The sequence below is a fragment of the Maribellus maritimus genome (assembly GCF_022267315.1).
Classification (GTDB): domain Bacteria; phylum Bacteroidota; class Bacteroidia; order Bacteroidales; family Prolixibacteraceae; genus Draconibacterium; species Draconibacterium maritimum.
Window position 1 is genome coordinate 1 of the sequence record NZ_JAIKLE010000005.1, and the last position, 57,671, is coordinate 57,671.

The following is a 57,671-nucleotide window of genomic DNA, read 5'->3' on the forward strand; positions in this document are numbered from 1 at the left end:
CCAGCTCCGGCAATGGCTTCCAAATCAGCAGTAATCCCTTCCTTTGCTACATTTCCACCAATAAAATGAAACCAGGTCTCCGGGTGATAAATTTTGGGCGGAGACAAAAAAAGTTCTTCATCATGCGTTCCAAACGGTCTCATTATTTCACTTTTGGAAGGGAGAACAAAATTTTCTTCTTCCGGCTGATTTGAACAAGAACAAAAGAAGGAAAATACAACAAACAAAATGAACAAATTTTTACCGGCCATGACTTTATTATTTTCTTTTCAAAGTTCCTTTATTTCCTGATTACTCATATTAATAATTTCAGTTTCAAAACCTACAGGAACATTCAGCGAATATTCGATTGTACCATTTTGTTTCTTCCAACTAAATTCAATCGCATCATCCTCAACCGGAAGGACACCGCTGCATTCATCCAAATCGATATCGGAAAAACGAATGGTAACCCTTTTGTTTAAATAATCCACATTTTTAATTCCTAGAATATCTCGATACAGCACATGTCCCAGGTAGGAAGCAAAACCGTGATTACAACTGGCACTGGATTTCATGTGCTCCCATAAAGTACCGGTTTGTTTGGCCATTTCGTAAAAATAATCTTCAACCTCGCTTAGCAATTGTACCTGCAAATCATAACGGGAAAGGATGTCCATTCGGAGATAATTTCCGATAAATGCATTGGCTTGAAAAACTTTCGGATAAGTATCATTAACATCTCTGTTTGGACCAAACTCTGTGGTTAATTTTTTCCAAAGTTCGGGATGTGTTTCAGGCGTGGCAATACCGAAAAAGAATGCATAATATTGACAGACCCCGGTTGTGTTATTCGTTACTTGAAGTTTTCCATTTTTATCGCGAACAGCATTGTCAACAAAAAAATCACCGTTAAACGATTGTTCCAAAATGGTTTGTTTAATTTGCTTTGCTTTATTTAACCATATTTTGTTGTTATACAAATACCCGGCTTTTTCAAGTGCGGCACTGTAAAGCATATTGGAAGGATAATTTACATCCTGCACAAAATTGTTGGCCTCCGACCACTCCACAAAAACCCACTTTTCCAGTTTTTCCAACAGGCCATCTTCGTTTTCAAACGCCTCAAAATATTTTAATAAATCAGCAATCCGGGGTTCTATTTTTGCCACTAATTCTGAATCTCCTCCCCGCTTTTTATAATCATCTATCTGAACGATAAACCACATTGCCCAGTTGGGAATAAAATTGCCGTTGTATTGATCAGCCGGGTAACACATGGGCAACATTCCCGCGGGCAAATATTTAAAACTGTCAGGCAGGGCATAATTCTCATAGAAATTGTGTGCTACCGCAGATCTCCCCGTAAAATCTTTTTCGGTGATTGCCGAAAAATAACTGTCGCAGAGCCACCCGGCCCGTTCGCGTGAAGGACAATCCATAAAAATATCTACGGCATTTTGCCGGTATGTCTGTCGGGCAGCCTTGTAGACCGCATTTAATTTTTCGTCGCTACATAAAAATGCAGCCCGTGGGTTTTCAGGATAGGCATATTCCCGCAGGTATATATCTTCAACTTCACAGGCTCCTTTCAGAACAATGGCTTTCAGAAATTTGAATGTATAAGACTCAAAGGTCTCCAGATTATAACTACCTGGTTGCAGTTCATAAACAACCTGATTATTCACATCTGCCATTCGTTTTTTTGTATTTACATCTCCGTTGGTAAGTAATTCATCAAAATAAAAAAGAATTGTACTTGGCTCTTTGCAAACAATGCTACTACCAATAAATCCTGACAGATTGGTTCCAAAATCAAGAGTTACAAAATCATTCGCGTTTAAAGAAAAAGACTGCTTGTTATAATTTTGTTCTACTTTTTTAAACGTTTTGTTGGCAACCTCCTGAATTAATTGAGACGGTAAAACTTCCAGTTCTTCCTCTTTATAACCTTTAAATTCGCTGTTTATATTTACTAAGGAGCGATCTTTATAATATTTCTCCGGTTTTTGAAATTGAATCGTTCCCTCAGCGTAAACTACTAACGGATGAACAATGTTGAAATCAGGTAGCAAAAGATTTCTAGTGAGAAGCTTAGCTTTTTCCTGCTCGACCAGTTCAATTTTCGCCACTGGCTTTTTTGTCGAGGTTTTCCATGAATCAAAGTCCGCATTCAGTCGGTAATATTCGGTAAACGGACGCTGAAAACTATACCGTTCCACTTTTTGCAAACGTTCATTTATTTGAAAGGCATCAAACCCCGAATCTGCGCCTGTTGCCAATAGAATATTGTTACCCGCTTCAACTTCGGCTTGCAGAAAAGAAGGTTCATCGATGGTATAAAAGCTGTTTACATTGTAGCCAACCACCTCAATTGCGAGCACATTTTCACCGTCCTTCACCAATTGTCCCAAACCATATTCATCAACACGATAAAAATCATGTGCAGCTCTTGCGGGACCATATCCCAGGAATTTTCCATTCAAAAAAACACGATAAAGTGTGGAAGCGGTAATTTTCAATTTTATATCCTGATTTGTTTTTGCCTGAAAAATGCCTTGAAAAGCTAAAGTCATGTTCATCTCAGTTTCGCGGCCTTCAGCCCAAACCGGAACTGCTTTTTTTAATAATTCATCTTTCTCTGTTTTTGGTGTTTCACATGATATGATAAATGGAAAAACAAAAATTAAAATAACTGCCAAATATTTAAAAAAATCTGATATAAAAGAGTTCTTCATTTTTCAGGTTGATTTAGGTTTTGTTCGATTTATACTATTTAGTTTTTTATTTTATTTCCAATATGGTTCCGGCAATGTAACGCGTTCCTTTGTTTTTATTAAAATAATACACCACCAGCACCCGATTTTCGTCGATTAGAACGGGCCAGGTATACCCCAAATCGGAATTTCCTCCGTCGTCACGCAGAACAAATTCTGGAGCAGTAGCAAAATCGGTGCATTCAGCATTTAAGATACGAGCTCTGATTCCATAAGGTTCATGTCGGTAACCATAAGTAAGCAAAACACGATTATCAGGCAAGCGAAGTGTATTTAAAGGATGTCCCTGAAAGCCCATTTTTTTCCAGGGGCTGAAAGTTTTTCCACCATCTTTTGAACGGGCAATACATGCCTGATCATTCATTCCCGACGTACGAAGAAAGGCTACCAAATCGCCTTTTGGTGTTTCATAAATGGAGGTTTCGTTAAACGAAGCTTTATTATCGGTAGCAACCACAGACTGATATTCCCATGTCAGCCCTTTATCATCGGAAACGAGCAAATGCGTCGAAGACTTTCTCGGTTCTTCATTATCGAAGGCAGCAACCACCCAATAAATTCTTCCGTTTTCTCCCTCGCAAAGAGCACCCCGATTGTATGCAGGCAAGGGTTCTCCCGTGGGACTTAGATTTAATTCCGGCAGAATATGCGGGGGATAAATCGGTCCGTTCCAGTTTTTTCCACCGTCCGTTGAACGTATGAGATACCCCCCTAAAAAAACAAAATCATTATTTTCTCCGTAAGGTTTTTGAAGTGTAGCCCGTTCTTCTTCCGACAAAGGTGCCCAGCCGTAGCTGGCACATAGAATTGTTCCGTCCTCTAATTGCAACATACACGGATCCTGTGAACCGCCAAAAGGATGTGCGTAAATTAATTCCGGTTCTTTTGTCCAATTTTCAGCATCGGTTGAACAAACTTTTACGAGGTAACTGTTGGCATCAACATGATGGTTTCCTTTGGCTCCGTATATACGACGATCGGGAGCCCGCCGAAAAGCGACAATCATCTCACCATCGGGACGTTTAATCACAGAAGGAAAGCTGGAATAAAAAAAGGTGTCTTTATAAATGACCACATCTTTTATTTTTATTAAACCAGTTTTGGGTTTATCTGCTTCTTGTTTCTCTGTCTGTTCCTTAGCAAAAACAGAATAAAAACCAAGCATTATAAAAAAACTGAGTACTGCTTTCATTCAGTTAAGATTTAGTTCCAATATTACTTTAAATAATTATGTTATGCATCCCGTGGAATCCTTCCTGTAAATAACGAGCGAACTATAACCCTTCCAATATTGTTTCCAAATAACCGGAAGTATGGGCAATATCGTTTACCAAGGGGAAATCGACTCCATATTCGAGCAACTGTTTTAGTTCTTCAGGTGAGTCAGTTCCAAAATAATTTATTCGGATTCCGTTCTTTTTCAAAGCCCTCGTATAATCAGCAAAATCGGGCGTAACTTCTCCTTTTAACTGAATAAAATCGGCTTTCATTTTAATGGTTGAATTAACATAATCCCAATTCGAATCCTGTCGCTCCATGTTACAAATTAAAATTCCGGGAACAAATTCTTTTGCAGCCTTCGCGGCTTTTTCACTGCAAGCTAAAAAAGCCTGATTCAAACGATTTTCTTCTTGCAACTTTTTGGCAACCATTACCGGGGTTTCACCTTCGCCTTTTATATGAACATTGATCCATATATTTCGGGGAAGGATATCCAGGGCTTCTTTAAAAGTTGGTACTTTCTCACCTTGAAAATCCTGCGACTTCCAGCTCCCGGCATCTAGTTTTTTTATTTCATCCAGTGTAAAATCTGAAATTCTTCCCGATCCATTTGTTGTTCGGTCAACCGTTTTATCGTGCATAATCACCATTTTTCCATCTTTGGTTAACCACACGTCCATCTCCACCATTTGCGCACCGGCTTCGACAGCGGCTTTAAAAGCCACAATTGTATTTTCAGGATGAGTAACCATTGCTCCACGGTGTGCACAAAAACCTCTATCCGGCAATAAATTTTGTTCTTCTGTTTTACTGCTTAGTGTTTGAGCATGACTAATTTCATTATCAAAAAAAAACAGGCAAAGAGCCAGGGCAAAAAATAGAATAAGTTTCATTGTCTTTTGTTCTTGTTTATTATTATCTGTATTTCTTTTTCTATGTTTCCGGATTTCATCTTTTCTACTAATTCAACATTTAAACTAATTCAATTCTTTCGCCTTTCTGCGCATCACCGAGAAAGTTACAGAAATATGTGCTAAATAGTAAGTAGGCAAAATCAAAAAGTTTAATTCTTTGTAACCCACAAATTCTTTTAATGAAATAATTGTGTCGGAAAAAAGAATCAAAAAAATTCCAAAAATATAAGCCCATTTTTCGGCTCCGGAAGCACGAATTCCAACAGCAGTTCCCAGCGAAATACACGAAATTACCAGATAAACCAAAACCGCCATCGTTAATACCGGATTATCCATTGAAGGGAATAACACCCACATAAAAAACACAAAAAAACCAAACAATAAAAACAGCGTAAAAATTTTGTTTATGTGTCCGTTAAGCCACGCATAAAGAAGATATCCCACATGTGCAAAAAAGAAAAAGACAATGCCGTAAACAAACATAAAAGCATCATCTTGCTTATTCGACAAAAACCAGTCGCCAACGATGGAAAACAGAAATGCCGACATCAGAAAAAGGATATCTTTTGCTTTTGGTAGTTTGGAAAAATAAAGTATCAAAAGAATTATGATTCCGGCACCTGCGGTTCCCGATTTAAAGAAAAATCCGAAATGGTTAAGCGCCAAAACAGCAGAAACCGTTGGAACAATTAACAGGAGATATAACCAGCTTGCATTAAACTGTTTTGTTTTCATTGCAGAATAGCTTTTGTTTATATTAAAGGTCAATCTGCATTTCTTTCTGCTGACTTCCGGGCAGAGAAATACAGATGTTATTTTCAGTAAGTTTTATTTGTCGCCAACTCGTTGTGTCTTGAGCAAATGCCCCCGTTCTTACTTGGATAATTTCGTTTCCTTCTTTATTAGCAAATGATTGAATATCATTTTTATGATTATGCCCGGCAAGTATCATTTTCACGGAAGAATATTTTGCCAAAACAGAAAACAATTCTCCTCCTGTTTCAACAACGTTACTTTTTAGCGGGATATGCATCAAAATAATTTCCACATCATCATCGGATTGGTTTATTTGTCCCTCCAACCAATGCAACTGAGGCGTATCCACGTAGGGAAGCAATACATTCTCTTCATCGGAAAAATCATAATAGCCATCATCGAGAAAAATAAACCGAAAGGATGTTTCCCCAACTTTGAAAATTTTACTGTAGTGTGTACCTTCGCTAAAACACGAAGCGTTTTTTATCCACGCAGCACGGGCTTTTTCAGCATTGTTTTGGGTTGAGATACGTTCACCTTCTCCCCACGAATAAGAAATAATATCGTGATTTCCGAGTGTAAAATAAAAAGGCACCTGACTTTTCCCCATTAGCTGCACCAACTGTTCCAGTTGAAATTCCAGCATTTTTCCGTTGCTGTTTTCGCCTTCAAAAAAATCGACTAAATCGCCGGTAGCAATTACAAAATTACTTTGGGTTTTTCGCGGCATATTTTCAACAAAATTTTTCAGAGGTTTTACACCATCTTTATAACCACTTCTATTTTCAGCCAACTCAGGCTGAAAAAAATCCAAATCGAAAATTACATGCGTGTCCGTAATATGAAGGAAAGAGAGTGTATCATTTTGCCCGAATAAACCTCCGCGAATCAGAATAATTAACCCCAACACCAAAAGTATCTTGTAAAAATTATTTTCGATATCATTCATTTGAATAAATTTGTTTCCTGTTTGTACATCATCATTCTGTCTGTTGTAATGTATGGTATACAATTACGGTAAATTAAACTGAACTTATTTAAGCATCAATCTATTTAAAACAGTTCCCCGGAAATTCTAATAATTATAGGGACGAACGACGAAGATACATAATAAAGGGTGTTTTGACATCAGTCGATTGTATATCTGACATTGTATTTTCCACTCTTAATGTTCACCAACGAATTGGCATTTTGAAAAGTATATTTTTTCCCCTCCAATGAATATTCCTCAATGCCTTCGGGAATTACAACTTCTGCTTCAACGCCCACGGGAATTTCTATTTCCATATCCATTTTCCCTGCTTCAATTTTCCAGTTTACCGACAGTTTTCCCCACGGCGTTTCTTTAAAGGTTTTTGCCCATGTAACTCCTTCGGGAATTTGTGGCTGAATGCGTACTTTTCGGTAGGCCGGGAAATCTTCCAGCGGAAAAATTCCACCAACAGCCTGATAAAACCAGGAGCCGGTTCCGTTGTAACAGTTATGAATCCTGCTCCGGGCACCGTCCCAATGTTCCCAGGTAGTTGTAGCACCATTATCAATCATATACAAGTAACCCGGGTAATCGCGCTTTTTCATCATTGAATACATTAAACCGGATTTTTGGTTTTTAGTTGCCCACTCGCTTAAAACCGGAAGACCTACTAACCCACAGGCAAAATGCCCCTCACGATTTACATTGATTTCAGTATATAAAGCTTCTTTTACATTATCTAATTCTTTTTCAGGAACCACACCGGCTATCAACGGGAAAGCCAAATCGATTTGTGTTCCTGTTCCATAGGTGTTATTTGATTCGTCAAAAAATGTTTCATGAATCATTTTCTGCAACTGATCTTTTTTCCGGGCATACATTTTTTCATCATTCGCTTTTCCGAGAATTCCGGCTATTTTCTGCATATTATCGTAACAAACAGCAACAAAAGAATTATTTACCACATCCACCGAAGCCTCAGCAGTCTGGTCGATTCCTTCCGGTGTAGCCCAGTCGCCCAGATACCATCCGCGGTAATCTGTGTCGGGCCATCGTTTCAAAAGTCCGTCAACCGAATATCTATCGACATAGTCTAACCATTTCTGCATTACGGGATAATATTTTTTCAGTATCAACGTATCGCCATAATTCAGAAAAGTATTCCAGGTACCCGTGATAATAAAACCACACCAATAGGGACCACCGCCAGCTCTGTATGGATTTGGCGCAGTGTGCGGCATTCCACCGTCTTCTCGAACTACATCGGCCCACGCCTGCAGCCAGTTGGAATATAAAGGGCCTAAGTTGTACATTGTTTGAGCTGTTACCGTTGAAGCATTTCCATCTCCGCCATAACCCAGGCGTTCAATTTGAGGACAATCGACCAAATCTCCGCCTATACTTATACACTGAAGCGTATAATGCAACATATCATGAATCGCATTTAAATCCGGATCGGAACATTCAAATCCGGAAGCCTCTTCATAATCGGTCCGGATAAGGTAGGCCTGAACAGAATCAACATCCGGTATTTCAGGGAGTCCGGTGACCTGCACATACCTAAATCCGTGATAGTTAAATTTATTGATAAAAGTTTCGGGTGCTGTACCGGATGCTATATAAAGATCGTATTGATTGCGGTAGTTAAACTTCCCCTCTTTGGTTAGATGATCACAATATTCCAGTTTTATCTCCTGCCCGGATTTTAAATCCTGAAAATGAAACTCAAGCCATCCCGTTAAATTCTTTCCCATATCCACCAGAAATGTATCTGCTGCAATTTGAATAATTGCTGCCGGTTGAATAGTATCCTGAATGGTATTTAATTCTGTCATCTGAGGGCTTATAGCATGATGCGGAATATTTACAACCGAAACCGGCTTCCACTCCCGGCCAGGCTCATCCGTTTTTAAATCGTTTTTTGTTAGCATGCCGTTTATGATCTCACCCCCAAACTGATTTGGCCTCCAGTTTCCATGACGGGTGTAACCACTTGCTCTGCCTTTCCAACCAGCGTTGGTAACAGCGATGGTTTGTTTTTTCTCTCCATGCACTTTTTCCAACTGCGCCCGAACTACCGGGCCATCGTTTACCACACCGGGAAGTCCGGAGGTGTACCATCCGCTCCCCAACCAAATCAACAAATCATTCCGGCCTTTTTTAACCAAAGCTGAAACATCGTAGGTATTTATTAACGAACGTTTATTCAACTGTGAAACTGCCGGAGTTAAAACACCGTTGCCCGCTTTTTTTCCGTTTATATAAACCTCATGGTATCCCAAAGAATTTACATGCAATAAATATTTTGAATCAGTATCCTCCACATCAAATGATTTAAAAAACTGGGGACACTCGCTAAAACCGGCACTGGTATTATATGCAATGTATTCCGCCTGCCAGTTATCTTCAGTTAACAAGCCTATTCCAAACATAGCGGGTACACTCCATTCCGATACATTTTCATTATTATCCCAAACACGTATTTTCCAAAAGGCAGCTATTCCCGGCAACAGTTTCTTTCCCTCGTATGGAACAAAAATATCCGAGACGGATTCGATTTTCCCGGAGTCCCAAAAATCAGATTTTTCTTCTTCAAGCAAATCAACATCGCTGGCAACCAGAATCTGAAAAGCTTTTTGCTCTGTACCATTTTGTAAGCTCTGAATTTTCCAGCTAAAACGGGGTACTATTTTGTCAATCGCTGTCGGATTTGTTAAATTTTCACATTTAAGGTCGTAAACAACAAGATGATTTTTTGAGCTACAACTCAATAAAATGAATAAAACAGCAGGGATAAAAAAGACAGGTAGTCGGTTCATTTATCAACAGTTTAAAATTTGGATTATCAATCCCGGCAAAGTTATTAAAGTTTTTATAAATATTAGGCTTCAAAGTACGAGTATGCTTTCTCTGCAAAAGTTAATGTTTTCCGGCACTCGCTTTTTCAAACCCTTGGGAATATATTTAATCAAGACCGTAAAAGTACCTCCAAGAATTATATTCTGCTTCAAATTCAGCAACCGTCCTCTTTTACAAAAAAACCGCTACCAAAAATTTGATAGCGGTTATTATTCTTAAAATCCAATTTCCGTCCAGAACGAACTTCTCCGGGGCATCCCTGAAAGACTTCTTTTTACTAAAATTACACTACCTTCTGCGGCGATGTTACTCCTTTCAAAATAGCTGAAATACCAAAGAAAAAATGCGGACATGGAAACTTATGAGAAAAAACCGGTAGTAAAACCAGATGTTTCTTACCGGCTTTGTTTTAAAGAAGTAACCAAAGTTTTATTTTCAGTTATTGTTTATCATATACCATCATTTCCGACATGTCTCCATACGATGATGAAGCGGAAGCTTCAATTACCATATTTTCACCATCCATTTTGTATACTTCTACAATAGTCATCGTTTCGCCTTGCATCGGAATTTTTGAAGTTACAGTCAGCATCTTTTTGTCATCGGACCAAACAGCAGTAGATTTCTTTTCAGTGTCCATAAAACCAACATTAACACATTCTTTTCCATCAAGTGTAAGTTTATCCTTTGTTGTAAAATTCTGTCCTTGAAAACTCGAATGTTTCTCAACACTCATATCGTTTGTTTTATGAACGACAACGATTTCGTTCGGAGCCATGCTAAACTGGTCGCCAAGTTTACTTTTTGAACTGTTCAATTTCCAGGTTCCGGAGAAATCCATGCTCTGAGCTGATACCAATGTTGCACCAAGCAACATCACTAAAAGGTAGATAATTTTTTTCATGATAGTTAGGTTTATTGTTAATAATTACAATATATAGAACTCTCTAATTTAAAAAGGTTTATTCAAAATAAAAAAGATTATTTATTGGAATTTCAATCTTTTGATTCGATATTTATTTACACAGCACTTTAAAGTTGTCCCGGGCATTATCTTCTATGCCAACTGCCTTGTTTCACGAATAAAAAAAACATTTGATTTCAATAAAAAAAACCCTCCCTCTGTAATACTTTCATGTAATACAAAAAAATGAATAGAGCAAAAAAGACAATGTTACGCTTTTTACCTAAAAAAGCACTTTGTGAATTTTATTTTACATAAAAAATATCAACTACTTACAAAAATTCAAACAAACATAATATCAAAACAAAACAAACAAATGGCTAAAACAAGAAATTTTATATCTATAAAATCCATTTGTATTAAAAACCTGAATGAATCAAATTATTTTATTGCAAAGAAAAACTCACCTCTACCACGCATCACATTTCCTGACTTTTATCATGTTATATAACTATTTGTTAACTAATCATTAATAAAAGTGACATTTTTACACTAAAAAAATAAAAAAGAGAACTAATATCCACGATTTATACACTATTTTAACATTACAATTTCTGCAAAAACAATAATAATTAAATCACTTTTTATGAATACACGTCTGTTTCTTTTACGTTTTAAAGGAGTTATTTTATTCCTGTTATTTGTAAATTATTTAAGCACTGCACAAGAGAAAAAACCGGTTTTTAGTGGAGTTGAGAGGGTTAAAATGTTCAGCAAACAAAAAGAACTCGTCCAATCTTCTGCGTATAAAGATCTACACTGGAGTTATATTGGTCCGACAAACATAAGTGGAAGGTGTACAGATGTTGAGGCAATATCTCCGCGAGGGCAGCAATACTCCATATGGATTGGTTCTGCAACCGGAGGGGTTTGGAAATCAACCAACGAAGGAACTACTTTTGAACCTGTATTTGATGAAATGCCAACTGCATCAATCGGCGATATTGCTATAGATCCTCAAAATCCCGATGTTGTATGGGTTGGAACCGGAGAAGCAAATATATTCCGGAGTTCAAATGCAGGATGTGGCGTTTTTAAAACCTCCGACGGTGGTAAAAACTGGGAGCTGATGGGGCTGGAGAAAACACACACAATCGGAAGAATCAGAATTCATCCTGAAAACAGTAATATTATTTACGTCGCTGCTACAGGACATGAATGGACAACCAATGAAGAAAGAGGCCTTTACAAAACGACTGACGGCGGAAAAACATGGGATAAAATTCTTAAAATCAACGACAAAACAGGTGTTTTTGATGTTGTTTTAGACCCGTCTGATCCTGAAACAATTTATGCAACCTCCTGGGAAAGGATGAGATTAAAATGGAATGATCCACGGACATTTGAAGACACCAGGAATTGTGGCATCTGGAAATCTACAGATGGTGGGAAAAATTGGAAAAAAATAAACCAGGGACTTCCGGACGCAAGCCACAGAGGCAGAATTGGGATTGATATTTCCCATTCAAATCCGAAAGTATTGTATGCACTGTTGGATAATTACGAAATAGCCTATGAAGCGGAAGAAGGAGAAGTTGATTCTTATGGAAGACCTAAAGAAGACGTTATAAAAGGAGCCACCGTTTATAAAACTACAGATGGAGGTGAAAGCTGGGTACAAGTAAGTGGACTGACACCGGAAACAAAAACATATATGGAGCGCCATTCAGGAACATATGGCTGGGTTTTTGGGCAAATACGAGTCGATCCAAAAGATGAAAACACCATTTATACACTTGGAATATGGTTACATAAATCTACTGATGGGGGAAAAACATTTACAACCATTCGTGACCCGCATGCCGACCATCATGGCTTCTGGATTGATCCAAATAACTCTAATTACCTGCTTGATGTACAGGATGGCGGTTTATCTATTTCGTATGATCAGGGAGCAACATGGAAACATCCGATAGCCCCTCTGCCATTGGCACAATTCTACAATATTGCTTTCGACTACAACACTCCTTTCAGAGTTTTTGGCTCAATACAGGATCATCACAGCTTTTACGGCACAGTAGACATTTCAAGAGGAAAAGACAGAATAGAGCCTGTTGAGTTTGAACATACACTGGGCGCCGAAGGCAGTATTCATGTAATAGACCCACGGGATAATAATACTGTTTTTGCTAGTGTTTTTTACGGGAATCTTGCTCGTGCCAAGGTAGATAGCTATCCGGAAAGTACAGAACGAATTTTGCCACCAAATTATCCGGACGAACCGGCTTTGCGTGGACAATGGGTTTCTCCCATCGTAATGTCTCCCCACAACAACGATATTATTTATTTTGGTACTCAGTATGTAATGAAATCGACAGACAAAGGAAGTACCTGGGAAAAAATCAGTCCGGATTTATCATTTAACGATCCCAATAAATTCGGAGATATAAATTACCAAACCATACAAACACTTGACGAATCACCTTTACGTGCTGGGTTACTTTACGCCGGCACAGACGATGGAAGGATTTGGCGTACAAAAGATGCCGGTAAAACATGGGAAGAAATCAGAAGTGGAGCCGTACCGCAACGATGGGTGTCCCGAATGGTTGCATCAAAATATGAGCTGGGAACGGTTTACATGACACAAACCGGAAGACGCGACGATGACTTTCAGGTTTACATCTGGAAATCAACTGACTTTGGCAAGACATGGGAAGACATTTCCGGTAACATTCCGGTGGGACCAGTAAATGTAATAAGAGAAGATCCAATTAACCCTGATATCCTTTACGTTGGCACCGATGCTTCGGTATACATAAGTAAAAACAAAGGCGAAAGCTGGGACGTGTTGGGTGACTTACCATTTGCCTATGTACACGATCTTCAAATCCACCCACGAGAAAATATGATTATTATAGCTACACACGGGCGGGGAATGTTTGTTATGGATGCCGACCCTGTAAATGATAAAGAAGAATTACTTAGACAACGCAGACGATACAGAGCTACAGAGATGGAGACCGAAAATTAATTATTCATTAATCAAATTTTTAAATTATTCTCTATGAAAAAAATCACGACGCTGCTAATTGCACTGATTTTGTTGTCAACAATTTCAGTGCTTGCCCAAACAGTGGAAATCAGGGGAGTTGTTACCTCTGAGGATGATGGTATGGCTATACCAGGCGTTACTGTCAGTGTAAAAGGAACTACTATGGGAACAACGACCGACATGGACGGGAATTATTCAATTAAGGTTCCATCCGAAACAAAAACGCTGGTCTTTAGTTACATCGGGATGAAGACACTGGAAATTGAAGTCTCAGGACGTACTCAGATCAATGTCACCCTTAAATCAGACATTCAAGACATTGATGAGATTGTAGTTACTGCACTAGGCATAAAAAGTGAAAAAAAGGCGCTTGGTTATTCCACAAGCGAAGTGGAATCCGACGAACTGATCGCGACCCGCACTGATAACTTTGCAACAGCACTCGGAGGGAAAGTGGCAGGGCTTAATATCACGAATACTTCCAGCCAGGGGGGATCAGGAACACGTATTGTTCTTCGCGGGGGTTCTTCTATTACCGGTTCAAACGAACCACTTTTTGTTGTTAACGGTGTACCTTTTGACGCCGACAACCGGGGAACTTCTTCCGGACTGGCTGACATTGACCCGAATTCCATCGAATCATTAAGTGTTTTAAAAGGTGCTGCGGCTTCTGCTCTTTATGGCAGCCGAGCTGCTAACGGTGTAATTCTCATTACATTAAAAACCGGAGCAATGGATTCAAAACCTACCGTAACGTTTAAACACACCTCAACGTTTGATGAACCATACGAGATTCCTCTTCAAAAATCATGGTCGCAGGGAGTTTTTGACTTTGGGGCACAGGACTGGAATTATATTGATGGAGACAACCAATATACTTCATCTTCATGGGGGCCAAAAATCTCCGATCTTAATGGTGTAGATTATTACGATCGCTGGCAGGTTTTCAAAACCGGGTATACTGCCGACAATACATTCAGTGTTAACGGTGGTAATGACAAAGCTTCGTATTTTGTATCGTATACCAATACAATTAACAATGGAGTACTCGATCCGCTCAGTTACAAACGAAATTCAGTAAACGCGAACACTTCATTTAAATTTACGAAAAAGCTTACTGTTTCATCCAACGCTCTGTATTCAAGTCAGGATATCGACCGTTTTGAAGAAAGCAATAGCAACTATACGTTTATGAACACTTTCCTCGCCTCTCCTCCTTCGTGGAACCCTAATCCCATTTACCGGGAAGACGGAACATTACGCCTATACAGAGGAGGTGGTCGTGAACCCTATCTTTATATGATGGAAAACACAGGTAACAACATCAAACGTGAAAGATTTGCAGGTTCGGTTACTGTTGAATATGAAATTATGGAACACCTGAATTTCAGATCTGTAACCGGTGTAAGTACCAACAACCGAAGTTACGAAAACTACAAAAACAAAGGCGGTTTGGTAAATACTGAAGGCACCTATGAAAGAGGAACACGGTTTGCTAAGGATATTGAATCTACTGAAATGATAACTTATGACAACCGTATCGGAGATTTTTCATTCGATGTAATGGTTGGGCACAACATCGTACAGAATTATTGGGAAAGGATGGTTTTTGAAGGAACAGGGCTTGTAGTTGCCAATATATACAACTCAGCGAATGTGTCCAATTACACAGCTTTCTCTGAATGGGAAAAATTCCGTTCATGGTCACTTTTCGGAAAAGCCAGCATTGGATACAAAAGCATGTTGTATTATTCTGTTACCGGAAGAAACGACTGGGCTTCAAGTATTAAAAACGACTATTTCTATCCAAGCCACAGTTTTAGTTTTGTTTTCAGTGAACTTATTTCTGAAAATGAGATTCTCGACTTTGGTAAATTGAGGCTTAGTTATGCAAAGGTTGGGGCTCCGGCAAATCCTTACGCAACAAATATTGTTCTTGACCAGGCTGAATCATCTGATTGGCTGGGATATTCATGGCCTTTCAACGGACAAAACAGCTACCTGCCAAGTTCTGATTACCCAAATGAAGACCTTCAGAATGAGTTTAAAAGTGAAATTGAAGGTGGATTGGAAATGAAATTCTTTGATAACAGGTTGGGAATCGACCTTGCGGTTTATAAAAACTGGAGTGATAACCAGATACTTTGGCAACAACTTTTAAACTCAACCGGATACGAAGGTGGATATATTAATATTGGCGGAATCACACACAAAGGTATAGAACTCGTGTTAACAGGTACACCAGTTAAAACATCAAATTTCAGTTGGGACATTACGTTTAACTGGGCGAAAGACAATTCAAAAGTCGACGATCTGGGAGAAAACGATGAACCTATTGATTTAGGATCTTCAGGATGGGCAATTGTTGGTCAACCGTTTCCGGTAATTTACGATGACGGATTCCTTCGCGACGATGACGGAAACCTGGTTTTGAGCGATGAAGGCGACCAATCAGACAACAGGACAACCTATGGCCGACCAATGATTGATCCCCGCGGAAGAAAAATTCTTGGCAAAATTGAACCCGATTGGATTGGAGGACTTCGCAACTCATTTAATTACAAAAATCTTACTCTTACTACTCAAATCGATTTTCAAAAAGGTGGCCTTGTTGTAAATTTTGACGAACACTACCTCACCTACTATGGAATGTCGTCACTTCAGGAAGATCGTCCGGAAGACAACCGAATTGTTTTCGATGGAGTTATGGGGCATTATGACTATGATACGCAAGAAGTGGTTGTTACCAATCCGAACAATACTGAGTGGACTCATTACAGCAGTTATTACCAAACGGTCTGTCAGTCCACCCCCGAGGAAAATATCCAACCCCGTGATTTTATCAAACTCAGAGAAGTATCGCTAACCTACAGTATGCCATCTTCGATTACCCAAAAACTCCACGTAAAAGGAATCGATTTAACTTTTTCAGGAAGAAACCTTTGGAGAAAATTTAAAGACGAGTTTACCGGACCTGATGTAGAAACCAATACTAATGGTATTGACAATGGAAACGCATGGTTTAACTATAGTTTCCCTGCAATGAAAACATATTCATTTACACTTGGTTTAACGCTTTAATTAAGATAAAAGATGAAAAAGATATATTCAAAAATATGTATTGTATTCTCGCTGTTAATTCTCTTTTCAGCGTGTGATAACTGGCTCGACGTTGATGAAGATCCAAATGCCATTACTGATTCACCTTCTATTAACGAAGGGATTTACCTAACCGGAGTTGAGGCAGAATGGACTCAGCAGGCTGTAACCTTCTTTGTTTGGTGGAATGGTATGAAAGATTGGTTGCTTTGGTACGCAGCCGATGGGACTCAAGGTTATGAAACCCGTTTTGAAATAGCAACTGACTATGGAATTGAAATCTGGAATGCATACACCGGAGCCCTAATGCACTCAAATGCTTTGTATGAAAAAGCAAAAGAAAACGGCAATAACCGTTTCCAGGCTATCGGAGCAACAATTTCAGCCTGGCACTGGTTTAACATGGCCGATTATTACGACCAGGCACCGCTTGATGAAGCTCTGAACGGAGCTGAATTCCCTTACCCTAATGTCAATTCACTCGAAGAAATTTATACTCATGCCAACGCGCTTCTCGACGAAGCAATTCAACTGTTTAATGCTTCTGATCCGGGAGAATTAGTGCCATCTGCGTCACAAGATTATATTTTTGGCGCCGATTACAGCAAATGGACAAAGCTTTGTTATTCTTTAAAGGCACGATATGCTATGCGACTTACATATTTGCCCGGAAAAACTGCAACAGGCCAGGCCGATCTCGCTTTACAATATCTCGAAAACGGAATGACCTCAAATGATGATATGTGTGCATGGGATCATCTGGACAACCTTACTTTCGACAGTTACATTTATGAAGAATCGTTATATGATTACTCCGCCGAAGGAATGACACCTTCAACATACATTGTTAATTTACTTAATGATTTGAACGATCCAAGAAGACCAATTTTTTGGACCGAAGCGGAACAGGGAGGATACATCGGACATAATAGTGGCTCATCTTCGGTTTCTGGCGAAAAACCTAGCAGGTGGTCGATGAGCTATTGTACCCAATCATACCCCGATATGATTATGATGTACTCTGAATGTCTTTTCCTGGAAGCAGAAGCTTATGCGTTAAAAGGAGAATATGCAGCTGCGCAAACGGCTCTTAAAGCAGCGGTTAGAGCTGACATGGAATATCATGGTGTTGCAGAACAAGATATTGTAGCTTATCTTGCTCAATCAGAACTTAGTGTTCCTTCAAACGTTGAAGCCGCACAGGAATTGGTTATGACCCAAAAATACATTGCCAACACTTTTGAAACAACTGAATCTTACTTTGATTTTATTCGCACCGGATATCCAAAACTTGATTTTAGTATTATCAATCAGGTGATCAATACGAATACATTTCCTCGACGAAATCCATATCCACCAGATGAACTTGAAAAAAATCCATCAATTGCAGCAATCGGTCAACCCGACTACTTTAAAAAAGGAGTTGCCTGGGATACAAAATCTTTTTCATGGAGATAAAAGGATGTAATAATTAAAATTGTGTTTAGGTCGCCTTGTTTTTTAATAAGGCGACCTTATTTTTATACAAAATTACCTGAGGGAGTTAGATTATAAAAACAAAACTGAAAAATAATGTTGTTTCAAAATACATACTAAAATGAATTTACTAACCAAATCTTTCGCAGTTATTCTACTCACAACAGTTTTCACGTCTCTGCTTTTCGGACAAAATGAGTCATCGCCAAACTATGATGCATTTCAGTACCGAAATCTGGGAGCCTACAGGATAAGCGCCTGGGTTGGTTCATTAGCTGTTCCTGAAAATCCCGGAGACAAACACAAATATACGTGGTATGTTGGTCCTCGAAGTGGAGGAATATGGAAAACAGTGAATAACGGAACTACTTTCGAATGCGTATCTGATGCTTTTGGCACCTCATCTATCGGAGATTTTGCAGTCGCCCCTTCCGATCCGGAAGTAATTTGGGCCGGGACAGGAGAAGCTTTTAATGCACGCAGTTCGTATTACGGAAACGGAATATGGAAATCGACTGATGCCGGGAAAACCTGGAAAAACATGGGACTTGAAGATTCTCATCACATCGCAAAAGTAGTAATTCACCCTACAAATCCAGACATAGTTTGGGTTGCCTCCATGGGACATTTATTTTCAGAAAATGAAGAACGTGGAATTTTCAAAACAGCAGACGGCGGAAAAACCTGGAAAAGAGTATTGTATATTAATAGTGAAACAGGCGTAACGGATATCGTTGTTAATCACTCAAATCCTAAAATTTTATACGCGGCAACCTACCAAAAAAGGAGAACTGCATGGACTTTTGAGCCTGGTGGAGAAAAAAGCCGTATTTACAAATCGACCGACGGTGGGAATTCATGGAAAATGGTTGAAGGCGGGCTACCAACTGGTCCGCTCGGACGAATCGGATTAGATATCCACCGTGCAAATCCTGATATTGTTGTAGCAGTCATTCAAAACCTGAATGTAAAACCAGGTGTTGATCCGAACGAGCCGGTTCCTTTTGATGAATTTACCGACCATTCTTTTGACAATTTAATTGGCGGTGAAGTTTACCTTACAAAAAACGGCGGCACAAGCTGGAAACGAATAAACGATCCTGAAACCAACGATGTAAGCGGAAAAGCAGCTTACAGTTTTAACCGGATTTCAATCGACCCAATTAATCCAGACAAAATCTACATCATCGGAGTTGGTATGTATTATACACTTGACGGGGGAAAAACCTGGCCGGGCTTTAGAGAACAGAACTTGTTCCAGACCAACTTTGGCGATAATCGTATATTCTGGATCGACCCAGAAGACCCGCGTCATATGATGCTGGGGTCCGACGGTGGAATTTATTCCACTTTCGATGGCGGCTTAACCATGAATCACTACTACCATTTACCATTGGGTGAAGTCTACGACGTTGAAGCAGACAACGAAACGCCATACAATATATACATCGGATTACAGGACCACGAAACATGGAAAGCACCTTCCAATGGCTGGTCGAGGCAAATTACTCCGGCCGACTGGGTAATTACGGGAATGTGGGACGGAATGTACTCGAAAATAGATCCGGAGGACAACAAGTACATTTATATCACCACGCAATTTGGTTCACATCAGCGGGTTGACCAGTCAAAAGGAGAACGGGTCTCCATTCTTCCAGAGGCAAAAGAAGGAGAACGCTACCGTTACACATGGACAACACCACTGGCGATTTCTCCTCACAACAGTGCCATTATTTACACTGGGGCAGAAAAAGTTTTGCGCTCGCTAAACAGGGGTGAAACCTGGGAGGAAATAAGTCCGGATTTAACAGACAATGACCCCAAAAAGACATGGGGTAAAGGGCATATCCAATATTGTACAATATCAACACTTGACGAATCTCCTGTAAAAGCAGGAATCATCTGGGCCGGCACCGACGACGGACATGTTCAGTTAACAACAGACTTTGGTCACACATGGACCGATCTCACCCCAAATCTCGTAAAAGCAGGAGCACCAGCTTCTATGTGGGTAAGTAAAGTTTTTCCATCAAACCATGACTCCGCAACCGCTTATATTTCAAAATGCGGACTTACAGATGATATAATGGATGCTCACATCTATATTACACGTGATTTTGGAAAGACCTGGAAAAAAATAACAAACGGATTACCAGGCTCCCCGGTTAATGTGGTGATTGAAGACAATAAAAATCCAAATTTACTTTTTGCCGGAAACGATTTGGGAGTCTATGTTTCTACAAACGGGGGTGAAAACTGGCTGCCGTTTAAGGCAAACATGCCCAATGTAGTTGTTCGGGATATAATGATTCACCCGCGTGAAAATGACTTGATCGTAGGTACCTATGGCCGTGCCGCATGGATAACTGACATCAGCCCTCTTCAACAAATTACTGCTGAAATTAAATCAAAAAAAATCCATCTGTTTGATATTGAACCGAAGCCCCAACTGAATTTTTCGCAACAAGCCCGATGGGGAGGATACCAAATGACCGGAAGTAATCATTTAAATTCTCCAAATGAACCAAACGGACTGGAAATATGGTATTCAATGGGAAAAGATCTGACAGGCGGAACCAAACTTAGCATTGCAAATAAAGCCGGAGAAACCGTTTTTGAAAAAGAACTTCCAAATAAAGAAGGAATAAATAAAATTTACTGGAATACATTCAGAGCTGAACCAGGCGAATATAAAGTAACCATAGAAAATGGTGATTTTTCTGAAAATAAAACCGGCATTGTTCAGGAAAAATGGATTTGGCCAGTTCTAAATTATTCAGGAAAAAACTGAACCATATTTTTGGCAGGACTATTTGCTGACTATTAGTCGGAATTTCAAAACTCTTCATGATGGCAAACTTCTCAGTTTACCAGCCATTATGAAGAGTTCATTTATGACATTCGGAATACTTACCTTGATTGCAAGCCCAAATATTTTGTATATTTTCTAAGCTCAAACAAACAACTGTGCTGAACTGTGCTGAAGCTATCCTTGCCACGAAACATGTTTTCTAACAGTTGATTAATTCGTATTTTTCGGCAAAATATTTCACATCACTCAATAACTTTATAGAAATGAAAAACTTAGCCAACATCATTTTATTAATTTTCCTATCTGTTAATACTTTATTTGCACAATCAGATTACAATCCTACAGATAAAAATATTAAAAACCGCGAATGGTTTCAGGATGCAAAATTCGGACTTTTCATCCACTGGGGTGTTTATAGTATTCTGGGTGACGGAGAGTGGGTTATGAATAATCAAAAAATTCCTGTTCACCAGTATGAAAAGCTTCCATCGTTTTTTAATCCAACACAGTTTGATCCTGCCGAATGGGTTTCGATGGTAAAAAAAGCCGGGATGAAATACATTACCATTACCAGCAAGCACCACGACGGTTTTGCAATGTACGATTCAAAAGTGAGCGATTACAATATTGTTGACCGTACTCCGTATGGAAAGGACGTTTTGAAAATGCTAAAAGATGAATGTGACAAACAAGGAATCAAATTATTCTTTTATCACTCTCAACTCGACTGGCATCATCCCGACTATTTTCCGCTGGGCAGAACAGGACAAGGTTTCACCGGCAGACCAGACAAAGGAAATTGGAATGATTACATCGATTACATGAATACGCAGCTTACTGAATTACTGACCAATTATGGCGAAGTTGGTGGAATTTGGTTTGACGGGATGTGGGACAAACCAAATGCAGATTGGCGACTGGACGAAACGTATTCGCTTATTCATAAATTGCAGCCGGGAACACTAGTTGGAAGCAACCACCACATTTCTCCCATTCCGGGTGAAGATTTCCAAATGTTTGAACGCGATCTTCCTGGAGAAAACACCATGGGCTTTAACCAAACCGGAACCATTTCCGAGCTTCCTCTCGAAATGTGCGAAACCATGAATGGTTCTTGGGGTTTTAATCTTCAGGATAAAAATTACAAGTCGTCAAAACGGTTAATCCAAACCATGGTAAAAGCAGCAGGTTACGGTGCAAATTTTTTGTTAAACACCGGTCCAATGCCAAACGGAAAAATCCAAACAGAAAATATAGACACTCTAGTGGTTATGGGAAAATGGTTAGATAAATATGGCGAAACCATTTATAACACACGAAGAGGCCCTATTAAGCCGCAGGATTGGGGAGCAACAACCATTGCAAAAGACGGCACTGTATTTATTCATCTGCTCGAAATGAAGGATGAAAACCTTCTTATTCCTGCACTTCCCGGCAAAATAAAATCGGCTACCTATTGGGCTAACGGCGAGAAAGTAAAATACAAAGAAACAGATTATGGAATTTTATTACACATTCCAAAAAGCAAGCAGGATAATGTGGATACGATATTAAGAATAAAGATGTAGTAACATAAAAAAGGAAAGCCATTCTGCGGCTTTCCTTTTATCTTGAATTCGGTTGGTTCTACTCACATAAAATCCATGTCACTACTTTTTGGGTTCCGGTCCCATTTCGAAACTAATTTCGCCACCACTTGCCAGATCAAAATGATTCAGTGAATTTGATTGATATTCTTTCCCGTTAAATGTTATTTGCTGAATATAAATATTCTCTTTGCTGTACTCAGGGGCATTTATTCCCAATGTTTTTCCTGATTCCATTGTAATTGTAACCTTATTAAACTTAGAGCCACAAATTTGATACTCCGGCAATGCCGGACAAACCGGATAAAAACCGAGTGCTCCAAATACGTACCAAACCGACATTTCTCCTGCATCATCATTTCCACTTAATCCTCCAGGACCGGTTCCATATTCTTCATTCATAACATCGGCCACAATCTTTTGTGTTTTCCATGGCTGCCCTGAATAATTGTATAGAAATGGAATCTGATGTCCCGGCTCATTTCCATGCCAATACTGACCAACTTCAAAGAATTTGTCGAGGTCGGCATTGAAGGCATTCTTCCCTCCCATCAACTCAATTAATCCATCTACATCATGCGGAACATACCAATTGTATTGCCATGGTGTTCCTTCGGTTATAAAAGATGTATGTTGGTCGCGCGTAAAATCTTTGGTAAAAGTTCCATCGGCATGTCTCCCATTCATATTGTTTACCTCAGGGTCGAACACATTCCGGTAATTCTGCGCCCGTTTCATATAATAATTGTAATCTTCTGTTTTTCCCATTTTTTTTGCAATCTGCGCCAAAGCAAAATCATCATACGCATATTCAAGCGTACGCGAAACCTGTTCCCGTTTATGGAAGGCCTCCATTACTGAATCTTCCAATGGAATGTAGCCATATTTTAAATAAGATTTCAGTGCACGTCTTCCCTTGCCATCGGTATATTCAGCAAAACTTTCCGGAGATTCATTCGCATTATGTTTTAATATTTCATAATCTTCCTCCGTTAAATCAACCACTCCTTTGGTATAAGCCTCTGCCACAATAGAAGTAACATGATCGCCAATCATGGCTGAAGTATAACTGTTCCATTTAGGGAAAATAGGCATCCACCCGCCTACCTGAGCCATGGTTAGAAGCGAGCGCACCATATCGGCATTTGCTTCCGGAACAATAAGACTGTAAAATGCATGCATTGCCCTATAGGTATCCCAAACAGAAAAATCGCAGTAATAGTTTCCGTCACAAATGGTATCAGTCTGTGCATTGCCGTCGAAACGCGGATAAGTACCACTTACATCATTGTAAATACGGGGTTGCTGGAAACAATGGTACAGTGCGGTATAAAACTTCACTTTATCGTCGTGGTCATCTCCCTGCACTGCCACTCTGGAAAGCAAATCGTTCCATGTTTTTTTAAGACTTTCTTTTGTCTTTTCAAAATCAAAATCCGGGATTTCTTCGTTCAAATTATTACGAGCTTCTTCAACACTCACAAACGAAGTACCTATTTTTACCCGAAGCACTTCTCCTTTTTTTACATCAAAAGAAAAATAAGCCCCAAGATTGGGCAGATTTTCAATGATTAACTGCTTCTGATGAATATCGTCGCCGGAATAAACCCCGTAAGAAACAGGCACTTTTTCAACCTGCATAACAAAATAGCCGGAAAAACCTGCATGTTTCCCCCAGCCCTGATAAATCCGATGAACGGGGTTGTAGCCTACTATTTCATTATTATCGGCATTTACTTTCACAAAACCTTCTCCCTCATCGCTGTTCGGATTGATAACCAAATGCGCCGGACCTTCATTTCCAAAAGTAAACCGGAGCAAACCACAGCGCGTTGTAGCCGTCATTTCTGCGGAGATATGATAATCAGCAAGACTAACTTTATAACAGTAAGGAGTTGCTGTTTCATTATCGTGGGAATACGCAGAACCACGTTTATCCGGATTACAAACCAAATCGCCAAAAACGGGCATAATTGCGCAAGAACCATATTCCTGAGTACAGGAGCCACTTAACCAGTGCGATCCACGAAAGCCGGTGATTATACTGTCTTTATAATAATATGCCGACATACATTTTGTTTCAACATTATTGGTTTGAGCCGACCAGTTGGTCATTCCAAACGGAACTGTTACAGAAGGTTGAACCTGTGCATTGTGTTCACTACCGCCACCATGGCGAAGCCCGGCAATGGTAGTTGTTTTTGCAGTTCCAATCATTGGGTTTACAAACTGGGTAAAATCAGACGGGGCATTCACATTTTGTTTTGTTGAACACCCAAACCCTATTCCCAGAATAAAAGCTGACAAATAAATTTTAATACGCATTTTTATTTTTGTTTAGTTGTATTTAAATTTCCCCTTACAATTTTCCCCAGTCAGTATTTGGAGTGCTACCTAAAGTTAATTCCAGCGTTCCGCCATTTTGTATATCCTGGTAATCAATCCAGGACTTTGAAAATGGTTCTCCGTTTAATGTAGCGCTTTCAATATAAATATCATCGGATGAATTTCGCCTGTTAATAATTTTAAATGATTTTTTATCTGCAAGCCGGATACCCACCTCTTCAAAAACAGAAGGAAGAATCCAGTATGAGGTTTCACCAATATTCCGGGGATACAATCCCATGGAAGACAAAACAAACCATGCCGACATGGTTCCCGCATCATCGTCCATTTCTTCAATATACCCTTCCGGTTCAGCTTTAAATACTTTTCCGATGTATGGATTTTTCCATTTTTCATGAGTACCGTAATGGTTTACGGTGGGTTCCAAAAGAATTTGCCTTACTAACTTCTGCGATTTCCATGGTTCACCAAATTCATAATACAGAAACGGAACATGAATATCAGGTTGGTTTCCCACGTTAAATAAGTTATTTTCAAAAAAGTAATCCAACTGCGAAACACTTGCTTTTTTGCCGCCCATGGCATCTTCAATCCACGGGTAATCATAAGGAACAAACCAGCGGTACTGCCACAATGTTCCTTCATATAAACCGTCTCCGTGCATAACATCTGCATTCGCTCCCATAACTTTGAATTTATCGTACCAAATTTTCCGATAATTTATTGATTTCTCGTAAAACTCTTTTTGAAGTGCAACATCACCCAATTCACCTGCAATTTCGGAAAACGCCCACCAGTCATAACAAGCTTCCAGAATTTTGTCAGGAGAATCAACCGAAAGGTTTTCAGCCTCCTTTTTCATTAAATGTAATACATCAGCCAACGGCTCATCCAGCAAATCTTTCCGGTAAGCATCAAGTAGAACAGGAATACTGTGCTCATTGCGAATCAATATAAAAGACTCGGTATCGGTTGGATCATCCGATTTTCCCTGTTTATAAAGCTGATACATGGAACGCATCATATTTTTATATTTTTCAGGATACAAAATGGAAAGCAGTGGCATTTTTGAACGAAAAGTATCCCAAAGCGACCATCCGGAGTAATAACTACCATTATCAGAATGGTAGGTATTTCCATCGCTTCCACCATAAGAACCTGATTCATCAATAATATTGTACGGAGTTTGCGACGCGTGGTATAAATGAGTATAAAAAAGCGTTTTTAGCGTGTCGTTATCTGTTGTAACATTTACCCGGCCTAAATATTCCCGCCAGTTTTTTGCAGCAATTGCACGCATTTGATCAAAATTAATTTCTGCCGCTTCACTGTTCAGATTCTTTTCAGCTTCAGCTGTGCTTACCGATGACAGTCCAACTTTTATGATCTGTGTTTGAGAACTGTTCGCACTAAAATAGATATCAGCAATCCCTTTTGATTCCTTAATTTCGGTCGGTTTTTCTGCCAATTCTACAAAATAGTAAAACTTATAACTCCCCATTTTACAATTTCCCCTGCACTGAATCCAACCTTTTAAAAACCGATCGTTTTGAAATATGTGCTTTTCATCAATAAAACCGGAGTAAGAGGTTTCAAAATGAATTCGGAAACCTGTTTTTTCTGTTTTGGGAAAGACAAAACGATAAATCCCTGCTGTTCTTGCAGCAGTTGCTTCGGCAATTATTCCGTTTCTCAACTTTACGGAATAGAAACCTGGCTCAGCCTTTTCTGTATTTTTATCCATTTCTGCACTTTCCTTTAAATTGTTTATAAAAGGAAAAATACGCAGGTTTCCACCTGTTCCGCTACATCCAACTCCTGATGCACGATTTTGCGAGAAACCCAAAAATTTCGTTGCATTATAATCGTATCCACAATGATTTCCGGGGTCGGTATCGGGGCCGGCTTTAATCATTCCAAACGGGATATTCGCTGAAGGATCGGTTTGCCCGTAATCACCGGCTGTTCCGATAAAAGGATTTACAAACTTGTTGTTCTCTCTTATAAAGAGCCTGCAGCTATTACATGAAATTAATGCCAGTGTGGTAAGTAATATAATGCAATACCTTTTCATAAAAATCAATTTTTAAAAATGTTATCTCCTCAAAGGAACCGACAAATAAACAAGCATCGATCTTTCAGTTGCTTTTGATAATTCACTGGCTCCATAACATTCACAACAGTCAAAGTTGAAATAAATAATGATTCTGTTCGATAAAAAAATGTAAACATACTGCTTTAGATAGTTCTGTTATGCGGTATTTCTAATCCTTTGAGTTCTATTCAGCGTGCAAACAAAACAACACAAACAAATATTCAGATAACGACATCTTAAGCTTTTTTAATGCCCTTCCCATTTGTACTTCCACGGTATTAACCGATAGATTTAATTGCTCGGCTATTTCTTTATATTTCAATCCATGCTTACGATTTAACAAGAATATAGTTTTGCAGGCATCGGGTAACTGGTCAATAGCATCCTCAATCGTTTGTTCCAGTTCTTTCAACTCCAGAGGATCGGTTGTATCAAAATAAGCTGAACTTGCCTTTAAAGAATTTAATTCAAAAGCCTTTTCTATTTCTATTTCGAAATATCTCTTTTTTTGCCTTAAATGATCGATGCATTTATTGCGGACGGAACGGAACAAGTAATTACGTACACTCTCTTTCACAAAAATTTTTTCTCTCTCTTCCCAGAGTCTCTCGAAACACTCGATAACTAAATCTTCTGCGTAATTTTTGTCTTTTATTATGGATTCTGCATAAAGGCAAGCCGAATCAAAATAGAAATAAAAGATTTCTTTCAATTTATTCAGGTCATTGCCGGCAGCGTGATCTTCAAAGCCAATTTTTCTTTCAGAAAGACTCATTTATACAAAAATGCGAAAATATTTAGGCCATAATACAAAGAATTGAACTTTCAATCATAAAAAACAAAAGAAAAAGCCAATCCTGAAGGATACAGGATTGGCTCAAAACAGTATAATGTGTTAATTGTAAGCTTGATTCTGGTCTTGTTCCGACTGTGGAACCTGCCAGTAGCATGCTGAATACGGAGGTTGTATGGATGAAAAGTTTGATGCATCCCGATCGCCGATATACAGTGGTAATTGTTGTCCTATTAGATAATAGTTTCTGTCACCATTTTCAGTAGCCAGTTCTTTTATTCGTTCGTTATCAATAGCAGCTTTTGTAATGTCAGCCGCTGCGATATCATCCAAACCAGCCCTGTTTCGAACCACATTTAAATCGGCAGCTGCCCCTTGAGAATCGTTATTATTCAAACGTATAAGAGCGCGGGTAAGATAAATCTCGGCCAAACGAATCAATGGTCTGTTTGAGCGGCGCGCATCCGATGCCCTGAAGTATTTATAACTCCAAACCAACGGAGGAACCAGATCCGAACGTGGATCCACATCGTATCTATAATACAACTGGTTGTACCTTTTGTCGTTTCGTGCTTCTTCCGTTTCTGCATGATTTTCATCCATCCATCCAACCTGTATCATTGAACTAAATGACATAGCCTGACTTGACCATGAAGACTGGGCATCTCTGGCATAATGATTTCTTGAGAAGATGGATTCGATGCGCCCGTAAGCTCCGGATGTTTCTTCGCAGGCAGTTTGCCAAATTACTTCTTTTCCCCAACCATCAGCTCCGTTTTTATTAAAAGCTTCAATCGGATCTTCTGTCAAATCATATATGCTGCTGCCGTTGCTAATAATATAATTGCATTCCGCCTCTGCCTTGGCGTGCTCTCCTTTTATAAAATAGAGCCGCATCAACATTGCCGAAGCTGCAAATTTATTGGCCCGTGCCCTTGCATTTGATTCATTTATAACAGAGGTGTTATCTTCATAAAGCAATTCTTTTGCATTTGTCCAATCATTCTCTATGGCTTCATAAACTTCTGCAACAGTTCCCAGTGTTGGATTTTTCAATTCTTCAGAAGAATTTGAAAACTCAAGTCGTAAAGTAAAGAAACGACCATCGTTGCTGCCGTTGGGATCATATGGAGGTGCATACATGCGGGCGAGATACCAATAGGCGAGTCCGCGCATAAATAGTAATTCCCCTTTTAATTGGTTCACTTTATTCTTATCTGTCTGTGTCATGCCGGGGAAAGGTTCCTCACCATTTTCTTCGGCATCACTTAACATTTGCAAAGGGCCATTGCAGGCAGTTATTATTTCGTAACATTTTAAAAAAACTCCCTCCATTTCATTGATGCAAGCTGCTTCGCTGAAATCACGATTGTAATAAGCAGCCGAGTTACTTGCCCCCACAAACTGTGGTATGTATAAAGCCAGATCCGATTCAGTGAAATTTTTTAGCGCGATGGTTCCAAACGGGTTGTCCCAAGGGCCTTTATTCAGTAAATAATAGGGTTCTCTTACACCCAGTTCCAGCTCGCTCACGTTTGTCCATGGGAATTGGTTGGGTCTTTCTAATTCGAAGAAAGAATCCTGATCGCAGGAAATTCCTGCAAGGGTAATAAATACCAGTATTAAATATTTCTTTATATTATTCATTGTGATAATTCTTTGCATGATTTAAAAATTAATATTTAATCCCAGGCTGTAAGTTCGTGCCTGCGGTATAGAGGAATAACTAACCAGGCTCGCTCCGGTTGTTTGGTCTATTCCTACTTCCGGATCGTAACCAGAGAATTTGGTCAAAGTAAAAAGGTTGGTTACATTCAGAGCCACACGCATTGATTGCATTTTCATTTTTGAGGCAATTTTTACCGGCAAAGTATAACCTACCGATAAATTTTTCAGCTTGAGATAATCACCTTTTTCAAGGTACATGGAAGAAATAAATTTTTCTTCGCTACCATATGTAACCGGCTCTTCAGTGGGGTTTCCTTCGTTATCGTAAAAATGCTGAACATTCATAACTACACGCGGCCACTTTGCATTATCCCCCGGGTTCTGCCAGGCATCTGTAAGCAATTTGTTTGAAAGAGCACGTACCCCGCGGTTAGGTGTAAGAGTACTTTGAAGCAAACGGTTGTATATATAATTGCCAGCAGCAAAACTAAAATTCATGGCCACATCGAAACTTTTATATGCAAAACGGCTGTTAAAGCCACCAACAAATTTCGGCAACGACGTTTTCCCGTCAAGAATCATACGGTTATTGGCCAGATTATCACTTGTTGCGGGAATAATATTCCCGGTATGCGAAGTTGTTCCATCCTCGTTTTCCTGTACTTCATAAATCATTGGAATCCCTTTTTCCGGGTCAACTCCTGCTGACTCCGCCATATACCAATTTCCAAGAGGAAGGCCGGTTTTAAAAATAGTTATTACCTGGTCTTCGCTGCTCTCCATCTGAGTAATTCCAACATTATTGGCATCTGATTCCGGATCCAGCGCTTTAATTTTGTTTTTGTTATACGACGCATTAAAAGCCAAATCCCACTTAAAAACGCCATTCAAAATATTGGCATCTACATTAAATTCTACACCACGGTTTTCCATGTCTCCCACATTTTGCCAAATAATATTTCCACCGGAAATCCCAGCAGAGTATGGAAGGGCAACTGCTAAAAGCATATCTTCTACCGTTTGTACATAATAAGCCAAAGATCCGTTTATCCGGTTGTTAAACAGGCCATAATCTACGCCAAAATCCAGCGTACTGGTTGTTTCCCACTTGATATCTGAGTTTCCAACACTTACAAATTCGGTACTTGGAATTCCCAGTGTATTGCTGGTCCGCACAGAATAATAGTCGGAAGTAATACCACTTGGGATATTCGTATTACCGGTTTGGCCATAACTTCCCCGTAGTTTTAACATGCTAACTGTTTCGGATTTAAAAAAATCTTCTTCGGAGATAATCCATCCGGCGGAACCGGAAGCAAACGTTGCCCACCTATTTTCTGAAGTGAATTTAGAGATCCCGTCGCGACGAATACTTCCTCCGACAATATACTTGTCTTTAAATTTGTAGTTCGCCCGGCCAAAATAACCCCTCAAATAGCTTTCATCTCCTAAATAGCTGTACCCTTTTATTGATTCAGGTTTTCCAACTTCGTGAAAACTGCCCACCAATGCTTCACTTTCCAAATAAGTATAATGACTGGAAGAGCGTGTATTCTCAACTCCTGCGACAACATTCAACCAGTGGTCTTCACCAAAAGTTTTATCATAATTAAAGAATGTATTATAATTTAATACTGTTGTACGGTCTTTGCTTTCTTTAGCTATTGCCCCGTCAATACGGATACCATCACCTCTCCATGATCTTCCCTTGTTATACAAAAGGTTGGCGCCAAATTCTCCTTTCACTGTTAAACCTTCCACTATTTGAAGAGTTCCATTCAATCCCTGCAGAACATTTAAGGTTTGAAGGTTACTCTCGCTGTTGAGTGGTGAAATCCCCGCCAGAGCATTTGCTCCCGATAAAGGATTCCAAAAACCATTCACGCCGGTATCGGTATCATCGTATACTTTCATCCATGGCAAAGAATAGGCATTTACCTGTGCCCAGCCACCGGCAGCTCCTTTCCCATCTTTTGACTTTACACGGTTATTGTCCGCAAAAGAAACAAATCCGCGGTAATTCAACTTAAATGCATCAAAAAGATTATAATTCAGATTTGAGTTAACTGATATTGTTTCTAAATCGCTGTATTTTATGATACTATTATCTTTTCTGTATCGTAAGGATAAATACGAATTTCCTTTTTCCGTTCCCTGGGTTGCTGAAACATTTGCTTCAACAAATGAACCTGTCCGGCTAACCAAATCGCCCCAATCGGTATCGGTTGCCAATGCCTCATCCCTTGTCATAGCAGCCACCATTCCATCCAATTGATTCAAGGATATTTGAGGATCAAAAACTCCCGAAAGTCCGCTGTTTGCATACGCCCTGTCCATTATTTCAATATACTCGCTTCCCGAAGCCAGGCCAATATCCCGGTTAGCCCAGTTACTAACACCCGATTTCAAATCTACATTAAAAGACATCTTTCCTTTCTTACCCGATTTCGTGGTTACCAGAATTACCCCGTTGGAACCACGCGAACCATAAATTGAAGTTGCGGCTGCGTCTTTTAAAACCTGTATCGATTCAATGTCTGACGGGTTTATCAACGACATTACATTTTGTGATGTTTCACCATCATATGCACGACCGGCTGAACCACTTACAATAGGAATTCCATCTACAATCCATAAGGGATCGGTTCCCGAAGAAATGGAGCTTACTCCGCGAATCTTTATCTGAACCGGAGCTCCGGGAACTCCCGACTCGCTGGATACCATCAAGCCCGGAGCCATACCCTGCAGTGCTGCATCAAATGAAGATGCATCAGTAGTTTTTAAAATTTCGTCGCTGGTAATGGTTGATATTGACCCAATAATATCACGTTTTTTCTGTGTTCCGTATCCAATTGCAATTACTTCCTCCAATCCAACTACTGATGGCTGCAATTTTACACTAATCGCTGTACGGTTCCCTACTTCCACTTCCGTCGACTCAAACCCGACAAATGAAAAGACCAGGACAGAAGAGGCGTCATCAACGTTTATATTAAAATTGCCATCTCCGTTGGTTACAGTACCCTTCATTGTACCTTTCAAAAGAACTGTTACCCCAGGCAGCGGTTCTCCTTTTTCATCAACAACATTTCCTTTAATTGCCTTCCCCGACTGTTCTCCCGGGAGAAATACAATTAGATTATCTTCCAGAATTTTATACGAAACTTCATCGTTTGGAAAAATCTGATGCAAAATCTCTTCGATGTTTCGCTCCTTTGCCCTGAGCGTTACAATTTTTTCGTCATTAAACAATTTATCATCATAAACAAACCGAAAATAGGTTTGATTTTCGATTACATTAAAAGCCTCAGTAATGGTAACATCTTTTAAGTCGAGACTAATTTTTGTGCTTTGTGAATAAACCGATGCACTTGCAGTTAGCACCGAAAACAAAATCAAGATTAAACTTAACCTCATAATCAAAATGGTTTTTTTGAAACAACCGCCAGGCCATGCCCAACGTTCGTTAATACGTTTTTTTTTCATACTTTTAAACTGTTATAATGTTATTAACAAAATTGCCCCTTACGGGCGATTGACCTGCCGGGGAATGTGGCGTTTCCCGGCATTTCATTTAATTTACTTTGATTGCATTTTATTTGGTTTATAGCGAATAGATATTTGATTCAGGCTTATTTCGTAGTCGATGGATGAAGTGAGGCTTAAGGCATAAAGAACCTGCTCAATGGTTTCATTTTTAAAATTTGCATTGATCAATACTTCTTTTGCCATTTCATCTTCAATACGAATGTTTACGTTGAAATGTCTTTCAAGACTTAACGCAATATCCTCCAACCGATCTTTTCGAAAAATCAGCTTACCATCTTTCCATGATGAATAATCAGCAGGATTTACTTTTCTCGCAATTAGGTAATTTGACTCCTGGTAGCGCACCTCTTCATCTTTTTCTACCGTTTTTTTATACTCTCTTTTTAAATTTTCCGAAGAAATTTTCCCGGTCCCTTTCACATAAGTAACTTTCTGATTGGGCGAAAGTGTTACAATTTGTCTGTTTTCATTTTTACCGATTTCGTAAATATTTATTTTTCCTTCTTTTAATGTCGTTTCAATTACATCGTCAGTTTCATAAGATTTTACATTGAATTGCGTTCCCAATACACGAATAAAAATATTGGAAGAATAAACATTGAAGTATTTATCTTTACTTTTTGAAACATCAAAAAACGCTTCGCCATTGAGAAAAACATCTCTCGATTTCTTATTGAAATCTTCAGCCAGAGTAAGCTTACTCCCTCCGTTTAGCCATACCTTTGTACTGTCACTCAAAACAGCAAAAGTGCGCGCACCTTTTGCTGCAGATATCTCACAAACAGGAGATGATATATCATCAGCACGCAACTGTAACAGATAATTGACAAAAAAGCCGGAAAGAAACGCGAACAAAATTACAGCAGCCCAACGAAGTATTTTAACTCCCAGGAGATGATGGTCTTTACGGGGTGCGGGTGCAGTAATATTTTTTTGCAGACGAAACCAATTTTCATCTTTATTAAAATCAGGATTTAAAGCACCAGACAAGAGATAATTATCTTTTATCTGTCTGAAAAATTCCTTATTCTCCTGAGTTGCTTCAATAAATGCGAGTAACTGTTTGTTTTCCTCTACCGAAGTATCACCTGCTAAATATCTGGCAATTAATCGTTCTAGCTCATCATTCATATCAAAGTTATGTCTGGTTACATATAAATGACGAAATCTGTTAAAAAAACCATTACATTCAGTATGTTTTTTTGAAATTATTTTTCACAAAAAAGCATACCTCCAACATATAATACTATTTTCCAGAGAACTACAAGAAGAAAAAAAACTATGCAAACCACTTTCGCTCTCTTTTCAGAGAAGAGTTTAAAGTATCATGAACAATGTTTGCATTTTCGATAACCTGAAAATCAAACATTCCCACACAGGTAAAATCCGCTCCGTTTTCATAAGCGAACCGTATTCCATCCTGCGGTTTTATTGCTCCTGCAGCCAAAACTTTGTAAGCAATCCACGGCACTTTGCAGTTATCAAAAAAAGCTTTTGTTTCATCTGCGGACACGCACCAAAGGTTATCATGAAATTTATCATGTTGTGTATAATTCTCCTTCTCTTCTACAATTTGTCTTCTGTTTTCAACAGGGTGAGCCGACCAGTAGTTGTCGTGATGGAATGTTTTCATAAAAAAATCAACTTCAATATTCTGTTCCATACAGGTTTGCGGTACTTTGAGATAGTGAGCGGCAACTCCGCCAATCAGCCCGTTTTTACGAATATATTCTATGGGAAGAACTAAATCTTCCAGGCGGTTTTCGTAAACAATCAGGTCTGCAATATTTCCCATCACAAAAGCACCAACGGCACCATTGTCAATAGCCAATTGTATATTCGACAAATCCTTCCCTTTTGGATAAGTTTGAGCCAGCCACTGAATTTTTCCACCTCGTCTTCGGTACTCTTTTAAAACCCGTATCGTATTTTCATCCGTCCGCATAATTGTTGCATTAATTCCACAAGCTTCATAAATCCAAAGGGTTTCAATAATTTTTTCATCAGTAAAATAGGTTTTGATGAGCGGAGAAACATATACCAGGTCACGCGAATGGGCAAAACCACTAACCAAATTTCCTCCGGGAATTATTCTGCTTAACTCTAAATGTTTTATTTTTCCCTTTGGAACTTCACCTTTCAATTGCGATAAGTCAATATTCTTTGCAGTAAGCATTGAAGCGCTGGTAACTGCATCAACATTAGCCAAATTTTTTTCTTCAAAACTTAACCAACCTTGTTTCTTCGCCATCCCAAAAAAGGCACCTCCCATAAAAGGAATAACTGCCAGATTCTTTATCATTTCGCGACGGGAACTCACAAGTTGTTCAGGAATTTCATGATTCATTTCTTTGGGAAATTTCTGTTCCTTTCTCTTTACCCAAATTATTTCCAGATAATTATCCAAACCATACATCGTATCTTTCTGTAATGTAGCTATCAACAACAGCATAGCTGCTTCAATCAGATTTTTGTTTATTATAAAATAATGCCCGTCAACAACTCCTTTTGAAAAAACAAATGGAGGGCTGGCAACATAATACAGCAGCAACAATAATATTCCGCTAATACTGGCTATTCGCGTAAAAAGCCCAAGAAACAATCCCACTCCAATCAAAATTAATCCCCATACATTCAAAAAATCGACCACAGCCAAAGCGGATGGATTTCCGATAATTTGATGGAAGATACCTGAAAACAACCATTTCGAATCCATTAAATAGGAAGCTGAAGACCAGCCTGGAGTAGCCAGTTTCGAAATCCCTTCGTAAAAAAAATGCCACCCGATTAATATTCGAATTAAACTTATAATTATCTGTATTTGCAAAGGATAAGTTCTCTTTGATTCTTTCATCGGAGTATCTTGTTTAGTTAAATTTGTCTCGAAGTTACATTTTTTGATATAAAAACAATTTTCGAACAGGAACAAAAAAGACACAAAACACAAAATGAAATTCGTAAAATATACCGGCGTTTACCTGTCGAAAAAAAACGGAATTAAAAAAGCTTTTCATAAAATGGCCGAACGAACTCTTTTTTGGAATATTTTTATACTTCTCTTAATAGTTTGTCAAACTTTTGGGAAAAACCGGATCTAATGGATAATTTAGTAATTAAACCACTGACTCACAAACCAGTAAAATTGATAAACCAAGTATTTAATGACGCTTTTTCCGATTACGAAGTTCAAATTGCAATGCCTTTGGAAAGACTTTTGGAAATGATAAAGACGAGAGATCTCAAACCTGAATATTCAATGGGCTGCTTTAAAGGCGACCGTTTAGTTGGATTTATTTTAACCGGATTTCGCGAAATTGATGGTAAAAAATATGCTTACGACGGAGGCACCGGTGTTGTCAAAAACTTCAGGAGAAAAGGAATCGGTGAGAAGCTATTGTTTGAACTGATTGGATTTCTGAAGAAAAAACAATTCAGTTGTCTTGTTTTGGAAGTATTGGAAAACAACACGCCGGCAATAAAACTCTACACTAAACATGGCTTTGTAAAAACACGTCGTCTGGAATGTTTTGAAATCCCCAAAAAGAAATTACCGGAACCAACTCCCGGAAAGTTTCTGTTTAGTCATGACATTTCTCTTTTGCAGCAACTCACATCCCCACACTATTCTCTATTTGAACCGACATGGCAAAACAGTTTCAAATCCATTCTGAATGTCAGCGAGAATTATCAATTCTCTGCTCTAACAAAAGATAACCATGTTCTCGCTTTTGGATTTATTCATAAAATCAAGGGGGATATTCCTCAAATTGGGATCCTTAATAACTGGAAAAACAAAGGATTGGAAAAGTCTTTAATCACAGATTTGGCTCAATTTACCTTGAGTGAAAAAATTCGAATGCTGAATGTGGAAGAAAACAATTACCTGACAAAAAAGTTACCGGAAATAAATTTTGAAAATATGATTAACCAATTTGAAATGATTTTTAGATTTTAAGTTGCAGCCCGTTTTACATAACTTCGGAACAACAATCCAATATGATTTAAATCATTCTTTTTTAAACTCATTCTATATTAGCTTATTTTCATTTTAACATATTTAATTATCTATATATTTAACCTCCTTTTTAGAAAAATACTTTAACTAGAATGCAACTTTTACGGAATTTTTTTGTTAAATTTTGTGACGAATCATCAGGGAATTCAATTAAAAAAACTATATAACATATGTTTGATTTAGACCTTATAAAAAGTGTATACTCCGGACTAGCCGGAAAAATCGAAAAAAGTAAAAAAACTTTAAACCGGCCGATGACTTATGCCGAAAAAATCCTTTATGCACATTTATATGAAACACAGGAACTTGACGCCTTTAAAAGAGGAGCAGACTATGTAGATTTTGCCCCCGACAGAGTGGCTATGCAGGATGCTACCGCTCAGATGGCGTTGCTTCAGTTTATGAATTCAGGGAAAAACACTACGGCTGTTCCGTCAACCGTTCATTGCGATCATCTTATTCAGGCGCAGGTAGAAGGAAAAACCGACTTGAATGTGGCCCAAAATGCCAATAAAGAGGTTTTTGATTTTCTGGAATCTGTATCAAACAAATACGGAATTGGTTTCTGGAAACCAGGTGCCGGAATTATTCATCAGGTTGTTTTGGAAAACTACGCTTTCCCGGGCGGAATGATGATTGGAACTGACTCGCACACACCGAATGCCGGCGGACTTGGAATGGTTGCCATTGGTGTTGGCGGAGCTGACGCAGTTGATGTGATGGCCGGAATGCCCTGGGAATTGAAAATGCCAAAACTAATTGGTGTAAAATTAACCGGGAAACTGAACGGATGGTCAGCACCTAAAGATATTATATTAAAAGTTGCAGGTATTTTAACTGTAAAAGGTGGCACCGGTGCAATTATTGAATATTTTGGCGAAGGTGCCAGATCTTTGTCGGCAACAGGAAAAGGAACCATTTGTAATATGGGGGCTGAAGTGGGCGCTACAACCAGTTTATTTGCTTTCGATGAAAGTATGGCGCGCTATTTAAAAGCTACCGGCAGAGAAGAAGTGGCGGAGCTGGCGAACGATATAAAAGAGTATTTGAAAGCCGATCCGGAAGTATATGAAAATCCGGAGGTGTATTACGATGAATTAATCGAAATTGATCTTTCAGAGCTTACTCCTCACGTAAACGGGCCATTTACACCCGACCGTGCAACGCCAATTTCGGAAATGGGAAAAACCGCACGTGAAAACGGCTGGCCCCTGAATGTTTCTGTTGGCTTAATCGGTAGTTGTACCAATTCATCTTACGAAGATATTTCAAGAGCTGCTTCAATTGCAAAACAGGCAGTTGATAAAGGGTTAAAAGTAAAATCAGAGTTTACAATTACCCCGGGCTCTGAACAAGTGCGCTACACTATAGAACGCGACGGTTTTATCAGTACTTTTGAAAATATGGGTGGAAAGGTATTTGCCAATGCATGTGGTCCCTGTATCGGTCAGTGGGCTCGCCCGGGTGCCGACAAGCAGGAGAAAAATACAATCGTTCACTCTTTTAACCGGAACTTTTCAAAGCGTGCCGATGGAAACCCGAATACACACGCATTTGTTACATCGCCTGAATTGGTGACAGCGCTTGCCATTGCTGGCACACTGGACTTTAATCCGGTTACCGATTCCCTTACCAATGAAAGGGGAGAACAGGTAAAACTCGACCCGCCTACAGGATTTGAATTGCCTTCCAATGGTTTTGCTGTAGAAGATGCGGGTTATCAGGCACCGGCAGAAGATGGCTCAAAAGTCGAAGTGAATGTAGCTCCGGATTCAAACCGTTTGCAATTGCTCTCTCCCTTTAAAGCCTGGGACGGAAAAAATATTGAAGGAGCAAAACTTCTCATAAAAGCGCTTGGCAAATGCACAACCGATCATATTTCAATGGCAGGTCCCTGGTTACGATTCCGAGGACACCTGGATAATATTTCCAACAACATGCTGATTGGAGCTGTAAACGCATTTAACAGCGACACCAATTCTATAAAAAATCAACTCACCGGTGAATATGAACAGGTTCCGAAGGTTCAAAGGGAATACAAAGAGAAAGGTATCTCAACCGTTGTAGTTGGCGACCATAATTACGGCGAAGGTTCATCGCGGGAACATGCTGCAATGGAACCACGACACCTGGGAGTTCGTGCAGTAATTGTAAAATCATTTGCCAGGATTCATGAAACCAATCTCAAAAAACAGGGAATGCTGGCTTTGACATTTGTAAATGAAGAAGATTACGATGTGATTCAGGAAGACGATACCTTCAATTTTACTGATTTGGTAGGCTTTGCACCGGGAAAAAACTTAAATATTGAAGTTATTCATTCTGATGGCGCGAAAGATATGATTGAAGTAAGTCATACCTACAATACACAACAGATTGAGTGGTTCAAAGCGGGGTCAGCACTGAACTTAATTCGAAAACAAAATAATTAAGGAATATTCGCCTAAAATTGAATAAACGGAATAGTGAGGGGTGATAACTACGCGTTTTTCACTCCTAAAAATTATTCAACAAATATAATTCATAAAAAAACGAAAATATGCAGAAAATTAAGGTTCAAAATCCGGTAGTAGAACTGGATGGTGATGAAATGACCCGGGTAATCTGGGATTTTATTAAGCAAAAATTGATTCTTCCTTATCTCGATGTCGATTTAAAATATTACGACCTTGGAATGGAACACCGCGACGCCACAGATGACCAGGTAACTATTGATGCAGCGTTGGCTATAAAAAAATATGGAGTAGGTGTAAAATGTGCAACCATTACTCCCGATGAAGCACGCGTTGAAGAATTTGACCTGAAAAAAATGTGGAAATCGCCCAACGGCACCATTCGTAATATTTTAGGAGGAACTGTTTTTCGTGAACCTATAATGATAAAAAATGTGCCACGTCTTGTTCCGGGATGGAAACAGCCAATTTGTATCGGCCGCCATGCTTTTGGAGACCAGTACAAGGCAACAGATTTTTTGACAAAAGGAAAAGGTAAACTAACCATTACTTTTACACCTGAAGACGGAAGTGAGCCGGTTTCACACGAAGTTTTTGATTTCGAGGGCGACGGTTTGGCAATGGCAATGTACAATACGGATGATTCAATTCGCGGGTTCGCACGTTCTTGTATGAACCAGGCCTTAGACAAAAAGTGGCCTCTGTACATGTCGACAAAAAATACCATCCTGAAAGCTTACGACGGAAGATTTAAAGATCTTTTCCAGGAAATTTTTGAAACTGAATTCAAAGAACAGTTTGAAGAGGCTGGAATAACATATGAACATCGGTTAATTGATGACATGGTTGCTGCAGCCCTAAAATGGGAAGGCGGATTTGTTTGGGCTTGTAAGAATTATGATGGCGATGTGCAAAGTGATACCGTTGCGCAAGGTTTTGGCTCCCTTGGTCTAATGACATCAACTTTGGTCACCCCCGACGGAGAAACAATGGAAGCCGAAGCAGCTCATGGTACCGTTACCCGTCATTTTCGTCAGCATCAACAAGGAAAACCAACATCAACCAACCCCATTGCATCGATTTTTGCGTGGACCCGAGGTTTGGCTTTCCGGGGAAAACTGGATGACAATAAAGAACTTATTGATTTTGCTCACGCGCTTGAACAGGTTTGTATTGAAACCGTAGAGAGTGGAAAGATGACCAAAGATTTGGCTTTAATTATTCACGGCAAAGATTTAAAGGAAGAACATTACCTGACAACAGAGGAATTTCTTTCAGCACTGGATGAAAACCTGCAGATTAAACTAAATCAATAGCTTAAGAAAATAAAACAAATTTCTTATCTTAGAATAATTTGATAGTTAAGAATGACAGACACTACAAAAATACAAAACGGACAACTGCAAGTACCCGGCAAGCCTGTAATTCCTTTTATTGAAGGAGATGGGATTGGCAAAGATATTTCATTGCCTTCGCAAAAAGTACTTGATGCCGCCGTTGAAAAAGCATACGGAAATTCGAGAAAGATTATTTGGAAAGAAGTTTTAGCAGGCGAGAAAGCGTTTCGAAAAACCGGAAATTACCTGCCTGATGAAACGATTGAAGCTTTTAGAGAACACTTAATCGGTATTAAAGGTCCATTACAAACACCCGTCGGCGAAGGAATCCGCTCACTAAATGTAGCACTTCGGCAAACACTTGATCTTTTTGTTTGTCTCCGCCCGGTGCGTTGGTTTAAAGGAGTACCTTCACCGGTGCGTTTCCCATCCCTGGTGGATATGCATATTTTCCGTGAAAATACAGAGGATATCTATGCCGGCATTGAATACATGACCGGTGAGCTGGATGCAAAAAAATTCAGAGACTTTTTAGTTAATGAAATGGGAGTGGACAAGATTCGTTTCCCCGAATCTTCGTCTTTTGGTATAAAACCGGTTTCAAAAGAAGGTTCGGAAAGATTAATCAGGGCTGCCATCAAATATGCAATTCAAAGGCAACTTCCTTCTGTTACCCTTGTTCACAAAGGGAATATTATGAAATTTACCGAAGGGGCTTTTAAAATTTGGGGATATGATTTGGCCGAAAACGAATTTGCCAACCACACTTTTACGTGGAGACAATTCGAAAACATCAAAAAAGAAAAAGGTCAGATGGACGCAGAAAAGGCGTTGAATACAGCAAAGAAAGCAGGAAAAGTGATTGTAAAAGACGTAATTACTGATGCTTTCCTTCAGGAGTCATTGTTACGCCCCTACGACCATTCGGTGATTGCAACAATGAACTTAAATGGTGATTACATTTCTGACCAACTTGCAGCTATGGTTGGGGGAATCGGAATTTCTCCGGGTGCCAATATCAATTACAAAAATGGATATGCCATTTTTGAAGCAACACATGGCACCGCTCCTAATATTGCCGGAACCGGCAATGCAAATCCAAGCTCACTTATTCTTTCCGGAGTAATGATGCTGGAATATATGGGATGGGATGAAGCAGCTGAACATGTTTACGATGCAATGGAACACACGTTTGCAAAACGTAGAGTTACATCTGATTTATACGCTCAAATGGAAGGAGCGGCATTGATGACCACTTCTGAGTTTGCCGAAGAGATAATCAAAAATATGCATTGACATTCACGATAATTAATAACAAATACAAATACAATGGAATATATTAAGTACAGATTTTATCAAAAAGCCAGCAGATGCTCCAAGGAATTCCAGCGTCTAAAAAGCGAACACGCCGATGTTGTTTTGGGCCAGGTAACACTTGGACAAGTTCTAACAGGAATGAAAGGAATTCCTTTACTGGTTACCGACACTTCAAAATTAGACCCGGAAGAAGGTATTCGTTTTAAGGGATATTCAATTCCTGAATTACAGCAAAAATTACCCAAAATTAATCCGGAAGGGGAACCTATTCCGGAAGGATTGTTTTACCTGATGTTAATTGGCGAGATCCCGTCGCAGGAAGATGCCTTAAATCTTTCAAAAGACTGGGCTACACGTTCACACGTGCCACAGCATGTCTTTGATGTTATTGATGCCATGCCAAAAACTTCGAAACCAATGACTCAGTTTAGTGCTGCGATAGTTTCAATGGCTACGGAATCAATCTTCCAAAAAGCATATCGGGCAGGAGTTGGTAAAAAATTCTATTGGGATGCTACCTACGAAGATGTTATGAACCTTATTGCACGATTGCCTCGTATAGCAGCCTATATTTATCGTCGTCAATTTCACAACAGCGACCATATCGAACCAAATCCAAGGATGGACTGGGCAGGAAACCTGGCACATATGATGGGGTTTGATTCCGAGGATATTCGTCGTTTGTTCCGCCTGTATATGATAATTCACGCCGACCACGAAGGTGGAAACGTTTCGGCACACACAGCACATCTTGTGGGTTCTGCATTAAGTAATCCGTATTATGCCTACTCTGCAGCAATGAACGGGCTTGCAGGCCCTCTGCATGGTTTTGCCAACCAGGATGTCATTTTCTGGATGTTCGAAATGCTTGAAGATTTGGATACCGATACGCCAACCGACGAACAAGTTGAAGCATATTGCAAAAAAACATTGGAAGAAGGAAGAGTTATTCCAGGATACGGACATGCTGTTCTTCGTAAAACTGACCCAAGATTTACAGCCCAGCAGGAGTTTGCGAACAAGTACATCAAAGACGACAAAATGGTAAACCTTGCCAATCAATTGTACAAGGTTGTTCCTCCAATTCTGGGTTCTATTGGTAAAATAAAAAACCCATGGCCTAATGTTGATGCCTACAGTGGTTCACTACTTTACCATTACGGAATCAAAGAATATACCTTTTACACCGTATTATTTGGTGTATCAAGAGCCTTAGGTGTGCTTGCATCCTTGGTTAACGATCGCATTTACGGTATGCCTATTGAACGCCCAACATCTCATCCCTTAAGCTGGTTCATGGAACAAGCTCAGGGTGAAAAAGGAAGTTGCTAAAAAATAAAATAACTCAGAAAAGCCGGTAATGCCGGCTTTTTTTATGCGTGAATGGAAAGCCATACGAAATTCCAACATTTGTCTAAACTCTGCTGAAGTTGTCATTTTTAATTGGAATTTTTACTTATTAATAAAGGTGCTCGGCAAACCATTATCCACTTAAACTAATTTGAAAGTTAGACAACAGGCTGATAACTACAGAAGCAAAAACCACAAACTTCTATACCTACCAGATTGATTAAGTCAGAGTAATTTTGTAGCTAAACCAATCACGTCCTGATTTGTTAGAAAAAGTATTCAGAAAATATGTAATATGCAATTAAATAAAGCGATACAAAACAGATGGAGCCCGCGCGGATTTAGTAAAACTCCTGTTTCCGATGAAATGATAAAATTGCTATTTGAAGCTGCTCGTTGGGCCCCTTCTTCCAGAAATGAGCAACCCTGGACTTATTTTTTTGCTCAGCGGGAAAACTCAAAAATATTTGATGAATTTGTCGGGCTTTTAACCGGAAATAACCCGTTATGGGCAAAAGATGCACAGATTTTAATAATATCGGTAATGAGCAAAATATCAAGTTATAACAACCAGCCAAATGGAAAAGCGCTTCATGATATGGGTGCAGCAAGTGTTTCAATGGCTATACAGGCTGCTGAAATGGGAATACAAATCCACCAAATGGGAGGATTCGACAAACAAAAAGCATCGGAGTATTTACAACTCGACACGCAACGTTTTGAACCGGTAACAATGATTGCCGTTGGTTACCCTATAGAAGAAAAACCACACTCGGAAGATCAGAAAAACAGAAAAGCTCAGCACGAAACCAGGAAAGAACTCAGTGAATTTGTATTTCAAAAAACAAATTAATCGTACTCGAAAGACAAAAGTTATAAAGCAAACGGAACAAAGTAAAATAGCGACACAAAATTTCTATTCCAATACAAGTAACTTTGATTGGAATAGAAATTATCCAACCCAAAACCGATATCCAGAGCTGTAAATATTAAAATGAAAGAGTTCTCTCAAAAACATAAAAATGAAAAAGTATTTTCTTCACAGTAAACTGACAGCCAAAAACGGAAAGAGTGAGCAGCTATTTAAAGCATCGGAAAACATGAAAGCAACATAAGGTTGCCACCTATATGTGATCAGCATGTGCAATGATGAAAAAGATAACATTTGGATCACCGAATTTGGGACAGCAAATATGACCGCGACAATTCTAAAAAAAATAAGAAAAACAGAGAACGAATAATACAAGCTATCCCACTTCCGAAAAGTAGCCAGGCAAGGGGACAGGAGCTAAAATTCTTAGGTGGATTTAGAATTTAATATACTTTTAGTCATTTAAACATATCCTGCTTAACATTCCTAAAACGTTTAATACCACCCACAAAGAACAACCTTTCCTAAATGATAATTTTAAAGGCACACTTTCAAAAACCAACCAGATTCTTTGAGCACGAATTAATACGAAACACGCAACCTTTATATTAAAAAGTAATCTTATGCTATAACTTTTACAATTAAACAAACAGAAAATGAAAAATATGGTTCTTGTGTGTGCATTCATTTTAACAATGAATCTGCTCTTTCCTCTTTCAACAGAAGGGCAACAATTCTGGGACACGACAAATGAATTTTGGGGTGGTCCAAAAACCGGAATAACAATAACACATGATTCGGTTATTATAGTCAGCACCAACAGCGCAGTTATGAAAAGTACCAACGAATGTGAACAGCTCGAAAAGGTTTTGAGCGCATCAGAAATTTACTCTGTATTCTCCACAAAAGAAGGTAAAATTTTTGCCGGTGGTCTTGGAAAAATTTTCTTTTCGTCTGATTTTGGAATAAATTGGGACTCTGTTTCAATCCATTCAAACTATCCTGTAATAGAATTTGCTGAAAACTCAACAGCCGATATATTTGCAATAACCAGCGATTACGATGAAGGTGACGGAGTTTATTATTCTGGTGATCATGGAGTAAACTGGGAAAAGCGAAACAGCGGCCTGGGAACTCACTTAGGTTGCAGCAATATAGCAGTAGATAAAAATGACTTGCTCTATCTCACCATATCCGATGAACAAAATGTTGGTTTCGGAGGCCTTTTTGTTTCAGACGACGACGGCCTGACGTGGGAAAAAATCTCAGTTAGTGTAAATCTTTTAAGTAATCCGATAAGAATTGGAACGACCACCGGCTTGTCGGTTTTGCCAAACGATAGTATTTATCTTAGCTTTTATGGTTTGGCAAGTAATTACCTCATTTAATTGAATATTTATAAAAGCATTGATGATGTCAGAATAAACAATTCATGGGAAGTTCTTCAACTTATGGGTTTTCAAAACTGGTGGGAAGATTTTGTATTAAACGATATAAAAATTACACAGAGTGGTGATTGGTATTCATCAACCAGCGGCACTGTAAGCAATGGAGGGACTTGTTATTCAACTGACGGGGAAAACTGGGAAATACTGGACTTTGGACTTGGAACAGATATTCTGGGTACTCGCAGTGAACAGTTCTTTGCCGAAAAAGAAAACGGGAGAGTCTTCATGATTCAAATGCTCGACGAAAGAATATACAAAACAAATAAGAGTTTGTATACAGGAATCCGGGATCCGGTACAAATTTCAAAGCCTATAAGCGTTTATCCAAACCCCGTTACAAACGGACGGAAGATAACGGTTCAGCTACAAAGTAACTCTCATAATAATTTTGTTACCCTTTACGACATAACTGGAAAAACAATTTATTCCTCTCCTGTTACAAGTACCGAAAACAAAATAGATGCTCCGGGACAGAAAGGTCTTTATATTGTCGAAGTCGTTTCAGATAGCCAAAAATATTCTTCCAAACTTTTCGTTCAATAAAATAATTTTCATCTCCGCGAATTCAACTATCTTTATGGTTCAAAAAGCAGATTCATGGGAAAATACAATGCGGACGTAGTTTTTGAGAATGAAGATTTTACAACTTTTGATTTTGTAAAAGCCGAATTTGAGGAGTGCCGGTTTATAAATTGTAATTTTTCAAATACCAATCTTTCAGATGCTGCTTTTTCGGAATGTGAATTTGAAAACTGTGACCTGAGCATGGCTCAATTGCGAAATACAGCTTTTCAGAATGTAAATTTCAAAAATTGTAAGTTGATAGGACTTCCGTTTGATGAATGTAACTCTTTTTTACTTTCGTTTAACTTCGATTCCTGTATTCTTAGCTTTTCGTCGTTTCATAAATTAAAAATAAAAAATACGAGTTTTATAAAATGTAAAATGGAAGAAGTTGATTTTTCGGCGGCAAACCTGTCTAAAACAATTTTCAGCGAAAGTGATTTACCGGGTGCCATTTTTGATAATACCATTCTTGAGGAAGCCAATTTTAGTTCAGCATATCATTTTTCTATCGACCCTGATTTAAATAACATCAAAAAAGCAAAATTCTCTATTCAAAATGTTTCCGGGTTGCTTGATAAATTCAACATTATCATCGAATAAAATCTGTATTTTTAGGCTTCAAAATAATAAAATTTACCATGAGCAACCAACCACTGGCAGAACGATTACGGCCCAAAACACTGGACGATTACATTGGACAGGAACACCTGGTGGGAAAAAATTCTGTGTTGCGAAAAATGATTGAATCTGGAAATATTTCCTCTTTGATTTTATGGGGGCCTCCGGGCGTTGGCAAAACGACATTGGCAAAAATTATTGCCAATACACTGGAGAGACCTTTTTATACTTTGAGTGCCATAAATTCAGGAGTAAAAGATGTTCGTGAAGTAATTGAAAAAGCAAAAAAGCAACAGTTCTTTAACCGGCCAAATCCGATTCTTTTTATCGACGAAATTCACCGCTTTAGTAAATCGCAGCAGGATTCGCTTTTGGGAGCAGTTGAAGACGGAACAATCACATTGATTGGTGCAACTACTGAAAACCCTTCGTTTGAGGTTATCTCCCCTCTCCTTTCGCGTTGCCAGGTCTATATTCTGGAACATTTGGATAAAAAAGGACTTTTACAAATTGTTGATCTGGCCATAAAAAAGGATACTGTTTTAAAAAAGAAAAAAATTACCATTAAGGAAGAACAGGCCCTGTTAAGGTTCTCGGGCGGCGATGCAAGAAAGTTGCTAAATGTACTTGAGCTGGTTGTTCTGGCCGAAGAAGCTGACGAAGTTGAAATCACTGATAAAAAGGTGACCAGCCGCCTTCAGAAAAATCTTGCAACCTACGACAAAAAGGGTGAAATGCACTATGATATTATTTCTGCATTTATAAAAAGTATTCGTGGCAGCGATCCGGATGCGGCAGTTTATTGGCTGGCCCGCATGCTTGAAGGTGGAGAAGATATAAAATTTATTGCCCGGAGATTGTTAATTCTTGCTGCAGAAGATGTTGGACTGGCGAATCCGAACGCCTTGCTTTTGGCACAGAGCACGTTTGATGCTGTCCATAAAATTGGTCCACCAGAATCGCGGATAATCCTTTCGGAGTGTACCATTTATCTGGCGACTTCGCCCAAGAGTAATTCTGCATATTCTGCTATCGACTCAGCCATCTCATTGGTTAGAAAAACCGGAGACTTGCCTGTTCCGCTTCATATCAGAAATGCACCGACCAAACTGATGAAAGAAATTGGATACGGTAAGAATTATAAATATGCTCACTCGTACGAAGGAAATTTTGCTGAACAAGATTTTCTTCCCGGTGAGATAAAAAATGAAAGAATATACCACCCTCAAAATAATCCTACAGAGGCGAAAATACTTGAACGATTAAAAAAATGGTGGGGGAAAAGATTTTAGCCATTAGCCATTGGTTATCAGGAAAATTCTATAATAACAAATGGCTAATGACAATGGCTTTTTTCTATGCTAAAATATTTTTACAATATTGTACACATTTAGTTACTTCTTTCTGTGCATCCGAATCATCCGGAACCGGATATTCGAGTTCTATATCAAAATAAATCGGCCATTTATTTTTCTGAACCAGTTTTAACATATCGCCAATTGGTGTATCTCCTTGTCCCCATGGCATATTTGTATTTGCCGGATTGGCATTCTTACCCGTTTTATCTTTTAAATGAATACTAAAAATACGATCGTGCAAACGTTCAATAACTTCATTCGGATGATTTCCGGTTGCACCAAAATAATGCCCTGCGTCAAAATTTAACATGTTTTTAGGTGAATAGGCGAGAAATTTATCAAAACTAAACCCTGGTTCTCCCGGTTGTAAATGATTGTGATAAATCGCATACATATTATGTTTATCGGCAAACTTGCCCAAACGTTTACAAGCATCTTCACCTATTTCGTTGGTTATTCCTTTTGCTCCTAAAACTTTCGCAGCTTTAAAAGCATAATCAATCTCATCGTCGCTCCAATTGGCAGGCGCAAATTTTACGATATGAATGTCTATTCCTGCTTTGTTGAACATCTTGCGTAATGCTTTATATTTGTCCATCGAAACAGAAAGCCTCCACTGCTTTTGCTTTTCAATAGCCTCTTCTCTTGCCTTTTGAAGTTTCTTCTGTTCGTCGTCGTTTAGTTCCACTCCCCTCGGAGGACGGGCTGGTCCTTCCGGTATCCCTGCATAGGCTTCGGCAACATTTCCCATTAACTCAACCGAACTGATTCCGGCTTCAATACAATATTTAATAATATCTTCTGCTGTGCTTGGCATGCTTCTCCAACTGTAGGTTATAGCACCAATCTGAACTCCTCCGAATTTGGAATTTGGTTTCGCCGGGGCAAATCCAAAATTAAAAGGTGTTAGCGACACGGCGGCAACTGCTGCAGTTGTTGTGCCTAAAAATTTTCTACGGGAAAATGAGCCGGATGAATTGTTTTGATTTTCCATGTTTATTTAATTGGTTATAGATTTTAGCTTTTAAAAGTAAAGATTTTAAGGATTCAAATCAACTTCAAAAGGAAAATAATGTTCTTACTCTAAAAAAATTGATACATAAAAAAAGCCGGTCAAATAAAACCGGCTTTTCCTGTATTATCTCAAAAAAGATTGTTATTCTTCTTTCTTTTCTTCGTCTGAAGAATCTTCCTCATTTACTTTGGTTTCTTCTCCTGTTTCTTCAGCTTTTCCTTCGGTTTCTTCTGATGCAACCTCTGTTTCTTCAACAGGTTTAACATCTTCAACAACTTCAACCTTTTTTTCAGCTTTCTGCTTTTCGGCTACCGGGGTAGATGAATCAGATTTATTACTGCTTCCTCCACGACGTGAACGACGACGTTTTGGTTTTGCAGTTTCTTCTTTTGCTGCCAACATGGTTTCGTTGTAATCAACCAATTCAATAATACACATCTCTGCATTGTCTCCCAAACGGTTACCTGTTTTCAAAATACGGGTATATCCTCCCGGGCGATCGGCAATTTTCTCTGCTACTTCTCTAAAAAGAACTGAAACAGCATCTTTATTTTGCAAGTAGCTAAAAACTACTCTGCGTGAATGTGTTGTATCATTTTTTGCCTTCGTAATTAAAGGCTCAACATACATTCGTAATGCTTTCGCTTTAGCAACCGTGGTAGAAATTCTCTTATTCTCGATAAGTGAACTTGCCATGTTTGCCAACATCGCTTTCCGATGTGCACTTTTTCGGCCTAAATGATTAAATTTTTTATTATGTCTCATTGCCTTTTATTCCTTATCCAATTTATACTTCGTGATGTCCATTCCAAAATTCAGTCCCATATTGTCTAAAAGGTCATCTAATTCGGTAAGCGACTTTTTACCAAAATTTCTAAACTTGAGTAAATCGTTACGATTGTATGTTACCAAATCACCCAATGTATCAACATCGGCTGCTTTCAGACAGTTCAATGCACGAACCGACAAATCCATGTCAACCAATTTAGTTTTCAGGAGCTGACGCATATGAAGTACTTCTTCATCAAATTCTTCATTTGCAAATTTTTCATCCGAATCGAGCGTAATTTTCTCGTCAGAGAACAACATGAAATGATAAATAAGAATTTTAGCGGCTTCTTTTAGCGCATCTTTGGGATGAATAGAACCATCGGTAACAATATCCAGTACTAATTTTTCGTAGTCTGTTTTTTGTTCAACACGATAGTTTTCAACAGCATATTTTACTTTTTTGATTGGAGTAAAAATTGAATCAATTGGGATAACTCCAAACTCAGCCTCTACCGGTTTATTCTCAATAGCCGGAACATATCCACGTCCTTTGCTGATTGAGATTTCCATTTGAAGTTTTACATCCGGCTCCATTCTGCAAATAACTAATTCAGGATTCAATACCCTGAAACCAGTCATAAACTTATTAATATCGCCTGCTGTAAATTCTTCCTGTCCGGTAATGCTGATGGTAACTTTCTCACTGTCGAAATCTTCCACTTCGTTTTTTAACCGAATTTGCTTCAGATTAAGGATAATATCTGTTACATCTTCAATAACCCCTTTAATCGTAGAAAATTCATGGTCAACACCTTCAATTTTTACAGTTGTGATTGCATACCCTTCCAGCGATGATAAAAGAATTCGTCGTAACGCGTTACCAATTGTAATACCATATCCGGGTTCCAACGGACGAAATTCGAATTTTCCGACTTGATTATCGGATTCAATCATTATCACCTTGTCAGGCTTTTGGAATGCTAATATTGCCATAATAACCTTAAGTAATTTTTTATTTTGAATACAACTCTACGATAAGCTGCTCTTTGATGTTTTCAGGTATTTCTTCACGTTCCGGGCGGTTCAGGAATTTACCCACCATTTGGTCGGCATCCCATTCCAGCCACTCGTATCTTGAGCTTCGGCGTGAATGCAATGAGTCTGTAATTTCTTCCAACGATTTTGATTTTTCCCGAACGCCAACAATGTCGCCAGGTTTAACTGTATACGAAGGAATATTTACTACGTTTCCATTTACTGTAATATGTTTGTGCGAAACAAACTGACGAGCAGCTGCCCGTGTTTTAGCAATACCCATGCGGAAAACTACATTGTCAAGTCTTGATTCAAGTAACTGAAGCAAAACTTCACCGGTAATCCCTTTTGCTGCTGAAGCTTTTTCAAAAAGATTACGGAATTGTTTTTCCAATACCCCATAGGTATATTTAGCTTTTTGTTTTTCTTTTAACTGAAGCCCGTATTCAGATTTTTTTCTTCTTTTTGCGGACAAACCGTGCATTCCGGGAGGGTAATTCTTATGTTCAAATACTTTATCCGGGCCGAAAATTGGTTCACCAAATTTACGAGCTATTTTAGATTTTGGTCCTCTATATCTTGCCATGCCTTTATTCGTTTAAATATTATACACGTCTTCTTTTTGCCGGTCTGCAACCGTTATGCGGCAGTGGTGTAACATCAACAATTTCAGTAATCTGAATGCCAACGCTAGCCAAAGCTCTCATCGCTGATTCACGACCATTTCCCGGCCCTTTAACGAATACTTTTACTTTACGAAGTCCTAGATCATAAGCAGTTTTAGCACACTCTTCAGCAGCAACCTGTGCGGCATAAGGAGTATTCTTTTTAGAACCGCGAAATCCTTTTTTTCCAGCCGACGACCACGAAATAACTTCTCCGTTCATATTCGTCAGCGTAACGATAATATTGTTGAAAGAGGAGTGAACGTGAGCCATTCCATTGGCTTCAACAACCACAGTTCTCTTCCTACTTGTTCCCGTCTTTTTTGCCATAACTTAATTTCCTTATTTAGTGGCCATTTTTTTATTCGCAACAGTTTTACGTTTCCCTTTACGAGTACGGGCATTATTTTTTGTACTCTGCCCACGCACAGGTAAACCAATACGGTGACGGATACCACGGTAACTACCAATATCCATCAAACGCTTAATATTCATCTGAACTTCAGAACGAAGTTCGCCCTCAACTTTAAAACTTTCGTTGATAACTTTACGAATTGCTCCAAACTGGTCATCATCCCAGTCTTTCACTTTTAAATCTTTATCAACTCCGGCTTCTTCAAGGATACTTGTTGCCCTGCTACGGCCAATACCGTAAATATAAGTGAGTGCAACCTCACCTCTTTTATTATCTGGAATATCAACACCAACAATACGTGCCATAAATTTTAATTTACAAGATTAATTTATCCCTGACGTTGTTTAAACTTCGGGTTCTTTTTATTAATCACATACAAACGTCCCTTCCTGCGTATAATTTTGCAGTCGGAACTACGTTTTTTAACTGAAACACGAGTTTTCATTATACCAATTCTTTAATTTTTGTATCTAAACGTAATTCTACCTTTAGTTAAATCATAGGGAGACATTTCTACTTTCACCTTATCTCCGGGCAAAATCTTTATATAGTGCATTCTCATTTTTCCTGAAATATGAGCAGTAATAATGTGCCCATTTTCTAATTCAACACGAAACATTGCATTTGATAATGCCTCTATAATTTTTCCATCTTGTTCTATAGAAGGCTGTTTTGCCATAAAAAATTATTTTTTTCTATTTGTTCTTCAATAATTTCAAAAGTAGATAGAACCTCTGCCTTATCCTCCCTCACCAAAACAGTGTGTTCAAAATGAGCAGCGGGCTTCCCATCGATCGTTTTAACAGTCCATCCATCCTCCATTTGATAAATCTTCCTACTTCCTGCATTCACCATTGGCTCAATAGCAATTACCATCCCACTGTGTAATTTTTCTCCTCTCCACGGTTTGCCATAGTTCCTAACTTCAGGTTCTTCATGCAAGTCTCTGCCGATACCGTGCCCGTTTAATTCACGAACAACAGAAAAACCATATTCCTCAACATGATTTTGGATTACGTTCCCAAGAGTTCCAAGCCTGTTTCCTTCAACTGCTTTTTCAATGCCCAAAGTTAACGCTTCTTTTGCAATTTTGCATAATAACTTTTTTTGTTCAGAAACATCTCCAATTTCAAAAGTATAGCAGGAATCGCCATAAAAACCGTTTTTAAGCACTCCGCAGTCTACAGAAACGATATCACCGTCTTTAATTTTATAATCGGACGGGATACCGTGTACAACCACATCGTTTACCGATACACACAAGGTATTCGGAAACCCTTCAAAACCTTTAAACGCAGGTACTCCATCATTATTTCGAATGAACGTTTCGGCTACCCGGTCCAACTCAAGCGTTGAAACTCCCGGCCGAATTTTACTGGCAACTAAAGCCAGAGTTTTGCTTACCAATAAGCTACTTTCTCGTATCAGTTTAATCTCTTCCTTTGTTTTAAGGTAGATCATAAACCGATTTTACATCACCCCTGGTCTGCCTTTTATACGGCCCGATTTCATCAAACCGTCGTAGTGGCGCATTAAAAGGTGACTTTCTATTTGCTGCAGGGTATCCAACACAACTCCAACAAGAATCAACAAAGATGTTCCCCCGTAAAAATAAGCGAACGATTGTTGAATTCCCATCATCATAGCAAATGCAGGAAGGATAGTTACCAATCCGAGAAAAATTGACCCCGGAAGCGTAATTCTCGACATCACAGTATCGAGAAACTCAACGGTCTTCTTCCCTGGTTTAACACCAGGTATAAAACCGCCGTTTTTCTTCATATCCTCTGCCATTTGAGTAGGATTAATGGTAATTGCTGTATAAAAATATGTAAAAGCAACTACCAGTATAAACTGTGTAAAGTTATACCAAAATCCAGTGATGTTTGATAATGCAGCCGCAACACCACTTAAACTTTCAGAGTTGGCAACACCAACAATTGTAATGGGTACCATCATTATTGCCTGAGCAAAAATGATAGGCATTACACCTGCAGCATTCACTTTTAACGGAATGTACTGACGCACACCTCCATATTGTTTGTTACCCACAATGCGCTTTGCATACTGCACGGGTATTCTGCGCGTTCCCTGAACCAACAGAATAGATGCCACAAAAACAAAGAAAAGGATAACAAACTCAACAAGGAACATTACCAGTCCACCCCCCTGCTGTGTAATACGTGCACCAAATTCCTGCACTACAGACATAGGTAAACGGGCAATAATACCAATCATAATGATTAAAGAGATACCATTACCAATTCCTTTATCGGTAATTCTTTCCCCTAACCAAAGTACGAACATCGATCCAGCAGTTAAAATGATTATCGAAGGTATATTAAACATTACACCTGAAACCGCAAATGCTGAATCGGGTAACTGATAATGAAGATTTGTCAGATACGCCGATGCCTGAGGAATCAGAATTAACACAGTTAGATAACGTGTTATCTGATTTATTTTCCTTCTTCCTGACTCTCCCTCTTTCTGCAACCTCTGGAAATAGGGTACTGCAATTCCAAGTAACTGGATTACAATTGAGGCGGAAATATACGGCATGATACCTAAAGCAAAAATTGAAGCCTGTGCGAAAGCACCTCCTGAAAACATGTTAATTAACCCAAGCAAGCCGTCGGATGTTTGGTTCTGCAAATTTCCCAACTGAGCCGGGTCAATACCAGGCAGAGAAACAAAAGATCCCAACCGGTAAATTAACAAAAAGAATAAGGTGGTTCCGATTCGCAACCTTAAATCTTCAATCTTATAAATATTCTTTAGGGTTTCAATAAATCGTTTCATTACAGTTTAAAGTATTTCAGTGGTTCCTTCTAGTTTTTCAATTGCTTCTTTTGCGCTTTTCGAAAAAGCGTGTGCCTTTACATCGAGTTTAGCGCTTAAGGTACCTCCCCCAAGAATTTTAACTTTTTCGTTTTTTGACATAAAACCTGCATTAATTAATGCAGCAACATCAATGGTAGTTACCTTCTTCTTGTCAGCCAATTGCTGTAATACATCCAGGTTTATCGCTTTATATTCAACCCGGTTTATATTTTTAAATCCTGATTTCGGAACTACACGTTGCAAAGGCATCTGTCCACCTTCGAAACCAATTTTTCTTGAGTATCCTGATCTGGATTTCTGTCCTTTATGACCACGAGTAGATGTACCTCCACGTCCTGAACCCTGTCCGCGGCCAATACGTCTGTCGCTTTTTGTTGAACCTGGTGCAGGTTGTAAGTTACTTAAATTCATAATTTCAGATATTTGAAATATTATTTAACTTCTTCAACACTAATCAAATGCCTCATTTTATTGACCATGCCCATAACCTGAGGAGTATCATCGTGTTCAACTGTCTGATTCATTTTTTTTAGCCCAAGAGCTTTCATGATCGCTTTCTGACGTTTAGTTGAACCGATAACGCTTTTTACTTGTGTAATTCTTATTTTAGCCATAATTGTGTTATCCTTTAAAAACTTTTTCAATTGAAACACCTCTATGCTGGGCTACTGTATAAGCATCTCTCAATTCGAGTAAAGCTTCCATTGTTGCTTTAACCAAATTGTGCGGGTTTGATGAACCTTTTGATTTTGCAAGTATGTCGTGAATACCTACACTCTCAAGTACGGCACGCATTGCACCCCCTGCTTTCACTCCGGTACCCGAAGAAGCCGGTTTAAGCAACACATTTGCTCCACCAAATTTAGCAGCTTGTTCGTGAGGAATAGTTCCATTAATAACCGGAATTTTCACGAGATTCTTTTTAGCTGCTTCAACACCTTTTCCAATAGCCGTAGTTACCTCGCTTGCTTTTCCCAGGCCCCAACCTACAATACCGTCTTCGTTACCTACTACTACGATGGCGGAAAAGCTGAAAGTTCTCCCTCCTTTTGTAACTTTAGTAACACGGTTAATGGCTACCAACCTGTCTTTTAATTCAAGGTCGCTTGTTTTAACTTTTTTAATATTTTGCGCCATAATGTATTAGAATTTAAGGCCACCTTCGCGGGCAGCATCAGCTAATTGTTTTACTCTTCCATGATATAAATATCCGCCTCTGTCGAAAACAATTTCTGTAATTCCGGCAGCCAATGCTTTTTCGGCAACTTTTTTACCTACCATTGCTGCTTTATCAGATTTTGTTCCTTCGCTAGACTCTATATCTTTCAATTTTGATGAAACAGCTAACAATGTTGTTCCCTGAATATCATCAACCAATTGAGCATATATCTGTTTGTTACTTCTAAAAATACTCAAACGCGGGCGGTCAGCTGTTCCTGATACTATCTTGCGCACCCGATTCTTAATCCTTGTACGCCTTTCTACTTTTGTTAATGCCATAATAATTACTGTTATAAATTATTTAGCAGCTGCTTTACCAGCTTTACGCCTTAATTGTTCGCCAACAAACTTAATACCTTTTCCTTTGTATGGTTCTGGCTTACGGAACGACCTGATTTTAGCAGCAACCTGACCAATCAATTGCTTATCAATACTTTTCAAAGTAATAATTGGATTACTTCTTTTGTCAGACACGGCCTCAACCTTCACTTCCGAGGGTAGTTGTAAATAAGTATGGTGAGCAAAACCCAGTACAAGGTCGAGTACGTTGTCTGGCAATACTTCAGCCCTGTAACCTACACCTACCAATTCAAGTTTTATTTCGTACCCTTTCGATACACCTTCAACCATATTATTTACCAAAGCCCGGTACAGTCCATGCATTGATTTATGGCGTTTTGTTTCGCCTGTTCTGTTAAAGCTGACATTATTATCTTCGACAGATACTTCAATTTCAGCGTTTACTAGTTGTGATAATTCACCAAGAGGTCCTTTTACTGAAACGATATTTTCATCGTTTACACTAACTTGTACTCCTGATGGAATTTCAATGGGTAATTTACCTATTCTTGACATGACTGTTCCTCCTTTAATACACGTAACATAAAACTTCTCCACCAATATTCATTTCGCGTGCTTCCTTGTCGGTAATTACGCCTTTTGAAGTGGAGATAATTGCTATGCCCAAACCATTTAGTACACGTGGAATATCGCTTGAATTACAATACTGACGTAAACCTGGTTTACTTATGCGTTCTAACGCTTTTATTGCAGATACCTTTGTTTCAGGATTATATTTCAATGCTATTTTAATATTTCCCTGGTATCCAGCTTCGTCTTCAAATTTATAGTTAAGGATATAACCTTTTTCTTTTAACAATTTGGTCATTTCCTTTTTTATGTTTGAAGCCGGGATATCAACCACACGGTGTTTTGCCATAATTGCATTACGCACCCTGGTTAAATAATCTGCTATCGGATCTGTTACTTTACTCATTTTTCAAGTTTCTTTAAACGATTACCAACTTGCCTTTTTTACACCTGGAATTAAACCTGCAGAAGCCATTTCTCTGAAATTAATCCTGCTGATTCCAAACTGGCGCATGTACCCTTTTGGTCTCCCAGTTAGTTTGCAACGGTTGTGCAAACGTATCTTGGAAGAGTTTTTAGGTAATTTCTGCAACCCAACCCAGTCGCCTTCGGCTTTTAGCCTGGCTCTTTTTTCGGCAT

Annotated in this window: 46 protein-coding genes (1 of these 46 running past the window's edge); 15 read left to right on the top strand and 31 right to left on the bottom strand. The window is 38.9% G+C overall.

Annotated features, from left to right (window positions below; genetic code table 11):
• Positions 1–269: 269 nt before the first annotated feature.
• The 7 genes from K5G00_RS05945 to K5G00_RS05975 form a co-directional block, all read right to left on the bottom strand.
• The gene (locus K5G00_RS05945) at positions 270–2,717 is read right to left on the bottom strand and encodes an alpha-L-rhamnosidase-related protein (RefSeq protein ID WP_238765243.1); all 2,448 of its coding nucleotides are present in this window, start codon (positions 2,715–2,717) and stop codon (positions 270–272) included.
• Between the two features lie 46 nt (positions 2,718–2,763).
• Positions 2,764–3,948, bottom strand: a complete 1,185-nt coding sequence (locus K5G00_RS05950) for a sialidase family protein (RefSeq protein WP_238765244.1) — start codon at positions 3,946–3,948, stop codon at positions 2,764–2,766.
• A gap of 82 nt (positions 3,949–4,030) precedes the next feature.
• Positions 4,031–4,870 carry a glycerophosphodiester phosphodiesterase gene (locus K5G00_RS05955; RefSeq protein ID WP_238765245.1) on the bottom strand — a complete coding sequence of 280 codons (840 nt, stop codon included), beginning with the start codon at positions 4,868–4,870 and terminating at the stop codon, positions 4,031–4,033.
• Positions 4,871–4,954: 84 nt separating this feature from the next.
• A complete protein-coding gene (locus K5G00_RS05960; RefSeq protein ID WP_238765246.1) occupies positions 4,955–5,626 on the bottom strand; it encodes a lysoplasmalogenase in 672 nt (223 codons plus the stop codon).
• Between the two features lie 22 nt (positions 5,627–5,648).
• The gene (locus tag K5G00_RS05965) at positions 5,649–6,596 is read right to left on the bottom strand and encodes a metallophosphoesterase family protein (protein WP_238765247.1); all 948 of its coding nucleotides are present in this window, start codon (positions 6,594–6,596) and stop codon (positions 5,649–5,651) included.
• A 179-nt stretch (positions 6,597–6,775) separates the two neighbouring features.
• Entirely contained in the window at positions 6,776–9,439 is a 2,664-nt protein-coding gene (locus K5G00_RS05970) for an alpha-L-rhamnosidase (RefSeq protein WP_238765248.1), read from the bottom strand.
• Between the two features lie 479 nt (positions 9,440–9,918).
• Positions 9,919–10,383, bottom strand: a complete 465-nt coding sequence (locus tag K5G00_RS05975) for a hypothetical protein (protein ID WP_238765249.1) — start codon at positions 10,381–10,383, stop codon at positions 9,919–9,921.
• Between the two features lie 646 nt (positions 10,384–11,029).
• On the opposite strand from K5G00_RS05975, the gene K5G00_RS05980 reads away from it, so the two are divergent.
• The 5 genes from K5G00_RS05980 (at position 11,030) to K5G00_RS06000 (ending at position 22,393) form a co-directional block, all read left to right on the top strand.
• Positions 11,030–13,417: a WD40/YVTN/BNR-like repeat-containing protein gene (locus K5G00_RS05980; protein ID WP_238765250.1), complete on the top strand. Its 2,388-nt coding sequence runs from the start codon at positions 11,030–11,032 to the stop codon at positions 13,415–13,417.
• Positions 13,418–13,450: 33 nt separating this feature from the next.
• Positions 13,451–16,519, top strand: coding sequence for a SusC/RagA family TonB-linked outer membrane protein (locus tag K5G00_RS05985; RefSeq protein WP_238765251.1), 3,069 nt, complete (start codon positions 13,451–13,453; stop codon positions 16,517–16,519).
• Between the two features lie 12 nt (positions 16,520–16,531).
• Positions 16,532–17,995 (top strand): SusD/RagB family nutrient-binding outer membrane lipoprotein, encoded by a 1,464-nt coding sequence (locus K5G00_RS05990; RefSeq protein WP_238765252.1) that lies wholly within the window; start codon positions 16,532–16,534, stop codon positions 17,993–17,995.
• A gap of 139 nt (positions 17,996–18,134) precedes the next feature.
• Complete coding sequence (locus K5G00_RS05995; RefSeq protein WP_238765253.1) at positions 18,135–20,804, top strand: VPS10 domain-containing protein; 2,670 nt, start codon at positions 18,135–18,137, stop codon at positions 20,802–20,804.
• Positions 20,805–21,088: 284 nt separating this feature from the next.
• A complete protein-coding gene (locus tag K5G00_RS06000; RefSeq protein ID WP_238765254.1) occupies positions 21,089–22,393 on the top strand; it encodes an alpha-L-fucosidase in 1,305 nt (434 codons plus the stop codon).
• Positions 22,394–22,474: 81 nt separating this feature from the next.
• On the opposite strand, the gene K5G00_RS06005 is transcribed toward K5G00_RS06000, so the two are convergent.
• From K5G00_RS06005 to K5G00_RS06035, 7 genes are all read right to left on the bottom strand, one after another.
• Complete coding sequence (locus tag K5G00_RS06005) at positions 22,475–24,736, bottom strand: GH92 family glycosyl hydrolase (RefSeq protein WP_238765255.1); 2,262 nt, start codon at positions 24,734–24,736, stop codon at positions 22,475–22,477.
• Positions 24,737–24,770: 34 nt separating this feature from the next.
• Positions 24,771–26,831 (bottom strand): GH92 family glycosyl hydrolase, encoded by a 2,061-nt coding sequence (locus K5G00_RS06010; RefSeq protein WP_238765256.1) that lies wholly within the window; start codon positions 26,829–26,831, stop codon positions 24,771–24,773.
• Between the two features lie 205 nt (positions 26,832–27,036).
• On the bottom strand, positions 27,037–27,627 hold the full coding sequence (locus K5G00_RS06015; protein ID WP_238765257.1) for an RNA polymerase sigma-70 factor: 591 nt from the start codon (positions 27,625–27,627) through the stop codon (positions 27,037–27,039).
• A 120-nt stretch (positions 27,628–27,747) separates the two neighbouring features.
• On the bottom strand, positions 27,748–29,310 hold the full coding sequence (locus tag K5G00_RS06020; RefSeq protein ID WP_238765258.1) for a RagB/SusD family nutrient uptake outer membrane protein: 1,563 nt from the start codon (positions 29,308–29,310) through the stop codon (positions 27,748–27,750).
• A gap of 3 nt (positions 29,311–29,313) precedes the next feature.
• Positions 29,314–32,799, bottom strand: a complete 3,486-nt coding sequence (locus tag K5G00_RS06025) for a SusC/RagA family TonB-linked outer membrane protein (RefSeq protein WP_238765259.1) — start codon at positions 32,797–32,799, stop codon at positions 29,314–29,316.
• A gap of 93 nt (positions 32,800–32,892) precedes the next feature.
• The gene (locus K5G00_RS06030; protein ID WP_238765260.1) at positions 32,893–33,993 is read right to left on the bottom strand and encodes a FecR family protein; all 1,101 of its coding nucleotides are present in this window, start codon (positions 33,991–33,993) and stop codon (positions 32,893–32,895) included.
• A gap of 148 nt (positions 33,994–34,141) precedes the next feature.
• Positions 34,142–35,716 (bottom strand): DoxX family membrane protein, encoded by a 1,575-nt coding sequence (locus tag K5G00_RS06035; RefSeq protein WP_238765261.1) that lies wholly within the window; start codon positions 35,714–35,716, stop codon positions 34,142–34,144.
• A 243-nt stretch (positions 35,717–35,959) separates the two neighbouring features.
• On the opposite strand from K5G00_RS06035, the gene K5G00_RS06040 reads away from it, so the two are divergent.
• The 10 genes from K5G00_RS06040 (at position 35,960) to K5G00_RS06085 (ending at position 48,130) form a co-directional block, all read left to right on the top strand.
• Entirely contained in the window at positions 35,960–36,817 is an 858-nt protein-coding gene (locus K5G00_RS06040; protein ID WP_238765262.1) for a GNAT family N-acetyltransferase, read from the top strand.
• Positions 36,818–37,047: 230 nt separating this feature from the next.
• On the top strand, positions 37,048–39,309 hold the full coding sequence (locus K5G00_RS06045; protein ID WP_238765263.1) for an aconitate hydratase: 2,262 nt from the start codon (positions 37,048–37,050) through the stop codon (positions 39,307–39,309).
• 107 nt (positions 39,310–39,416) lie between these two features.
• Entirely contained in the window at positions 39,417–40,646 is a 1,230-nt protein-coding gene (locus tag K5G00_RS06050; protein WP_238765264.1) for an NADP-dependent isocitrate dehydrogenase, read from the top strand.
• A gap of 51 nt (positions 40,647–40,697) precedes the next feature.
• Positions 40,698–41,963 carry an NADP-dependent isocitrate dehydrogenase gene (gene icd, locus K5G00_RS06055; RefSeq protein ID WP_238765265.1) on the top strand — a complete coding sequence of 422 codons (1,266 nt, stop codon included), beginning with the start codon at positions 40,698–40,700 and terminating at the stop codon, positions 41,961–41,963.
• Positions 41,964–41,996: 33 nt separating this feature from the next.
• The gene (locus tag K5G00_RS06060; RefSeq protein ID WP_238765266.1) at positions 41,997–43,316 is read left to right on the top strand and encodes a citrate (Si)-synthase; all 1,320 of its coding nucleotides are present in this window, start codon (positions 41,997–41,999) and stop codon (positions 43,314–43,316) included.
• Between the two features lie 313 nt (positions 43,317–43,629).
• Complete coding sequence (locus K5G00_RS06065; protein ID WP_238765267.1) at positions 43,630–44,187, top strand: nitroreductase family protein; 558 nt, start codon at positions 43,630–43,632, stop codon at positions 44,185–44,187.
• Between the two features lie 674 nt (positions 44,188–44,861).
• On the top strand, positions 44,862–45,593 hold the full coding sequence (locus K5G00_RS06070) for a WD40/YVTN/BNR-like repeat-containing protein (RefSeq protein WP_238765268.1): 732 nt from the start codon (positions 44,862–44,864) through the stop codon (positions 45,591–45,593).
• The gene (locus K5G00_RS06075) at positions 45,594–46,196 is read left to right on the top strand and encodes a T9SS type A sorting domain-containing protein (protein WP_238765269.1); all 603 of its coding nucleotides are present in this window, start codon (positions 45,594–45,596) and stop codon (positions 46,194–46,196) included.
• Between the two features lie 54 nt (positions 46,197–46,250).
• Positions 46,251–46,820: a pentapeptide repeat-containing protein gene (locus K5G00_RS06080; RefSeq protein WP_238765270.1), complete on the top strand. Its 570-nt coding sequence runs from the start codon at positions 46,251–46,253 to the stop codon at positions 46,818–46,820.
• A gap of 38 nt (positions 46,821–46,858) precedes the next feature.
• Positions 46,859–48,130 carry a replication-associated recombination protein A gene (locus tag K5G00_RS06085; protein ID WP_238765271.1) on the top strand — a complete coding sequence of 424 codons (1,272 nt, stop codon included), beginning with the start codon at positions 46,859–46,861 and terminating at the stop codon, positions 48,128–48,130.
• A 64-nt stretch (positions 48,131–48,194) separates the two neighbouring features.
• Here K5G00_RS06085 and K5G00_RS06090 read toward each other — a convergent pair whose 3' ends face one another.
• The 17 genes from K5G00_RS06090 to rpsN form a co-directional block, all read right to left on the bottom strand.
• Entirely contained in the window at positions 48,195–49,190 is a 996-nt protein-coding gene (locus K5G00_RS06090) for a sugar phosphate isomerase/epimerase family protein (RefSeq protein WP_238765272.1), read from the bottom strand.
• Between the two features lie 162 nt (positions 49,191–49,352).
• The gene (rplQ, locus tag K5G00_RS30160) at positions 49,353–49,976 is read right to left on the bottom strand and encodes a 50S ribosomal protein L17 (RefSeq protein ID WP_394800858.1); all 624 of its coding nucleotides are present in this window, start codon (positions 49,974–49,976) and stop codon (positions 49,353–49,355) included.
• Between the two features lie 6 nt (positions 49,977–49,982).
• The gene (locus tag K5G00_RS06100) at positions 49,983–50,975 is read right to left on the bottom strand and encodes a DNA-directed RNA polymerase subunit alpha (protein WP_238765273.1); all 993 of its coding nucleotides are present in this window, start codon (positions 50,973–50,975) and stop codon (positions 49,983–49,985) included.
• A 19-nt stretch (positions 50,976–50,994) separates the two neighbouring features.
• Positions 50,995–51,603 (bottom strand): 30S ribosomal protein S4, encoded by a 609-nt coding sequence (gene rpsD / locus K5G00_RS06105; RefSeq protein WP_238765274.1) that lies wholly within the window; start codon positions 51,601–51,603, stop codon positions 50,995–50,997.
• A 19-nt stretch (positions 51,604–51,622) separates the two neighbouring features.
• Positions 51,623–52,012: a 30S ribosomal protein S11 gene (rpsK, locus tag K5G00_RS06110; RefSeq protein WP_158863322.1), complete on the bottom strand. Its 390-nt coding sequence runs from the start codon at positions 52,010–52,012 to the stop codon at positions 51,623–51,625.
• Positions 52,013–52,024: 12 nt separating this feature from the next.
• The gene (gene rpsM, locus K5G00_RS06115) at positions 52,025–52,402 is read right to left on the bottom strand and encodes a 30S ribosomal protein S13 (protein WP_158863324.1); all 378 of its coding nucleotides are present in this window, start codon (positions 52,400–52,402) and stop codon (positions 52,025–52,027) included.
• A gap of 23 nt (positions 52,403–52,425) precedes the next feature.
• Positions 52,426–52,542 (bottom strand): 50S ribosomal protein L36, encoded by a 117-nt coding sequence (gene rpmJ / locus K5G00_RS06120; protein WP_158863326.1) that lies wholly within the window; start codon positions 52,540–52,542, stop codon positions 52,426–52,428.
• 12 nt (positions 52,543–52,554) lie between these two features.
• Complete coding sequence (gene infA / locus K5G00_RS06125) at positions 52,555–52,776, bottom strand: translation initiation factor IF-1 (RefSeq protein WP_158863328.1); 222 nt, start codon at positions 52,774–52,776, stop codon at positions 52,555–52,557.
• Entirely contained in the window at positions 52,755–53,558 is an 804-nt protein-coding gene (gene map / locus K5G00_RS06130; RefSeq protein WP_238765275.1) for a type I methionyl aminopeptidase, read from the bottom strand. The genes infA and map overlap by 22 nt, the downstream gene beginning before the upstream one ends.
• Before the next feature lie 9 nt (positions 53,559–53,567).
• Positions 53,568–54,899, bottom strand: a complete 1,332-nt coding sequence (gene secY, locus K5G00_RS06135) for a preprotein translocase subunit SecY (RefSeq protein WP_238765276.1) — start codon at positions 54,897–54,899, stop codon at positions 53,568–53,570.
• A gap of 6 nt (positions 54,900–54,905) precedes the next feature.
• Positions 54,906–55,352, bottom strand: coding sequence for a 50S ribosomal protein L15 (gene rplO, locus K5G00_RS06140; protein WP_238765277.1), 447 nt, complete (start codon positions 55,350–55,352; stop codon positions 54,906–54,908).
• A gap of 20 nt (positions 55,353–55,372) precedes the next feature.
• Positions 55,373–55,555: a 50S ribosomal protein L30 gene (rpmD, locus tag K5G00_RS06145; protein WP_158863336.1), complete on the bottom strand. Its 183-nt coding sequence runs from the start codon at positions 55,553–55,555 to the stop codon at positions 55,373–55,375.
• Between the two features lie 7 nt (positions 55,556–55,562).
• Complete coding sequence (gene rpsE, locus K5G00_RS06150) at positions 55,563–56,078, bottom strand: 30S ribosomal protein S5 (protein ID WP_158863338.1); 516 nt, start codon at positions 56,076–56,078, stop codon at positions 55,563–55,565.
• Positions 56,079–56,084: 6 nt separating this feature from the next.
• Positions 56,085–56,441 (bottom strand): 50S ribosomal protein L18, encoded by a 357-nt coding sequence (gene rplR / locus K5G00_RS06155; protein WP_158863340.1) that lies wholly within the window; start codon positions 56,439–56,441, stop codon positions 56,085–56,087.
• Positions 56,442–56,459: 18 nt separating this feature from the next.
• Positions 56,460–57,017, bottom strand: coding sequence for a 50S ribosomal protein L6 (rplF, locus tag K5G00_RS06160; protein WP_158863342.1), 558 nt, complete (start codon positions 57,015–57,017; stop codon positions 56,460–56,462).
• Between the two features lie 13 nt (positions 57,018–57,030).
• Positions 57,031–57,438, bottom strand: a complete 408-nt coding sequence (gene rpsH, locus K5G00_RS06165; RefSeq protein WP_238765278.1) for a 30S ribosomal protein S8 — start codon at positions 57,436–57,438, stop codon at positions 57,031–57,033.
• A 21-nt stretch (positions 57,439–57,459) separates the two neighbouring features.
• Positions 57,460–57,671, bottom strand: partial view of a 30S ribosomal protein S14 gene (gene rpsN, locus K5G00_RS06170; RefSeq protein ID WP_158863346.1) — the 3' portion only. Its footprint extends 58 nt past the window's final position; 212 of the gene's 270 nt are visible here — the last part of the coding sequence; its start codon lies beyond the right edge, outside the window — the gene reads right to left on this strand; the stop codon is at positions 57,460–57,462.

Bases quoted from the DNA above. Each gene is read 5' to 3' on its own strand.
- K5G00_RS05945 (WP_238765243.1), bottom strand. From the start codon at position 2,717: ATGAAGAACTCTTTTATATCAGATTTTTTTAAATATTTGGCAGTTATT.
- K5G00_RS05950 (WP_238765244.1), bottom strand. From the start codon at position 3,948: ATGAAAGCAGTACTCAGTTTTTTTATAATGCTTGGTTTTTATTCTGTT.
- K5G00_RS05955 (WP_238765245.1), bottom strand. From the start codon at position 4,870: ATGAAACTTATTCTATTTTTTGCCCTGGCTCTTTGCCTGTTTTTTTTT.
- K5G00_RS05960 (WP_238765246.1), bottom strand. From the start codon at position 5,626: ATGAAAACAAAACAGTTTAATGCAAGCTGGTTATATCTCCTGTTAATT.
- K5G00_RS05965 (WP_238765247.1), bottom strand. From the start codon at position 6,596: ATGAATGATATCGAAAATAATTTTTACAAGATACTTTTGGTGTTGGGG.
- K5G00_RS05970 (WP_238765248.1), bottom strand. From the start codon at position 9,439: ATGAACCGACTACCTGTCTTTTTTATCCCTGCTGTTTTATTCATTTTA.
- K5G00_RS05975 (WP_238765249.1), bottom strand. From the start codon at position 10,383: ATGAAAAAAATTATCTACCTTTTAGTGATGTTGCTTGGTGCAACATTG.
- K5G00_RS05980 (WP_238765250.1), top strand. From the start codon at position 11,030: ATGAATACACGTCTGTTTCTTTTACGTTTTAAAGGAGTTATTTTATTC.
- K5G00_RS05985 (WP_238765251.1), top strand. From the start codon at position 13,451: ATGAAAAAAATCACGACGCTGCTAATTGCACTGATTTTGTTGTCAACA.
- K5G00_RS05990 (WP_238765252.1), top strand. From the start codon at position 16,532: ATGAAAAAGATATATTCAAAAATATGTATTGTATTCTCGCTGTTAATT.
- K5G00_RS05995 (WP_238765253.1), top strand. From the start codon at position 18,135: ATGAATTTACTAACCAAATCTTTCGCAGTTATTCTACTCACAACAGTT.
- K5G00_RS06000 (WP_238765254.1), top strand. From the start codon at position 21,089: ATGAAAAACTTAGCCAACATCATTTTATTAATTTTCCTATCTGTTAAT.
- K5G00_RS06005 (WP_238765255.1), bottom strand. From the start codon at position 24,736: ATGCGTATTAAAATTTATTTGTCAGCTTTTATTCTGGGAATAGGGTTT.
- K5G00_RS06010 (WP_238765256.1), bottom strand. From the start codon at position 26,831: ATGAAAAGGTATTGCATTATATTACTTACCACACTGGCATTAATTTCA.
- K5G00_RS06015 (WP_238765257.1), bottom strand. From the start codon at position 27,627: ATGAGTCTTTCTGAAAGAAAAATTGGCTTTGAAGATCACGCTGCCGGC.
- K5G00_RS06020 (WP_238765258.1), bottom strand. From the start codon at position 29,310: ATGCAAAGAATTATCACAATGAATAATATAAAGAAATATTTAATACTG.
- K5G00_RS06025 (WP_238765259.1), bottom strand. From the start codon at position 32,799: ATGAAAAAAAAACGTATTAACGAACGTTGGGCATGGCCTGGCGGTTGT.
- K5G00_RS06030 (WP_238765260.1), bottom strand. From the start codon at position 33,993: ATGAATGATGAGCTAGAACGATTAATTGCCAGATATTTAGCAGGTGAT.
- K5G00_RS06035 (WP_238765261.1), bottom strand. From the start codon at position 35,716: ATGAAAGAATCAAAGAGAACTTATCCTTTGCAAATACAGATAATTATA.
- K5G00_RS06040 (WP_238765262.1), top strand. From the start codon at position 35,960: ATGGATAATTTAGTAATTAAACCACTGACTCACAAACCAGTAAAATTG.
- K5G00_RS06045 (WP_238765263.1), top strand. From the start codon at position 37,048: ATGTTTGATTTAGACCTTATAAAAAGTGTATACTCCGGACTAGCCGGA.
- K5G00_RS06050 (WP_238765264.1), top strand. From the start codon at position 39,417: ATGCAGAAAATTAAGGTTCAAAATCCGGTAGTAGAACTGGATGGTGAT.
- icd (WP_238765265.1), top strand. From the start codon at position 40,698: ATGACAGACACTACAAAAATACAAAACGGACAACTGCAAGTACCCGGC.
- K5G00_RS06060 (WP_238765266.1), top strand. From the start codon at position 41,997: ATGGAATATATTAAGTACAGATTTTATCAAAAAGCCAGCAGATGCTCC.
- K5G00_RS06065 (WP_238765267.1), top strand. From the start codon at position 43,630: ATGCAATTAAATAAAGCGATACAAAACAGATGGAGCCCGCGCGGATTT.
- K5G00_RS06070 (WP_238765268.1), top strand. From the start codon at position 44,862: ATGAAAAATATGGTTCTTGTGTGTGCATTCATTTTAACAATGAATCTG.
- K5G00_RS06080 (WP_238765270.1), top strand. From the start codon at position 46,251: ATGGGAAAATACAATGCGGACGTAGTTTTTGAGAATGAAGATTTTACA.
- K5G00_RS06085 (WP_238765271.1), top strand. From the start codon at position 46,859: ATGAGCAACCAACCACTGGCAGAACGATTACGGCCCAAAACACTGGAC.
- K5G00_RS06090 (WP_238765272.1), bottom strand. From the start codon at position 49,190: ATGGAAAATCAAAACAATTCATCCGGCTCATTTTCCCGTAGAAAATTT.
- rplQ (WP_394800858.1), bottom strand. From the start codon at position 49,976: ATGAGACATAATAAAAAATTTAATCATTTAGGCCGAAAAAGTGCACAT.
- K5G00_RS06100 (WP_238765273.1), bottom strand. From the start codon at position 50,975: ATGGCAATATTAGCATTCCAAAAGCCTGACAAGGTGATAATGATTGAA.
- rpsD (WP_238765274.1), bottom strand. From the start codon at position 51,603: ATGGCAAGATATAGAGGACCAAAATCTAAAATAGCTCGTAAATTTGGT.
- rpsK (WP_158863322.1), bottom strand. From the start codon at position 52,012: ATGGCAAAAAAGACGGGAACAAGTAGGAAGAGAACTGTGGTTGTTGAA.
- rpsM (WP_158863324.1), bottom strand. From the start codon at position 52,402: ATGGCACGTATTGTTGGTGTTGATATTCCAGATAATAAAAGAGGTGAG.
- rpmJ (WP_158863326.1), bottom strand. From the start codon at position 52,542: ATGAAAACTCGTGTTTCAGTTAAAAAACGTAGTTCCGACTGCAAAATT.
- infA (WP_158863328.1), bottom strand. From the start codon at position 52,776: ATGGCAAAACAGCCTTCTATAGAACAAGATGGAAAAATTATAGAGGCA.
- map (WP_238765275.1), bottom strand. From the start codon at position 53,558: ATGATCTACCTTAAAACAAAGGAAGAGATTAAACTGATACGAGAAAGT.
- secY (WP_238765276.1), bottom strand. From the start codon at position 54,899: ATGAAACGATTTATTGAAACCCTAAAGAATATTTATAAGATTGAAGAT.
- rplO (WP_238765277.1), bottom strand. From the start codon at position 55,352: ATGAATTTAAGTAACTTACAACCTGCACCAGGTTCAACAAAAAGCGAC.
- rpmD (WP_158863336.1), bottom strand. From the start codon at position 55,555: ATGGCTAAAATAAGAATTACACAAGTAAAAAGCGTTATCGGTTCAACT.
- rpsE (WP_158863338.1), bottom strand. From the start codon at position 56,078: ATGGCGCAAAATATTAAAAAAGTTAAAACAAGCGACCTTGAATTAAAA.
- rplR (WP_158863340.1), bottom strand. From the start codon at position 56,441: ATGGCATTAACAAAAGTAGAAAGGCGTACAAGGATTAAGAATCGGGTG.
- rplF (WP_158863342.1), bottom strand. From the start codon at position 57,017: ATGTCAAGAATAGGTAAATTACCCATTGAAATTCCATCAGGAGTACAA.
- rpsH (WP_238765278.1), bottom strand. From the start codon at position 57,438: ATGAGTAAAGTAACAGATCCGATAGCAGATTATTTAACCAGGGTGCGT.